General features: G+C 50.0%; 54 protein-coding genes and 1 other RNA gene (2 of these 55 only partly in view). 28 read left to right on the top strand and 27 right to left on the bottom strand.

The genetic code is table 11. The features are described 5' to 3' along the window. The 4 genes in view from dolP to CLR69_RS14265 are tightly spaced (at most 41 nt apart) and all read right to left on the bottom strand, a layout consistent with a single transcriptional unit that may run on beyond the window. Nucleotides 1-191, bottom strand: partial view of a division/outer membrane stress-associated lipid-binding lipoprotein gene (gene dolP, locus CLR69_RS14280; protein WP_129702541.1) — the beginning only. Its footprint begins 382 nt before the window's first position; only the first 191 of its 573 coding nucleotides appear in the window; the start codon lies at nt 189-191; the stop codon falls past the left edge of the window. A gap of 11 nt (nt 192-202) precedes the next feature. Beyond that, nucleotides 203-793 carry a DnaA initiator-associating protein DiaA gene (gene diaA, locus CLR69_RS14275; protein ID WP_005975525.1) on the bottom strand — a complete coding sequence of 197 codons (591 nt, stop codon included), beginning with the start codon at nt 791-793 and terminating at the stop codon, nt 203-205. Nucleotides 794-834: 41 nt separating this feature from the next. Next, on the bottom strand, nt 835-1,191 hold the full coding sequence (locus CLR69_RS14270) for a YraN family protein (RefSeq protein ID WP_197730579.1): 357 nt from the start codon (nt 1,189-1,191) through the stop codon (nt 835-837). Beyond that, on the bottom strand, nt 1,188-3,206 hold the full coding sequence (locus tag CLR69_RS14265; protein WP_129713529.1) for a penicillin-binding protein activator: 2,019 nt from the start codon (nt 3,204-3,206) through the stop codon (nt 1,188-1,190). The genes CLR69_RS14270 and CLR69_RS14265 overlap by 4 nt, the downstream gene beginning before the upstream one ends. A gap of 61 nt (nt 3,207-3,267) precedes the next feature. On the opposite strand from CLR69_RS14265, the gene rsmI reads away from it, so the two are divergent. The 3 genes from rsmI (at nt 3,268) to ygiD (ending at nt 5,531) form a co-directional block, all read left to right on the top strand. Beyond that, the gene (rsmI, locus tag CLR69_RS14260) at nt 3,268-4,155 is read left to right on the top strand and encodes a 16S rRNA (cytidine(1402)-2'-O)-methyltransferase (protein WP_129713528.1); all 888 of its coding nucleotides are present in this window, start codon (nt 3,268-3,270) and stop codon (nt 4,153-4,155) included. A gap of 25 nt (nt 4,156-4,180) precedes the next feature. Beyond that, nucleotides 4,181-4,559, top strand: an RNA gene (rnpB, locus tag CLR69_RS14255) — RNase P RNA component class A. Nucleotides 4,560-4,745: 186 nt separating this feature from the next. Beyond that, a complete protein-coding gene (gene ygiD, locus CLR69_RS14250; protein ID WP_129713527.1) occupies nt 4,746-5,531 on the top strand; it encodes a 4,5-DOPA-extradiol-dioxygenase in 786 nt (261 codons plus the stop codon). A 68-nt stretch (nt 5,532-5,599) separates the two neighbouring features. Here the strand turns inward: ygiD and CLR69_RS14245 are convergent, their stop codons facing one another. The 3 genes from CLR69_RS14245 to tolC form a co-directional block, all read right to left on the bottom strand. Next, complete coding sequence (locus tag CLR69_RS14245; RefSeq protein WP_129713526.1) at nt 5,600-6,760, bottom strand: glutathionylspermidine synthase family protein; 1,161 nt, start codon at nt 6,758-6,760, stop codon at nt 5,600-5,602. Between the two features lie 11 nt (nt 6,761-6,771). Beyond that, a complete protein-coding gene (locus CLR69_RS14240) occupies nt 6,772-7,446 on the bottom strand; it encodes a DUF1190 family protein (RefSeq protein ID WP_129702548.1) in 675 nt (224 codons plus the stop codon). Between the two features lie 464 nt (nt 7,447-7,910). Beyond that, nucleotides 7,911-9,305 (bottom strand): outer membrane channel protein TolC, encoded by a 1,395-nt coding sequence (tolC, locus tag CLR69_RS14235; RefSeq protein WP_129713525.1) that lies wholly within the window; start codon nt 9,303-9,305, stop codon nt 7,911-7,913. 336 nt (nt 9,306-9,641) lie between these two features. Between tolC and nudF the strand changes: the two genes are divergently transcribed. From nudF to CLR69_RS14160, 15 genes are all read left to right on the top strand, one after another. Next, on the top strand, nt 9,642-10,274 hold the full coding sequence (gene nudF, locus CLR69_RS14230) for an ADP-ribose diphosphatase (protein ID WP_129713524.1): 633 nt from the start codon (nt 9,642-9,644) through the stop codon (nt 10,272-10,274). Between the two features lie 4 nt (nt 10,275-10,278). After that, a complete protein-coding gene (locus CLR69_RS14225; protein ID WP_039289649.1) occupies nt 10,279-10,710 on the top strand; it encodes a DUF1249 family protein in 432 nt (143 codons plus the stop codon). Nucleotides 10,711-10,818: 108 nt separating this feature from the next. Further along, nucleotides 10,819-11,646, top strand: coding sequence for a 3',5'-cyclic-AMP phosphodiesterase (cpdA, locus tag CLR69_RS14220; protein WP_129713523.1), 828 nt, complete (start codon nt 10,819-10,821; stop codon nt 11,644-11,646). Then, nucleotides 11,646-12,227 (top strand): esterase YqiA, encoded by a 582-nt coding sequence (yqiA, locus tag CLR69_RS14215; protein WP_129702552.1) that lies wholly within the window; start codon nt 11,646-11,648, stop codon nt 12,225-12,227. Before cpdA ends, yqiA begins: the two co-directional genes overlap by 1 nt. Nucleotides 12,228-12,311: 84 nt before the next feature. Beyond that, the gene (gene parE, locus CLR69_RS14210; protein WP_039304131.1) at nt 12,312-14,207 is read left to right on the top strand and encodes a DNA topoisomerase IV subunit B; all 1,896 of its coding nucleotides are present in this window, start codon (nt 12,312-12,314) and stop codon (nt 14,205-14,207) included. A 585-nt stretch (nt 14,208-14,792) separates the two neighbouring features. Further along, the gene (locus tag CLR69_RS14205; protein WP_129713522.1) at nt 14,793-15,503 is read left to right on the top strand and encodes a ferredoxin reductase domain-containing protein; all 711 of its coding nucleotides are present in this window, start codon (nt 14,793-14,795) and stop codon (nt 15,501-15,503) included. Continuing rightward, nucleotides 15,472-16,953: a 4-hydroxyphenylacetate 3-hydroxylase family protein gene (locus tag CLR69_RS14200; RefSeq protein WP_197730558.1), complete on the top strand. Its 1,482-nt coding sequence runs from the start codon at nt 15,472-15,474 to the stop codon at nt 16,951-16,953. The genes CLR69_RS14205 and CLR69_RS14200 overlap by 32 nt, the downstream gene beginning before the upstream one ends. Continuing rightward, a complete protein-coding gene (locus tag CLR69_RS14195; protein WP_129702555.1) occupies nt 16,937-17,314 on the top strand; it encodes an NUDIX hydrolase in 378 nt (125 codons plus the stop codon). The genes CLR69_RS14200 and CLR69_RS14195 overlap by 17 nt, the downstream gene beginning before the upstream one ends. Further along, on the top strand, nt 17,304-18,509 hold the full coding sequence (locus CLR69_RS14190) for a M24 family metallopeptidase (RefSeq protein ID WP_129713521.1): 1,206 nt from the start codon (nt 17,304-17,306) through the stop codon (nt 18,507-18,509). The genes CLR69_RS14195 and CLR69_RS14190 overlap by 11 nt, the downstream gene beginning before the upstream one ends. Before the next feature lie 12 nt (nt 18,510-18,521). Further along, entirely contained in the window at nt 18,522-19,541 is a 1,020-nt protein-coding gene (locus tag CLR69_RS14185) for a pyridoxal-phosphate dependent enzyme (protein ID WP_129713520.1), read from the top strand. Next, on the top strand, nt 19,538-20,593 hold the full coding sequence (locus CLR69_RS14180; RefSeq protein WP_129713519.1) for a quinone-dependent dihydroorotate dehydrogenase: 1,056 nt from the start codon (nt 19,538-19,540) through the stop codon (nt 20,591-20,593). Before CLR69_RS14185 ends, CLR69_RS14180 begins: the two co-directional genes overlap by 4 nt. Next, a complete protein-coding gene (gene pyrE, locus CLR69_RS14175; protein ID WP_129713518.1) occupies nt 20,574-21,227 on the top strand; it encodes an orotate phosphoribosyltransferase in 654 nt (217 codons plus the stop codon). The genes CLR69_RS14180 and pyrE overlap by 20 nt, the downstream gene beginning before the upstream one ends. 304 nt (nt 21,228-21,531) lie before the next feature. After that, a complete protein-coding gene (locus tag CLR69_RS14170) occupies nt 21,532-21,984 on the top strand; it encodes a DMT family transporter (RefSeq protein WP_129713517.1) in 453 nt (150 codons plus the stop codon). Between the two features lie 84 nt (nt 21,985-22,068). Beyond that, entirely contained in the window at nt 22,069-22,632 is a 564-nt protein-coding gene (locus tag CLR69_RS14165; protein ID WP_129702561.1) for an LOG family protein, read from the top strand. Nucleotides 22,633-22,898: 266 nt separating this feature from the next. Further along, nucleotides 22,899-23,795 carry a LysR family transcriptional regulator gene (locus CLR69_RS14160; protein WP_129702562.1) on the top strand — a complete coding sequence of 299 codons (897 nt, stop codon included), beginning with the start codon at nt 22,899-22,901 and terminating at the stop codon, nt 23,793-23,795. Between the two features lie 40 nt (nt 23,796-23,835). Here the strand turns inward: CLR69_RS14160 and CLR69_RS14155 are convergent, their stop codons facing one another. The 8 genes from CLR69_RS14155 to CLR69_RS14120 all read right to left on the bottom strand — a co-directional run bounded on the left by CLR69_RS14155 (nt 23,836) and on the right by CLR69_RS14120 (nt 32,780). Continuing rightward, nucleotides 23,836-24,417, bottom strand: coding sequence for an NAD(P)H-dependent oxidoreductase (locus tag CLR69_RS14155; RefSeq protein ID WP_129713516.1), 582 nt, complete (start codon nt 24,415-24,417; stop codon nt 23,836-23,838). A 201-nt stretch (nt 24,418-24,618) separates the two neighbouring features. Then, entirely contained in the window at nt 24,619-25,482 is an 864-nt protein-coding gene (locus CLR69_RS14150; protein WP_129713515.1) for a ketose-bisphosphate aldolase, read from the bottom strand. An 89-nt stretch (nt 25,483-25,571) separates the two neighbouring features. Beyond that, the gene (locus tag CLR69_RS14145; protein ID WP_129702565.1) at nt 25,572-26,423 is read right to left on the bottom strand and encodes a class II fructose-bisphosphate aldolase; all 852 of its coding nucleotides are present in this window, start codon (nt 26,421-26,423) and stop codon (nt 25,572-25,574) included. An 11-nt stretch (nt 26,424-26,434) separates the two neighbouring features. Beyond that, on the bottom strand, nt 26,435-27,526 hold the full coding sequence (locus CLR69_RS14140) for a PTS fructose transporter subunit IIC (RefSeq protein ID WP_129713514.1): 1,092 nt from the start codon (nt 27,524-27,526) through the stop codon (nt 26,435-26,437). 25 nt (nt 27,527-27,551) lie between these two features. After that, nucleotides 27,552-27,866: a PTS fructose transporter subunit IIB gene (locus CLR69_RS14135; RefSeq protein WP_129702567.1), complete on the bottom strand. Its 315-nt coding sequence runs from the start codon at nt 27,864-27,866 to the stop codon at nt 27,552-27,554. Between the two features lie 13 nt (nt 27,867-27,879). Next, nucleotides 27,880-28,359 (bottom strand): PTS sugar transporter subunit IIA, encoded by a 480-nt coding sequence (locus tag CLR69_RS14130; RefSeq protein WP_129702568.1) that lies wholly within the window; start codon nt 28,357-28,359, stop codon nt 27,880-27,882. A gap of 48 nt (nt 28,360-28,407) precedes the next feature. Further along, nucleotides 28,408-29,958, bottom strand: coding sequence for a BglG family transcription antiterminator (locus CLR69_RS14125; protein ID WP_129713513.1), 1,551 nt, complete (start codon nt 29,956-29,958; stop codon nt 28,408-28,410). Between the two features lie 419 nt (nt 29,959-30,377). Then, on the bottom strand, nt 30,378-32,780 hold the full coding sequence (locus CLR69_RS14120) for a TonB-dependent receptor domain-containing protein (protein ID WP_129713512.1): 2,403 nt from the start codon (nt 32,778-32,780) through the stop codon (nt 30,378-30,380). Between the two features lie 252 nt (nt 32,781-33,032). Here CLR69_RS14120 and CLR69_RS14115 point away from each other — a divergent pair, with 252 nt between their 5' ends. From CLR69_RS14115 to CLR69_RS14085, 7 genes are all read left to right on the top strand, one after another. Next, a complete protein-coding gene (locus CLR69_RS14115; RefSeq protein ID WP_129713511.1) occupies nt 33,033-33,368 on the top strand; it encodes a DUF2314 domain-containing protein in 336 nt (111 codons plus the stop codon). Nucleotides 33,369-33,432: 64 nt separating this feature from the next. Continuing rightward, entirely contained in the window at nt 33,433-34,083 is a 651-nt protein-coding gene (locus CLR69_RS14110; protein WP_129713510.1) for a hypothetical protein, read from the top strand. Nucleotides 34,084-34,118: 35 nt separating this feature from the next. Further along, nucleotides 34,119-34,622, top strand: coding sequence for an SUKH-3 domain-containing protein (locus tag CLR69_RS14105; protein ID WP_129713509.1), 504 nt, complete (start codon nt 34,119-34,121; stop codon nt 34,620-34,622). Between the two features lie 213 nt (nt 34,623-34,835). Beyond that, entirely contained in the window at nt 34,836-37,106 is a 2,271-nt protein-coding gene (gene parC, locus CLR69_RS14100) for a DNA topoisomerase IV subunit A (RefSeq protein WP_129702573.1), read from the top strand. Nucleotides 37,107-37,256: 150 nt separating this feature from the next. Further along, a complete protein-coding gene (locus tag CLR69_RS14095) occupies nt 37,257-37,994 on the top strand; it encodes a 1-acylglycerol-3-phosphate O-acyltransferase (protein WP_129702574.1) in 738 nt (245 codons plus the stop codon). A gap of 102 nt (nt 37,995-38,096) precedes the next feature. Then, nucleotides 38,097-39,512, top strand: coding sequence for a cell division protein FtsP (gene ftsP, locus CLR69_RS14090; RefSeq protein WP_129713508.1), 1,416 nt, complete (start codon nt 38,097-38,099; stop codon nt 39,510-39,512). Between the two features lie 364 nt (nt 39,513-39,876). Further along, nucleotides 39,877-40,614 carry a GntR family transcriptional regulator gene (locus tag CLR69_RS14085; protein ID WP_129713507.1) on the top strand — a complete coding sequence of 246 codons (738 nt, stop codon included), beginning with the start codon at nt 39,877-39,879 and terminating at the stop codon, nt 40,612-40,614. 42 nt (nt 40,615-40,656) lie between these two features. Here the strand turns inward: CLR69_RS14085 and dkgA are convergent, their stop codons facing one another. The 3 genes from dkgA to CLR69_RS14070 all read right to left on the bottom strand — a co-directional run bounded on the left by dkgA (nt 40,657) and on the right by CLR69_RS14070 (nt 43,772). Further along, the gene (gene dkgA / locus CLR69_RS14080; protein ID WP_129713506.1) at nt 40,657-41,484 is read right to left on the bottom strand and encodes a 2,5-didehydrogluconate reductase DkgA; all 828 of its coding nucleotides are present in this window, start codon (nt 41,482-41,484) and stop codon (nt 40,657-40,659) included. A gap of 380 nt (nt 41,485-41,864) precedes the next feature. Then, nucleotides 41,865-43,028, bottom strand: coding sequence for an alcohol dehydrogenase (gene yqhD, locus CLR69_RS14075; protein WP_129713505.1), 1,164 nt, complete (start codon nt 43,026-43,028; stop codon nt 41,865-41,867). Nucleotides 43,029-43,031: 3 nt separating this feature from the next. Then, on the bottom strand, nt 43,032-43,772 hold the full coding sequence (locus CLR69_RS14070; protein WP_129702579.1) for an NADPH-dependent oxidoreductase: 741 nt from the start codon (nt 43,770-43,772) through the stop codon (nt 43,032-43,034). Between the two features lie 211 nt (nt 43,773-43,983). Between CLR69_RS14070 and CLR69_RS14060 the strand changes: the two genes are divergently transcribed. Continuing rightward, nucleotides 43,984-44,994: an AraC family transcriptional regulator gene (locus CLR69_RS14060; RefSeq protein WP_129713504.1), complete on the top strand. Its 1,011-nt coding sequence runs from the start codon at nt 43,984-43,986 to the stop codon at nt 44,992-44,994. Nucleotides 44,995-45,023: 29 nt separating this feature from the next. Here the strand turns inward: CLR69_RS14060 and CLR69_RS14055 are convergent, their stop codons facing one another. From CLR69_RS14055 to CLR69_RS14035, 5 genes are all read right to left on the bottom strand, one after another. Then, nucleotides 45,024-45,683 (bottom strand): DedA family protein, encoded by a 660-nt coding sequence (locus CLR69_RS14055; protein ID WP_129713503.1) that lies wholly within the window; start codon nt 45,681-45,683, stop codon nt 45,024-45,026. Nucleotides 45,684-46,009: 326 nt separating this feature from the next. Next, nucleotides 46,010-47,200 (bottom strand): cystathionine beta-lyase, encoded by a 1,191-nt coding sequence (gene metC, locus CLR69_RS14050; protein ID WP_129713502.1) that lies wholly within the window; start codon nt 47,198-47,200, stop codon nt 46,010-46,012. A 335-nt stretch (nt 47,201-47,535) separates the two neighbouring features. Next, nucleotides 47,536-48,828: a TRAP transporter large permease gene (locus CLR69_RS14045; RefSeq protein ID WP_129713501.1), complete on the bottom strand. Its 1,293-nt coding sequence runs from the start codon at nt 48,826-48,828 to the stop codon at nt 47,536-47,538. Between the two features lie 15 nt (nt 48,829-48,843). Continuing rightward, nucleotides 48,844-49,350 (bottom strand): TRAP transporter small permease, encoded by a 507-nt coding sequence (locus CLR69_RS14040; RefSeq protein ID WP_129713500.1) that lies wholly within the window; start codon nt 49,348-49,350, stop codon nt 48,844-48,846. A 209-nt stretch (nt 49,351-49,559) separates the two neighbouring features. Next, nucleotides 49,560-50,537: a TRAP transporter substrate-binding protein gene (locus tag CLR69_RS14035; RefSeq protein WP_129702586.1), complete on the bottom strand. Its 978-nt coding sequence runs from the start codon at nt 50,535-50,537 to the stop codon at nt 49,560-49,562. Between the two features lie 671 nt (nt 50,538-51,208). Between CLR69_RS14035 and exbB the strand changes: the two genes are divergently transcribed. Both exbB and exbD read left to right on the top strand, forming a co-directional pair. Next, a complete protein-coding gene (gene exbB / locus CLR69_RS14030; protein WP_129713499.1) occupies nt 51,209-52,213 on the top strand; it encodes a tol-pal system-associated acyl-CoA thioesterase in 1,005 nt (334 codons plus the stop codon). A 3-nt stretch (nt 52,214-52,216) separates the two neighbouring features. Then, a complete protein-coding gene (exbD, locus tag CLR69_RS14025) occupies nt 52,217-52,642 on the top strand; it encodes a TonB system transport protein ExbD (RefSeq protein WP_039304187.1) in 426 nt (141 codons plus the stop codon). A gap of 110 nt (nt 52,643-52,752) precedes the next feature. On the opposite strand, the gene CLR69_RS14020 is transcribed toward exbD, so the two are convergent. The 4 genes from CLR69_RS14020 to CLR69_RS14005 all read right to left on the bottom strand — a co-directional run. Continuing rightward, nucleotides 52,753-53,772 carry a LacI family DNA-binding transcriptional regulator gene (locus CLR69_RS14020; RefSeq protein ID WP_129713498.1) on the bottom strand — a complete coding sequence of 340 codons (1,020 nt, stop codon included), beginning with the start codon at nt 53,770-53,772 and terminating at the stop codon, nt 52,753-52,755. Nucleotides 53,773-53,802: 30 nt separating this feature from the next. Then, entirely contained in the window at nt 53,803-55,212 is a 1,410-nt protein-coding gene (locus CLR69_RS14015) for a glycoside hydrolase family 32 protein (RefSeq protein ID WP_129713497.1), read from the bottom strand. After that, nucleotides 55,212-56,582, bottom strand: coding sequence for a sucrose-specific PTS transporter subunit IIBC (locus CLR69_RS14010; protein WP_129702590.1), 1,371 nt, complete (start codon nt 56,580-56,582; stop codon nt 55,212-55,214). The genes CLR69_RS14015 and CLR69_RS14010 overlap by 1 nt, the downstream gene beginning before the upstream one ends. Before the next feature lie 70 nt (nt 56,583-56,652). Next, on the bottom strand, nt 56,653-57,671 hold the 3' portion of the coding sequence (locus CLR69_RS14005) for a carbohydrate porin (protein WP_129713496.1). It continues 517 nt past the right edge of the window; only the last 1,019 of its 1,536 coding nucleotides appear in the window; the start codon falls outside the window, past its right edge; the stop codon is at nt 56,653-56,655.

Below are 57,671 nucleotides of genomic sequence, written 5' to 3'. Positions count from 1 at the left end.
TTCAACTGCTCGTCTTTGCTGATTGCATTCGTCACGCGGACTTCCAGTGTGCCATCGTCAACCTGCGTGCCTACAGTACGCGGGTCAGTAGCCGTTTTGGTTGCCACGGCACTGCCAACAGCAACAACCCCGACACAGCCTTGTAGCAGCAGGGCGATAGACAGCACGGCAAATGCAGAACTTATCCTCATGTAGTGCTCCTTCAATCGTTCTGGTGTGGAAAAAGTGTGTTATCAATCAAATCGCACAGGCAATTTACTGTCAACATGTGCATTTCCTGAATTCGGGCGCTACGGTGTGACGGGATGCGAATTTCCACATCCTGTGGACCGAGCAACCCGGCCAGTTCTCCGCCATCGTAGCCAGTCAGGGCGACAATCGTCATGTCGCGGGTCACGGCAGATTCTACGGCTTTAACAATATCGCGGCTGTTGCCACGGGTTGAAATTGCCAATAGTACGTCGCCTGCCTGACCTAACGCCCTGACTTGTTTGGCATAGACCTCTTCATGCAGGCGGTCATTGGCTATCGCAGTTAAGACCACATTATCCGCATTAAGTGCGATTGCCGGTAAGCTGGGGCGTTCGGCTTCAAAGCGATTAATCATGCTGGCGGCAAAATGCTGCGAATTTGCTGCTGATGTTCCGTTACCGCAGCACAGAATCTTGTTGCCGTTCAGCAGAGACTGCACCATCGCGATTGCACCACGTGAAATGGCGTCAGGCAAGGCTTCTGCCGCTGCAATCTGCGTTTGAATACTCTCGGTAAAACAAACTTTTATTCTATCCAGCACGTTGAATTAACCTACGTAAATTGAAATTCATCAAGGATGTATTATCCCTGTGCAGCAAAGGCATTGGGGATCCAGTTGAACTGTTCGCCCGTAATGGCCAGCACGTCAAAACGGCAATCCACTGTGTCAAAGCTGGCATCTCGTTGCGCTAACCACACAGTGGCGGCATGCAGTAACCGCTGCTGTTTGCGTCGGGTGATGCTGGCTGCTGCATCACCAAAATGTGCGTTGCGCCGATAGCGCACTTCGACAAACACCCAGATATGGCGATCGCGCATGATCAAATCCAGTTCGCCGCCGCGTAGCGTAACATTCGCGGCGGTGAAGGTGAGGCCTGCGCGTTCAAGATAGCGCCGAGCCTGTTGTTCGTAAACTGCGCCAGCCGCTCGTTGATTCAGAGAACGGGTACCAACTGGCCCTGACGATACTGCTGCCAGGTTAACTGCCGATTGATAGTGCAATCCGGTCCTGAACTCAACATTCCTGTTGCGCCGGAAATCTGGTGGCCCGGAATCTGGCGCATTTCACCAAAGTGGCTGGCGAGCGTCCAGGCATCCATCCCCATGGCATACAGGCGGACTAACGAGTAATCGTTTTTAAACTGGCTGCTGACCTGCTGCATCAATGCTGGATTCGCGCCAGCAAGCAGTGGGATATCGCTGAACTGCAAACCTTCCATTTCGAGGCGGAAATCAGGGCCTAATCCAGCCTGGAAGCTACGTGAGCTGGCATAGAGCGCCGGACGCGCACGCGACGTGGTGCGCATGTCGATCATCGGCTTAATCAGCGCCAGCTCGTCTGGTGTTGCGATGATATAGACCGCATCGATATTGCCACTCACTGACGAACTGGTCGTTGGTTGAACCTGTGACGGGATGGTCAGACCGCCGATAGTGGTACCCGGCTGTGTCGGCTGTTGCGACACGTTAACGGGCTGGCCGTTCAGGCTTAAGCCCGCACCGCTATTGATGGCCTGTTTTAACTCTGCCGTGTTACCAAAGCGTTGTTGCAGAGAACTGGTGCCGCTTTGCTGGTTCCAGGCCTGAGCGAATGCGTTGACGATACGGTCGCCCAGCGCACCGCGAGGGGCTAAGACCAGCGGCTGCTGTTTACCCTGCTGGTGGATAAATTTTGCAGCATCTCTGGCTTCATCTTCTGGGGAGAGGGCGAAATAGCAGATGTTAGGGCTGTTTTCGACATGTTCTGGCTGGTTCAGTGCCAAAATATTCAGCGGCGACTGACTGTTAGCCAACTGATCCACTTCATTTTTCAGCAGCGGACCGATGACCAGTGATGCGCCATCCTGCTGTGCCTGTGTAAGAATATTGGCCAGCGGTTGCGAAGACGTGTCATACACTTTTACCGGGAGCGAACTGGACAGCCCTGTGCTTGTAGCCTGTGCTTCAGGTGCTGGTGTCGTTGATGCTACCGCCTGATCGCTGTATGGCGCAGGTGACTGGGCGCTCTGTCCATCCGATGATGGTGTCATCTGTCCAGCTTGTGTCGCATCCGTTGAGGGAACAGCAGGAGCAGATACGGGCGCGTTGGCTATCTGACCATTCTTTGCCGCGTTAAAACCTTGCTGAATAGCATTGGCGAAAACCTGCGCCTGACCGTTAAGCGGCAACAGCAGAGCGATGCTATTGACTGACGACGGCTGATAATTGATGACCTGATTTAACTGTGTAGGCAGTTTTTTCGCAGCAGGATGATGCGGATAACGGGTTTGCCAGTCCTGAATCGCGCTCTGTAACTGATCGGGCGATTCGCGGTTGTTCTGGTAGTTGTTCAGCAGATCCACCCAGCCCTGGAGCACGTTTTCATTTGCGTTAATCAGCAGCGCCCCAGACTCCTGCGGTGACATTTGTGTCAATGCCAGCCAGGTCTGATCGAGGTTCATCTGATGTTCGTCGCCTTTCAGCAGTGGTTCCTGAGCGATGTAAGCCCGCAGCAGCTCAATGGAAGGACGTCCTTGTGCTGTTTTGATTTGCGTCTGGTAGTAACGCTGTTTTTGCTGATCGGAAAGTGCGCTTACATCAAGCTGGCTCAGCGCGGCTTTAGCCGCGTCCATACTGTTCTGAGCGACAGACAGTTCTGCACTGAGTAGCTGCTGTTCTTGCTTCTGCGCCGCGCTCAGTTTTTCTGGCAGGGTGCTGAACTGTTGGCTTGCCTGAGGAGCTTTCCCTTCCTGTAGTAGGGAACGAATAGCAAGTAATTGCCAGTCAGCCTTGTTATTATCGCTACTTTGCTGCATCTGTTGCAGATAATAATCGGATGATGCGTCGGCTTTGCCCTGAACCTCGGGTGGTGGGCTCTGCGGTGCCTGACTTGGACAGCCTGCGAGAAACAGTGCCGCTAACAAAACAGGGATAGCACGCCCTGCCTGGGTACGGACGAAATGAAAGGGAAGCATACTGTATCCAGTGATTTTTTTTAAAGATGCTCAATATTAAATCGGCAACCCGGATGAAACAATGAATCAAGACCAACAAGCAGATATTTCTGCATCTACCCTCTACATTGTCCCTACGCCAATCGGCAATCTGGGCGACATCACGCAGCGTGCGCTAGCAGTATTGGCAAGCGTTGATCTGATCGCCGCCGAGGATACCCGCCATACCGGTTTGCTGTTACAACATTTTGCGATTAATGCGCGGCTGTTCGCATTACACGACCATAACGAACAACAAAAAGCGGATGTGTTGCTGGCTAAATTGCAGTCAGGGCAAAGCATCGCGCTGGTTTCAGATGCGGGAACGCCGCTGATTAACGACCCTGGTTACCATTTGGTTCGACGTTGCCGCGAAGCGGGCGTTCGCGTCGTACCACTACCGGGCGCGTGTGCAGCGATAACGGCACTCTCCGCCTCAGGTCTGGCGTCCGATCGTTTTTGCTATGAAGGTTTTCTCCCAGCCAAAACCAAAGGGCGCAAAGATAAGCTGCGTGAGCTAGGAGAAGAACCCCGCACGCTGATTTTCTACGAATCGACACATCGTCTTTTGGACAGCTTGCAGGATATCAGTGAAGTACTGGGGGCTGAGCGCTATGTGGTGTTAGCGCGCGAAATCACTAAAACCTGGGAGTCGATTCATGGCGCGCCTGTGGGTGAACTGCTTGCCTGGGTGAAAGAAGATGAGAATCGCCGCAAAGGGGAAATGGTACTGATTGTCGAGGGGCATCAGGTGGATGAGAACCTCCTGCCCTCCGAGGCTCTGCGCACGTTGGCACTATTGCGCGCTGAGCTACCGCTGAAGAAAGCGGCGGCATTGGCGGCTGAAATTCACGGCGTGAAGAAAAATGCACTTTACCGCTATGGGTTGGAGCAAGAAGGTGAGAGTGATGAATCGGGGGATGACAAGTAGGGCAATTTACCCTATTATCCGCGCCGGAGTTGACCAGACAGTCGCCGCTTCACTGCCGTCCCTTTCGGGGGAGACAGGTGGAGGGGAGGAAAGTCCGGGCTCCATAGGGCAGGGTGCCAGGTAACGCCTGGGAGGCGCAAGCCTACGACTAGTGCAACAGAGAGCAAACCGCCGATGGCCCACGCAAGTGGGATCAGGTAAGGGTGAAAGGGTGCGGTAAGAGCGCACCGCGCGACTGGCAACAGTTCGTGGCACGGTAAACTCCACCCGGAGCAAGGCCAAATAGGGGTTCACATGGTACGGCCCGTACTGAACCCGGGTAGGCTGCTTGAGCCAGTGAGTGATTGCTGGCCTAGATGAATGACTGTCCACGACAGAACCCGGCTTAACGGTCAACTCCCTTCATCATAAAACCCCGCTTCGGCGGGGTTTTGCTTTTCCTCATCCTGGACTAGTAGATATTCAGGCAATTTCAAATTAATTGATGTTCTCCATCACATAACTCTGACTTTTTCTATGTCATAAAGCGCGTAGAGTAATGTCATCACGTGCTGCGGCACGTTCGCTGACATCTTTCAGAGGATATGACTATGAACAACACTTCCCGGATGCCTGCATTGTTCCTCGGCCACGGTAGCCCGATGAACGTGTTGGAAAGCAATACTTATACTCAGGCATGGCAAACGCTAGGCGAGACGCTGCCGCGTCCGAAGGCAATTATTGCCGTTTCTGCCCACTGGTATACCCGTGGCACGGCTGTGACGGCGATGGAGAAACCACGCACAATCCATGATTTTGGCGGTTTCCCACAGGCGCTGTTTGATACCCAGTATCCAGCCCCCGGCTCACCTGAGTTAGCGGCGAGAATCCAGCAGGTGCTAGCTCCGTATCCTGTTACCGCCGATCAAAGCCAGTGGGGTTTGGATCATGGTTCCTGGGGCGTGCTGATTAAGATGTACCCAAATGCGGATATCCCTGTTGTGCAACTGAGCGTGGACGGCACACAGCCTGCTGAGTATCACTACGAGCTAGGGCGCAAGCTGGCGGCACTGCGTGATGAAGGCTTCATGATTGTGGCCAGTGGCAACGTCGTGCATAACCTGCGGATGGTGAAATGGGACGGTGATGCGGAGCCTTATCCTTGGGCCGTCTCATTCAATCAATATGTGCGTGATAACCTGACTTATCAGGGAGACGACCATCCGCTGGTTAATTTTATGCAGCATGATGGTGCCGCATTATCTAACCCGACGCCCGATCACTATTTCCCGCTGCTTTATGTGCTGGGCAGTTGGGATGGCAAAGAAGCGATTAGTATTCCCGTTGATGGGCTCGAGATGGGATCGCTGAGTATGCTGTCGGTACAGGTGGGATAACCTACTCTTTGCTTTAGAAATGAGAAGGCACGGTGAAAACCGTGCCTTATTACTTTCAATTTTGCGGCTTAATCCAGAATGGTGTGCGGATAGAAGCGCGAGAGATCCTGCGTGATCAGAGCACGATCTTCACGTACGCCGATACCGCAAGGCTGATCGTTCACCAACCAACTACCAATCAGCGTGTAGCTGTCGCCGAACTTCGGCAATTGATGATATTGCTGGACGATCATACCTTCTTCGCCGTAAGGGCCGTCGGCTGACGCAATCTCTTTTCCGTTTTCAACGATCCGGATGTTCGCCCCCTCGCGTGAAAACAGCGGCTTGATGACGTAGCTGTCCAGTTCGGGATGTTCATCTTCCGCAAAGTAGGCAGGAAGCAGATTGGGGTGATTCGGGAACATTTCCCACAGCATCGGCAGCAGCGCTTTATTGGAAATGATACTTTTCCAAGCAGGCTCCAGCCAACGCACGCCAGCATCTTCCAGCTTGGTGGAAAACATTTCACGCAGCATGAATTCCCACGGATACAGCTTGAACAGGTTACCAATTACCTGATTTTCAGGGTCGGTAAACTGACCTTTCTCACCGAGGCCAATTTCCTCGATGTACAGAAATTCGCTTGGCAGGCCCGCTTCCAGAGCGCAATCCTGAAGATATTGCACCGTACCGCGATCTTCTTCCGTATCCTGGCAGCAGGCAAAGTGCAGCAAGCCAAAGCCGTGGTTCAGCTTTAGCTCTTCAAAGCGTTCGATCAGCTTTTCCTGAATGCTGTTGTACTGGTCAGAATTCTGCGGCAGATTTCCGGCGTTGATTTGATCTTCCAGCCACAACCATTGGAAAAAAGCAGCTTCGTACAGCGATGTTGGCGTGTCCGCATTGTTTTCCAGCAGCTTAGCTGGAGATTTGCCGTCATACGCCAGATCGAGACGCGAATACAGCGAAGGCTGATTGGTGCGCCATGAGTGTCTGACGAATTCCCAGGTGTGTTTAGGAATTTGAAATTTGGCGAGCAGCGCGTCACTGTTAATGACTTTTTCCACTACTTGCAGACACATCTGGTGCAGTTCTGCCGTGGTTTCTTCCAGCTCTTCGATCTGAGCAAGCGTGAACTGGTAGTATGCCTCTTCGCTCCAGTAGGGCTCGCCGTACATGGTGTGGAAACGAAAACCAAATTCGGTGGCTTTTTCCTGCCAGTCAGGACGCGCTGTAATATCTATCCGCTTCATTCGATACGTCCTCAGCCGCCCATGCTACGGGAAGAGCTGGAACTTGAGCTGGCGCTGCTGCGTTGCATGCTGTTTTGCTTCGCGACTGTTTCACCAAAGCCACCACGCGTGATGGTCGAGGTTGTCGCAGGTTTTGGTGCCAGTGCGGTTTTAGGCACGGTCATTGTGCGGCCTGTTGTCGCGTTGCCGTAGTTTTTACCAGCGGCATCAACAAATTGGCCATTGGCTGGGCTGGCTGGCGTTTTTGGACTGAATAGCGGCTGCTGTGCGAAACCGGCACCGCCACCCATCATTCTGCCCATCATGTAACCGGCCATCAATGGCATCCAGGACATACCTCCGCCCTGTTGAGATTCTGCTGCCATGCCTGCCTGTGCAGGTGCGGGAGTTTGGGTACATTGTGCTTCGCCAAATTCCGCTACGCAGTCTTCTTTCGTCGCGTATTTGGGGGCCGTTTTTTCCGCTTCTTTTAACGCATTATTGTACGCGGTGGTGCATTGGGCAGCCATTGACGGGTTCGCTGACGAACAGTCATCCGCATTCTGGTAGAGGGAGACGGTTTCATCGGTTTGTTCGCAGCCCGCGAGGAAAAATACGGCGCTGACGGCCAAAGCAACAGGTGCCAGACGGTGCGTTCGCCATTCCTTGCGGAACATTTCCTGATTAATATTTTTTGTGCGTTTCATTGTGTTTATCCCAGAGCAAAGCATCACGGCCAATAACAAATAAGTGTGCCTAAGAATAGGGGAACGTTGCTTGAATTTAAAGCGGCAATGGGTGTAACGGAGGGGGTCTTTACGTTGCTATACATTAAAATCCTACCCATGAGGGCTATTTCATTTGCCATTTTGAACCTGGGCAGTGTTCGCACAAACGCAATGGCGTTTGAACGCCCCTTGGGACGGCCCGTAGGGTCGGAGCTGCGTCCGTTCAACATGCGTTACATGTTGTCTGCGCGCTGTCCGTGTCCAAACTGGCTGCACCAATCACGCCTACTGGGATAGGCTTTGAGTCGTGCAACGTTTCTCCTTATGAAGAAAGAAGACGGCCCCAGCGTGCTGATGCCGTTACGTTATTTTGTGGAAAAAATGCGGATATAAAAAAGGGGAACCGTGGTTCCCCTGTATCTGATGCTTACCAACGTGTCAGATTAACGCTGCGCTGAGGTGGTCATTGCCTGCGGAGCAGTATTGTCTGTTACAGTCGGTGTTGTTGATACTGGCTGACCTAATGACGCATTCAGCGCTTGCAGGTCGGCTTCGCTCAGAGTGCCCTGCGCGGACTTGATATTTAACTGATTAATCAGGTAATCATAACGCGCGCTGGAGAGCTGCTGTTTGGCGTTATACAGCGTGGTAGTTGCATCAAGTACGTCAACGATGGTGCGCGTTCCTACCTGATAACCGGCTTCCATTGCATCCAGAGAGCTCTGTGCAGACACTTCAGCCTGTTTGTAAGCGTTGATGCTGCTGATGGAGGCTGAAATGTTGTTAAACGATGAGCGTACCGTCTGAATAACGGAACGGTGTGCGCTTTCCAGCAGTTCACTAGAACTAACATAGCTGTGCTGCGCCTGCTTCACCTGAGAATTGGTCGCGCCACCGCTGTAAAGTGGCAGAGTGAAGTTAATCCCCACTTTATGCTGCCCAGCGTCTGAATCGTTAAATGAGTTACTGTTCTGTGTTCTTGAACCCGAGTAGCGAGTATCGCTCACGCCCGTCGATGCGGTGAGATCCAGCGTTGGCATATAGCCTGTTTCGGCGGAACGGATCTGCTCACGTGCCAAATCCTGGCTCAAACGTGCGGACAACAGGTTCAGGTTACGGTTTTCGGCTTCTTTCAGCAGGTTGTTAACGGCTTCCGGTTTCTGGGTAGAGAAACGTTCGATGTTCAGACCAGCCAATTGCGGGTAGAAATTGCCAGTTATCTGGCGCAGGGATTCCAGTGCATTATCCAGCGTATTACGTGTCAACACTTCATTTGCCAACACGCTGTCATACTGGGCACGGGCGTTCTGAACGTCGGTAATGGCAACCAAACCTACGTTGAAACGCTGTGTCGTTTGATCCAACTGGCGATAAATCGCCTGTTTCTGTGCATTGATGTAGGACAGTGAGTCAATAGCGCGCAGTACGTTGAAATAAGCGGTCGCCGTGTTCAGCATCAGGTTTTGCTGAGCGGTCTGATAGGTTACGTCTTCAATACCGGCCTGTTTTTCCTGCAACGTCAGCGCACGCCATTTGGACATGTCGAACAGCGTCTGGGTTAATTGCAGTGACGCACCCTTGACGTCGCTGTTGACGCCTTTGCTGTCACGATAGCCTTTGTTGTAGGTATAGTCAGCGCCTAAACCCAACTGCGGTAGTAATGGGCTGCGTGATTCGTTGATTTTTTCAAACGCGGCGTCGCGGGTTGCCGCAGAGCTGCGTAAATCAGGGTTGGTGCTTTTTGCCTGTTGGTAGACCTGTAACAGGTTTTCCGCCTGACTCATGGCGCTAAAGCCACCCAGGCTCAGACCAATAAGAAGAGGGAGCAATTTCTTCATTTGCATTCCTTGTTGTGCAGCAATCTCGCGATGGTAGCGCTGTCTGTAGACGAATAATTGTCGATTCTATCAGAATCTGCCAATAGGATAAGGTAGCTGAACGTGCCATCTTTCAGCGGAATATGTCCAAATGGTCAGGTAAATTGGCCCGTTGGATGATTCAGTGCGACGTTTTGCGATTCAGTAAGGCATCGAAAACTGATGCGACGGAGGGATATAGTCCCACCTCGCGGACGTTATGCCTAATAAACGTTCAAAAACAATGATGAGTATAATGACAGCGGATTCCGCCATACAATACCGAATTCCATTAATACTTGTTACAGGAGTGCAGCCATGGCGTCTTCCGTATCCGGCCCAGTTACTTTCACCAAAGATGATGTAGAAATTATTGCACGTGAAACGTTGTACGACGGTTTTTTTTCGCTGGAGCGTTACCGCTTCCGTCATCGCCTGTTTAATGGTGGTATGAGTGGTGAAGTCAGCCGTGAGATTTTAGATCGTGGCCATGCCGTGGTGTTGCTGCCTTACGATCCGGTGCGTGATGAAGTGGTATTAATAGAACAGATTCGTATCGCTGCCTATGACACCAGCGCATCTCCCTGGCTGTTTGAGCTGGTGGCTGGCATGATTGAACCAGGAGAAAGCGACGAAGATGTGGCGCGGCGTGAAGCCGAGGAAGAGGCTGGATTAAGGGTTGGCCGCTGCCGACCGATAATCAACTATCTTTCCAGCCCCGGTGGCACCAGCGAACGTCTGGCGGTGATGGTGGGTGAAGTGGATACCCGTACGGCGACAGGGATTCACGGCCTGGCGGAAGAAAATGAAGATATCCGCGTACATGTGGTGAGCCGTGAGCAGAGCTATCAATGGGTTGAAGCGGGGATTGTTGATAACGCGGCGTCTGTCATTGCCTTGCAATGGTTGGCGTTGCACCATGAAGAACTGAAGCGCGCGTGGGTGGGTTGAATTTATGAAGCGTTATACACCGGATTTCCCTGCCATGATGAGGCTATGTGAAACCAATTTCATGCAATTACGGCGTTTGTTGCCAAAAGTTGATGAAGTTGGTGAAATCGCGGTTTATCACGTCGATAATGCGGTCTATCAACTGACGATTCTTGAATCTACTCGCTATACCTCATTGGTCGAAATTAAGCAGACGGCACCTGCTGTAAGCTACTGGAGTCTGCCAATGATGAGCGTTAGGTTGTATCATGATGCGTTGGTTGCGGAAGTGTGTGCCAGCCAGCAGATCTTTCGTTTCAAAGCACGTTATGATTATCCTAATAAGAAGTTACATCAACGTGACGAAAAGCATCAAATTAATCAGTTTCTCGCTGATTGGCTAAAGTATTGTTTGGCGTATGGTTCGATGTCGATACCGGTTTTTGATACCCAATAGATTTCAAGGCGCAGGACGGCGACGGTCAAGCCACCAAGGGAAACCTAGCGTATTCTGCAATTTGAAAGATGACGGGTAGAGACAGATTTACGTAACCAAGGACACCATTTGGAAAGCCTGTTGACACTGCCTGTGGCGAGTGGCGCCAGAGTCAGGATTTTACAAATAACAGATACCCATCTTTTTGCGGGCGAGCATGAAACCCTGCTGGGTATCAACACCTATCGTAGCTATCACGCTGTGCTGAATGCCATCAAGGATCGGCAGGATGTGTTTGATTTAATCGTGGCGACGGGCGATTTGGCGCAGGATCATACGTTGCAAGCCTATCACCATTTCTCACGTGGGATCGCACAGATCCCTGCACCTTGCGTATGGCTTCCAGGTAACCACGATTTCCAACCCGCGATGGTTGACGCACTGGCTGATGCTGGTATTGCGCCGTCCAAGCATGTGTTGCTGGGCGACAAGTGGCAGATTATCTTACTGGATAGCCAGGTGTTTGGCGTACCGCACGGTGAACTGAGCGAATACCAGCTTGAATGGTTGGAGCGTAGCCTGAAAAGCCAGCCCGATCGGTTTACGCTACTGCTGTTGCACCATCATCCGCACCCTTCCGGTTGTACCTGGCTCGATCAGCACAGCCTGCGTAATGCGCACAATCTCTCTGCGGTACTGGATCGTTATCCACAGGTGAACACTGTGCTATGTGGGCATATTCATCAGGAGATGGATTTTGACTGGCATGGCCGCCGCCTGCTGGCAACGCCGTCGACTTGCGTGCAGTTCAAACCGCACTGTACCAATTTCACTATTGATAATGTAGCGCCGGGATGGCGCTATTTAGACTTGCTGCCGGATGGTCGCCTGGAAACTGAGGTTTACCGCCTGTCGGGCAGCGAATTCCTGCCTGACATGGATTCGGACGGTTACTAATGCCAACGCTTCTTTATCTACATGGCTTCAACAGTACGCCACAGTCGGCGAAAGCGACGGCGCTGAAAACGTGGCTGGCAGAACAGCATCCTGAAATTGACATGGTAATTCCACAGTTGCCGCCTTATCCGGCAGAGGCCGCCGAGATGATGGAATCGTTGATTATGGAACGGGCGGGTCGACCGGTGGGGATTGTTGGTTCTTCCCTCGGTGGTTATTATGCCACCTGGCTATCCCAGTGTTTTATGCTGCCTGCCGTGGTGGTGAATCCGGCGGTGAAGCCGTTTGAGCTGTTGCTGGACCATCTGGGCGAATATCAGAACCCCTACACCGGCGAACAATATGTGCTAGAGTCTCGGCACGTGTACGATCTGAAGGTCATGCAGGTTGACCGACTAGAATCGCCGGATTTGCTCTGGCTGCTGTTGCAGACGGGAGATGAGGTTCTGGACTATCGTCAGGCAGTCGCGTATTACACGGCCTGCCGTCAAACTGTGGAGTCAGGGGGCAATCATGCCTTTGTTGGATTTGAGCAATTTTTCACACCAATTGTGAATTTTCTAGGGCTCACGACAGACTGAATCGCCACATATGCATTGAAAAACGAATCGCCGAAAGCGCTTCGTTAAACACCATTCACTGAACTCAAAGAATTAACGCAAACTATGGCTCAATCAAGTTATAACGCTGATGCGATTGAAGTACTCAGCGGACTGGAACCGGTGCGCCGTCGTCCGGGAATGTACACCGATACCACGCGTCCTAACCATCTGGGACAAGAGGTCATAGATAATAGCGTTGATGAAGCGCTGGCGGGTCATGCGCGCCGTATTGATGTGATTTTACACGCCGATCAGTCGCTAGAGGTGATTGATGATGGCCGTGGGATGCCGGTGGATATTCACCCAGAAGAGGGGGTACCCGCCGTTGAGTTGATCCTCTGTCGTTTGCACGCGGGCGGCAAATTTTCCGGTAAAAACTATCAGTTTTCAGGCGGCTTGCACGGCGTAGGGATTTCCGTGGTGAACGCTCTGTCTACCCGTGTTGAAGTCACCGTCAAGCGCGATGGTCAGGTCTATGACATTGCGTTTGAAAACGGCGATAAAGTGCAGGAACTGACGGTAACAGGCACCTGCGGACGCCGTAACACCGGTACGCGCGTGCACTTCTGGCCGGATGAGAAATTCTTCGACAGCGCACGCTTTTCGGTATCTCGTTTGACGCACCTGCTGAAGGCCAAAGCGGTCTTGTGCCCCGGTGTGGAAATCATCTTCAAAGATAAAGTTAACAATACCGAGCAGCGTTGGTGCTATCAGGATGGCCTGAACGACTACCTGTGTGAGGCGATAAATGGCTTGATCACACTGCCAGAAAAACCGTTTCTGGGGTCGATTACCGGTGATACGGAAGCCGTAGACTGGGCGCTACTCTGGCTACCGGAAGGTGGTGAACTGCTGACGGAAAGCTACGTTAACCTCATTCCGACGCCAATGGGCGGGACGCACGTTAACGGCTTGCGTCAAGGACTGTTGGATGCGATGCGTGAGTTTTGCGAATTCCGTAATATTTTGCCGCGTGGCGTGAAGCTGAGCGCAGATGATATCTGGGAACGCTGTGCTTACGTGCTGTCGGTAAAAATGCAGGAACCGCAGTTTGCCGGGCAGACTAAAGAACGTCTCTCTTCTCGTCAGTGCGCCGCATTTGTGTCCGGCGTCGTGAAAGATGCCTTCAGCCTGTGGTTGAACCAGAACGTACAGGCCGCAGAGCAACTGGCTGAGCTGGCTATCTCCAGCGCTCAGCGACGCATGCGTGCAGCCAAAAAAGTGGTGCGTAAAAAGCTGACCAGTGGGCCTGCGTTGCCGGGCAAACTGGCAGATTGTACCTCGCAGGATCTCAACCGTACGGAACTGTTTCTGGTGGAAGGGGATTCAGCGGGCGGATCGGCTAAACAGGCGCGCGAACGTGAATTCCAGGCGATTATGCCGCTGAAAGGTAAGATCCTGAATACCTGGGAAGTTTCCTCTGATGAAGTTTTGGCTTCGCAGGAAGTCCATGATATTTCGGTGGCGATCGGTATCGATCCCGACAGCACCGACCTCAGCCAACTGCGCTACGGCAAAATCTGTATTCTGGCGGATGCGGACTCTGATGGCTTGCACATCGCGACGCTGCTGTGCGCGCTGTTTGTCCGCCATTTCCGGGCGCTGGTTCAGGGCGGGCACGTTTATGTCGCCATGCCGCCGTTGTATCGTATCGATCTGGGCAAAGAGGTTTATTACGCGCTGGATGAAGAGGAAAAAGCGGGCGTGTTGGAACAGCTTAAGCGTAAGAGAGGCAAGCCTAACGTACAGCGCTTTAAAGGTCTGGGTGAAATGAACCCGCTACAGCTGCGTGAAACTACGCTGGATCCTAATACTCGTCGTCTGGTGCAGTTGACCATCAACGAAGAAGATATGGATCAGACAATGGCGATGATGGATATGCTTCTGGCGAAGAAACGCTCGGAAGATCGCCGAAACTGGCTGCAAGAGAAAGGCGATAAGGCGGAGATTGAGGTGTAACGCCACCGAGAGTTGAGTTTTCGAAATAGCTCAAACGACAGGTGAACGTCAGCTATCTTTTAAGCATGTGTCTAACCTGGTTCATTAAATGGAATGTTCCAGCGGAAGAAATGCCATGGGGTTTCCCTCCATCAGGTCGGATGGTGGAGGAATCTCCCCTTGTTGAACCATTTTTCAGAATCAATGTATTGCCTGAATTTCCGCTATTCCTGCCTATTTTCCCCGATCTTTCCAGATACCCTCGTATTTCTCTGAGCACGGTGTCACACCCAGTAAAAAATAGAATTTTTATTGATCTCATCCTCTTGAATTAAAATCAGAACCTCATTTTTTTGTTAATATTGTGATGTGTATCTCAATTTGTAGTGAGCGTACATTTCTATTGAAACAATAATGAGATCTATCTCTCATTGTGATTAATTAAATTTGATTCATTCAAATTGGTTTGTAATTTATAAATATATCTTATGATTTAGGCTTATTCGTCACAAGGAAGCGATGATGAAAATAACAATGTGTAATTAATTTTATTGTTAATGATTAGCTAATTTATTTTCATTTTAAAAACGGTAAAGTACCTAAACTATGTCATTTATTAGTCATCAAATAATGATCGACCCTTGTCAGATCGAAGTAAGGGAATTAAACGATAAGACTTATCTGGTGAGAATTCGTATAGCCTCCTATCATTATTTACCTGGCCAATATGTGAAATTAAGCTGTGGAGGTGAACTCGAAAGATATTTTTCTATATCCTCTTGGGATACAGTAGGGAATAAAGATGATGAAATAAGCTTAGAGTTAATTATAGGGTTTAATGAATTATTCTCAGTATCGCACCGAATTATCCTCGAAATAAAATCTGGTAACAGTGTTTCTGTTTCATTACCACAGGGGCAGGCACATTGGCGGCAGTCAGACTACGGTAATGTCTTAATCGTATGTGATACCGGCTATAGTTATGCCAGAGGTATTGTTCAATATTTGGCGAAACATTACAGTGAACAACCCACATTATTAATTTGGATAAATGATAAACGTGTTCATTACTTCACTGATAATGATGTTAATAATCTTTTCATATCAAATGAAAATTTTTATTTCAGAACGATCCAACGTAGTCACGAAATTCGCGATGTATCTTTTATAAAGAAAGTAATCGAGACAATTAGTCCATCTCACTTTTCCCTATCCAACTTCTATATCGGAAGCGGTAAGAATCTCTTCAAATTGATACAAAATGAACTTCATACCCTAGGGGTTAATGAAGAAAGAATTATTTCAGACAATTGCTAATAAGGCTGCTGTTATGTTAAAGGAAGACTATTTACGCAGATTGAAAATTCCGCGACAGGTTTATATTGATTCTAAATTGATATCCGACGTCTATAATGAACCCTCATTCCGAGGGGCAATTGATAGCATTGCTGAATTCTATCAACTCCAGGAATCGCAGCCGGAATTGTTCACTTATGAAGAAAATGGTAGCAATTATCACATTAGTACGCTTGCTCCTAAAACTAAGGAGGACTTAGCGAGAAAGAGAAAGAGTTATAAAGCGATTGCTGATTTATCATTTGGGATGCTGGGAAGAACACCAGATTTCATCAATAGTGCTTTAGCGGCTATGGCCACAAACTCTCATGTTCTTGGTTCGGGTCAATACACTGATTTTTCTAGTAATGCAGTTAAATACTATAACAGATGTCGAAATGAAAATTTATTTGTAGGGCATGGGGCAATTAATCCTCAAATTGATAGGGGTATTCAGTTAGGATTACAAGAAAACAAATATTGCGGAGTTCGATCTATTTCTCATGATTCAAAAGGAATGATTGTCCGTGGCGCTAAAATGATAGTTACGTTGGCTCCAATTGCTGATGAGCTCTTAGTATTTAATATGCCCGGACTGATTCCCGGGGACGAGGATTTTGCCCTGGCATTTGCTGTACCCGTTACTGCTCAGGGAGTGAAGCTTATTTGCCGAAAACCTCTGAACCATAATGGTTACAACCTTTTAGATCATCCAATTTCAAATCTCTTTGATGAGTCTGATGCATATATGGTTTTTGAGGACGTATTTATTCCATGGAGTGATGTATTTGTCTTCAGGGATATAGAAAAGTCGAATTCATTTTATGATAAGACGCGAATTAGAAACCATAATGGACACCAGGGAATTGTTCGGGGGCTTGCAAAAGCTGAATTATTGACAGGCGTTGCAATTGAACTGGCTAATAAAATGGGGCTTGGTAGCTTCTTGAACGTCCAGGAACAACTCGGAGAGATGACCTCAAGTTTGGAGTTAGTTCGCGGTGCGATTTTGTTAGCGGAAGAAGATGCAACCTTCGAAAATGAACTTTTGAATCCTAGTATTCACGCCATTCAAGCTATCCGATACCATTTCCCTAAGTGGTATCATCGTATGGTAAATATCATTCAATCTCTCTCTGCGGGTTCAATGCTTGCTGTCCCCCATCATGGGGATTTTGAAAATAACAACGGTCCGGTTATTAAAGAAGCGTTAAGAAATAAAAATATAAGTGCTGAAGATAGGTGTTTTCTCTTGAATTTGGCGTGGGATCTTAGTGGTGATGGTTTTGGGCAACGGCAAATGGTATATGAAAAGTACCATGCAGGTGATCCTATTAGAATAGCTGCAATGCATTATTCAAATTACCCTAAAGGTGAGTTATTTAAGCATCTAGATAATATAAAGAGAATTTATCATGATTCTTTGCGCTAGCTTGGCCTATATCAAGCAAGACAAAGTACTGCTGGTTCGTGTTCGGGATAATACAGTGTGGTATTTTCCTGGCGGAAAAATATCCCCAGGAGAGAATCCTAAAGAAACATTAATACGAGAACTGGAAGAGGAACTCGGATTAGTTGTTCCGGCATCTGAATTGACGTTTCTGACCACAGTAACCGGGCCAAATCATGATGGTAGCGACAGGGTTCACCTGTCTATTTTTACCCTCTCGTTTTTGCCGCCTGTTACCCCATGCGCTGAAATTAGTGAATTGGGATGGTTTTCCCTTTCTGACACGGAGCACATGGCCCCGGCTGTCGTAAAAACGCTCAAGGTTATTAACAATGGCTTATGATACGGCTCAAATTCGAGATCTTTTCGATAGAGAAAAAATAGACTTATTGATTGGATCAAGCAGAGAAAATCTTCACTATTTCACGGGATTTTCACCAGTCGTTAAGACATTGAATCCCTATCATGGGCAATGCTATGCATTACTTCATCGGTATGACCTTGGTACTGTAAGCATCGTGCATTCGATTGGTGAGATAGATCAGGTACTTGATGCGGATGTTCCCATCCAACATGTTCAGCCCTATGGGATCTTTTATCGTGAATATGGCGGTCAAATTTGCTTAACGGAAGATGAAACTGAACTTCTAAAGCTTAGCAATATCGAGTTATCTCAGGCCTCGCCAGCTGAAGCCTTAGAAAAGCTGATTCGTAAAATACGAGACTATGGTGACATAAATCGCATCGGGTTTGATGAAGATGGTATGCCGCTACAGACCTTGGACTATCTTAAAAATAACTTTCCTAGCATCAAATGGATTGGTGTATCTAAGGCTATACGCCATGCGAGAAGGCGTAAAACACCAAACGAAGTCGAGATGCTGACAAAATCAGCTTTGATTAACGAAGCTGCGATTTATGAGACGGTAAATTTAGTCAGTAGAGGGTCCAGTGAGACTGAAATAGCAAGTTGGTTCAATCAGGCACTTGTAAAAAAAGGGGCTTTTCCTTCCCTGACTATGCTGAAAGTGGGCCGAGCCGCAGTCGGCGGGCAGAGGCGGCAAAATGAAAAATTGTGTCTGGAATCAGGCGATCTTCTTTGGTTTGATTCTGACGCAGTTTATCAGGGTTATTGGTCTGATATTTCCCGTGTATATGCAATCGATCGTGTTGAACCTTTTATACTAAAGCGTTATCGAGCACTGCAAAATGCAATGTTATCGGCGCTTGATTTTATTCGTCCCGGACAAACAGGAAAACAAGTTTTTTCTCATATTATGGATGTTGTACACCGTTCCGGTTTTCCTGAATATCGACGTCATCATGTTGGGCATGCAATTGGTTTAGAGCCTTATGAACTCCCAATATTAAATCCCTCTGATGAGAATATTATACAAGAAGGAATGGTCTTGTCGGTAGAAACACCTTACTACGAGTTTGGAATGGGGGCTTTGCATATAGAGGACCCGCTTTTTGTCGGCGTTTCTGGCAACCATTTTTTAACTTCAAATCCTGCACCTAATTTTAAAATCATATAAAGGAATATAAATATGTACACAGTAACTAATGTTAGTGAACTGATTGGTAATACGCCGGTTTTTTCCCTTGAACATCCTTTAGTGCCAAAAAATAAAAAACTTTTTATTAAACTTGAACAATTCAATCCGAATTTTAGTATAAAAGATCGGACGGCATTGGGATTGATTAACAAAGCATTCGAAAGTGGTAAATTGCTTCCCGGTGGTACAGTTATTGAATCTACGTCGGGTAATTTGGGGAAATCTCTTGCTATGCTTAGTGCATGTATGGGATTTAATCTCATCGTTGTTGTCGATCCAAAAGTGAGTAAGAATTCACTTAATTGGTTTACCGCTTTTGGTGCTAAGGTGGAAGTTGTAAACACTCCCGATGCTTCTGGTGGATATCAAAAGGCCAGAATTGAGAGAGTTAAAGCATTATTGAATAAAAACCCCGGTGCATATTGGACCAACCAATATGATAATCCTGACAACCCTGAGTTTCATGAAACAGTCACAGCAAAAGAATTCCTTGAAGTCCCCGTCGATATGCTGGTTGGTTCCGTGAGTACCGGAGGACATTTCGGTGGAATTACTAAAGGAGTAAAGGCGGTTCACCCTCACGTTAGATTTATGGCATGCGATGTCGCAGGATCGGCCATTTTCGGGAAGCCTTTTCACCCTTACTTATTAAATGGATTGGGATTAAGCTGGCGAGCGGAGAATACTGATCTGGATGTATTCGATTTTCTCCACAGTGTTAGCGATCAAAACGCAATATCATTATGCCGATTGCTTGCAAAAGATGTCGGACTTATGTTGGGTGGTTCTTCCGGTGTTGTTATATTCTCAGCATTGATGGCTTTACAGCTTCCTGAAATTAATTCAGTTATGGCGATTGCACCAGATTCCGGTGTGAATTATCTTGAGCAATTTTATGACGATTCTTGGCTTGAGGAGAAAAATGTAAAATTGCTGACGGGTGAACAATTAAAAAATGAAATAAAAATCAGTTTCAATGAATTTCAGGATGAACTGGTAACTGAAAAATGATCCTCGAATTCTGTCGAAAAACATTACTCAGACTTCCACCGGAAACTGCGCACCATCTTGCCGTTTTTAGTTTAAGCCGTTTTTCATATGAAAGTCGCATCACTATACCAGATGGTGTTTCTCAGACAATTTGGAATAAGGATTTCATTCATCCTTTAGGTATTGGTGCTGGGTTTGATAAAGATGCTGAGGTTTATAACGCTCTGGGGAAACTAGGCTTCAGTTTTGTTGAAGTTGGTTCAATAACGCCGAAAGCCCAGCCTGGTAACCCACGTCCACGTTTATTTCGTTTAAAAAATATGGGCGCAATAATTAACCGTTATGGCTTTAACTCTAAAGGTATGCTATATGCTCAACAGCGTTTAGCTAAGAATAAAAAGAATGTTATTTTAGGCGTGAATCTTGGAAAGAATAAGAATTCCGTAGACTATCTTGACGATTTTATTTGTGCTGCTGAGGGCCTTATAGATTATGCAGATTATTTAACTATTAACCTGTCTTCGCCTAATACCCCCGGGTTAAGGGATTTACAGCATGCTGAAACCATCGATCCACTGTTAGAGAAACTGCATCGGTTAAGGCTGGATAGGGGGATCGATTGCCCGATCCTTATCAAGCTCTCTCCTGATATGGAACCGCATGATGAAGCCAATTTGCTCACTTATCTGGCGGGTTCTTTGGTTGATGGACTGATTGTGAGTAATACAACCGTTAGCAGACATAACTTTCCAATGGTTCCCACACAGTTACAAACCGGTGGGATGTCTGGTAAACCGTTACAGGAAAGATCGCGTGATATGCTCATGAGGGTCTTTAAGGTGATTGGTTACAGCAAACCCATTATAGCTTCAGGTGGCATTGATAGCGGTGCGGAAGCTTATAGACGCCTTTGTTTAGGTGCAAGTCTTTGCCAAATATATACCGCCTTTATATATGAAGGCCCAGCCATTTTGCCGAAAATGCTATCTGAGATTGAATCTCTTATGAGGCAGGATGGATTCCAAACAATTAGTCAGGTAATAGGTTCATATTATGAGAAACACTCAGGATGAGTTTGCACAGTTTTTAATTGATAGTCAGGTAATCGAGTTCGGTGAGTTTAAACTTAAGTCATCTAGAATGAGTCCATATTTTTTTAACTTTGGGAAGCTATCAAGTGCTAGCCTGTTAAATAAAACAGCCCATTTTTATGCGCGATTCATTATAGAAAATAGTTTAAGCCCTGATATCATTTTTGGGCCTGCGTATAAAGGTATACCGTTGGGTGTGGCGACGGCTTTGGCTTTACAGCGTGATTTCGATTATGAAGTTAAGTATTCTTTTAATAGAAAAGAAGTGAAATCATATGGCGATGGGGGGCTTTTGGTCGGTGAGGCCTTGTCAAACGCCAGTATAATGGTTGTTGATGACGTGATAACCTCAGGAATGACCATCGATGACACAATAGAGATAATCCGTTCTCAAGGCGGAAATCCTTTGGCTTATCTCGTTGCATTAGATCGTCAGGAGTGTGCCTTGGATGCGGAAAATTCAGCATTACAAGCGGCTATGGAACGATTAGATTTGACTATTTTTTCTATCACTACCATTCAGCACGTTATCCGTTGTTTGCAGAAGTATGGTCAGGAGCAAGAAAAAATCGATGCTATCCAGATCTACCTCAATAAATATGGGGCTAAGTGCTGATATTCTAAAAAAGAAAACCAGACATTTACGATGTCAGGTCTGAATAAGTTAAAAATCGGCGATAATTTGGAACGTTGAATACGGATAATACTAACTGTTTATCTAACCCGATTAGATTAGACGGATTCTAACCATTCGTGTTGCCAGCATGAAGCCTATCTGGTCGAGTTATTTCTTCCTGACAAGATAGCTAGGTGCTGGCTTCACCTATTGTTATCAGTCACTTTGTTAGGTCTTATTATTTTAAATTCAACGGCATATCCGACGATGGAATAGATATCTAATATAATTAGCAGGAGCTTCCTTGAATTTTATCTATTACTTTCTAGCGGTAAGCGTAGGTATTGCTATAGCAACCCAATCAGCTATCAATAATCAGCTGAAATCTATATTGGGCGGTAGTACGATGCTTGCCTCGTTAGTTTCATTTATTGTTGGCACTCTCTTTCTTTTCTGTCTGTGTGTGACATCGGGAGAGCGTTTTAATCAACTGATTCAATTACGTCATTGCAACGTATTACTGCTATCTGGTGGGATGTTAGGCGCATTTTTCGTTTTTGGCACAACATTCCTTGCACCCAGGTTGGGAATAGCCGCCATGATTTCGCTTGTCATTTTCGGACAGATATCGATGTCGTTATTGTTGGATAAATTTGGACTTCTCGGATTGCCTATACGAGAGATTGCACCCATGCGACTCATCGGCGTATTATTGGTTTTAGCAGGGGTATTATGCGTTAATCTAAAAGCAAGTTGATTTATGAAGCATGATAATAATTTCGGTATGCTAATGAATGTTATTGGTTAACAGAACGATAATTACGATGAAATAAGGTTGAATATGCGTGCAGCTGTTTTCTGCGGTTCCAGTCACGGAACAGATCCTGAATATGTAAGAAAAACTGAAAGCCTAGCTTTAGCAATGGCGCGAGAAAAGGTTGACCTGGTTTATGGCGGTGGACGAGTTGGATTAATGGGAACACTCGCTGACGCCGCAATATCTTCAGGTGTTCATGTTATTGGTATCATGCCGCAATCCTTAGTCGATCATGAGCTGGCTCATCGTGGAGTGGATGAGCTGAAAGTTGTTAAAGATATGCATGCCAGAAAATCATTAATGGCAGAACATGCTGATATCTTTATCGCTTTACCAGGAGGCGCGGGTACGCTAGAAGAAATTTTTGAGGCCTGGACATGGGCACAACTTGGTATACACAACAAGCCTTGTGCTTTTCTTAATATAAATGGCTATTACGATGAATTGTTAGCCTTCATTGACAAGATGATCAGCAATGGCTTTATGAAGCCGGCGTACTCCGAAATGCTGATTGTTTCACATGACCCCGAAGACCTTCTCCAGAAAGCCTTAGCCTATGTTCCGCCAAAGCCGAAATGGCAGCGCTAGGAATGCGAAAAGGTATGATGCGGGTTTATATCCGCATGAGTTAAACATCCTTTGACGATAAACGTTAGTGAGAAAATCACTGATTTTGTCTTTTGCAATCATCGAACTCCTGATTCAGGCCACATATTTATATGCGGCCTTTTGATGCGTTATGCCGAAATTGAATGAAGGCTAGCGGTTTATAATCATGGCATGATTCACCTTCACTGAAGGTGGTGTATAGCACCTGAATAACCAGACTTCACCAATAGCAGGTATATTCGCTTATGAAAGTCACGCTTGAGGAACTTCAGGCTTTTGTGGTGGTGATCGACACCGGTTCGATCACGGCGGCAGCGGAACAGCTTGGGCAAACTACCTCTGGCATCAGCCGGGCGTTGCGGCGTTTGGAGGACAAGCTAGGGACGACGTTGCTGCATCGTACCACGCGACGTCTCTCGCTTTCCGAAGAGGGCACGATGTTTCTTGAGCACGCTCGTGGTGTGATTCACGCTGTGGAACATGCCGAAGAACAGGTGTTATTACGGCACGAGCAACCAAGTGGTCGGCTACGTATCAATTCTGCCTCGGCGTTTATACAGCATGTGATTGTGCCTCTGGTGCCGGAATTTCGCCGCCGCTATCCAAAAATTATTCTTGAACTCAACACGGATGATTTCATTATCGATCTGCTGGAGCAGCATATCGATATCGCGATCCGTATTGGTACACTCAAAGATTCTACTATCCATGCCCGATCACTCGGATCAAGCAAGCTGCACATTGTCGCCAGCCCTGATTATCTACAGCAGCACGGTACGCCGAGGACGGTTGAGTCATTGGCCGATCATATTTGCCTGGGGTTTACTCAGGTGGAGTCGCTGAACCACTGGCCGCTACGGCACGGGCTTCAGAATTTCTATCCCATCACGCCAGCGCTGTTGGCATCAAACGGTGAAATATTGCGTCAGCTTGCGTTACGAGGCGAAGGGATTGTGCGTATGTCTAACTTCCTGATTCGGGAAGATTTGGCTGCGGGGCGACTGGTTCCGATCCTCACCGAAGAAACGGTGGAAGCCAGCCTGCCAGTTTATGCGGTGTATTATCGCCATAGCCAACTGGCGGCGCGTATTACCTGTTTTCTCGATTTTATGAGCGAGAAGTTAACGGAAAACCCGCTGTGAGGTGTGACTCACCGCGGGGAAAACGCTTGTGGGGTGCCGATCAGGCAAAGAGTTCGTCCAGATGTTGGCGGTAGTTTGCCACATAAGTGGGGACGTCCGGTGCCTTGATCACATCGTTGCAGATGAACGTCGGCAGTGGGGATAAACCAATAAACTGGTTCGCTTTATGGAACGGCAGATAAACCCCGTCCACCCCGACACCGTGGAAGAACTGCTCAGGATCGTCGAAGGCTTCCAGCGGCGCATTCCACGTCAGAGACAGCATGTATTTCCGACCTTGCAACAACCCACCAGAGCCGTATTTCTTGCTGGCATCTGAACGGCTACGGCCATCGCTGGCGTAAAGCGAACCGTGGCCAGCGGTAAACACGTCATCGATGTATTTCTTCAGGATCCACGGCGTATCCATCCACCATCCCGGCATCTGGTAAATGATGGTTTCTGCCCACAGGTAGTTCTGAATTTCCTGTTCAATATCATAGCCGTTGTCCACGGCAGTCACGCGCACGTCGTGGCCTTTGTCGCGCAGGAAACTGGCAGCGACATCGGTAAGGGTATTGTTCAACTCACCGTTGGAGTGAGCGAATGATTTGCCCGCGTTAATCAGCAAAATCTTCTGCATAGGTTTGTTCTCGAATCGGTTATCAACGAAGAAGTTGGGCGTAGTCTAGGTGAGCAAACGAGGAAGAAAAATGGGCGGTAGCGCATAACACTGTTGACTGAATATCAACAATCAGAAGTAGGTTGACGCTATATTGAAATAATGTGGATAGGGTAAAAGGCAAGAGAATGTCCCTTGCCTTGTTTAGACTGTGTGACGTATCTATCGATACAACGCGGCTTTTCCCGTTGAGCCGAAGAGCGCCATTTTGTAGCGGATCACCTCTTTTGCCGCGTTGATGGGTTCCGGGTAGATGGCGTTGGGATCCCACCAGGTTTCACGGCTGAGGATTTCCCGCGCTTTCTGGAAATAGGCGAATTTCATATCGCTGGAGATATTGATTTTGCCCACGCCCAGCGTCACCGCTTCGGCAATTTCGGCGTCCGGGTTTGCTGAACCACCGTGCAGGACAAGCGGGATAGAGACCCGCTGCGAGATATCCCGCAGGATATGCATTTGCAGCTCTGGCTTCAGGTCTTTGGGATAGATACCGTGCGCAGTGCCGATGGCAACGGCTAACGTATCAACGCCCGTCCGGTTGACGAAGTCTTCCGCCTGTTCGGGGTCGGTATAGATCACTTTGCTGACGCCGCCTTCTATCGTGGTGCCGGTATCACCAATCGTGCCTAATTCTCCCTCTACGGAAACGCCAACGGCATGCGCCAGTTTCACCACTTCGGTGGTGAGCGCGACGTTCTCTTCATAAGGCAGGAGCGAGCCGTCGATCATCACAGAGGTAAACCCGCACTGGATGGCGCGCAGAACGTGTGCGATCGAGGCTCCGTGATCGAGGTGGATGACAAACGGTACTGGGCTGCGCAGCGTTCTTTCTCGTACATAAGCGAAGAACTCATCGGTAACGAAGGCCAGCTCGCTCGGGTGGATAGAAATGATGGCGGGGGTATTCGTTGCTTCGGCTTCTTCCACCACGGCGCGGATAAAGCAGCTATCGGCCACGTTAAACGCCCCGATAGCGAAGCGGTGTTCACGCGTAGGTTTCAGGATATCGGTCATTGAAATCAACATGTTATTTCTCTCCTGTGTCGGATAAAGGGCAAAGCGTTCCTGTACCAGTGGATAACCACTGATGACGAAAGTCGGTAAAGGGCGAGCGGTCAGACTTGGTTGGCTGAGCCGGACCAACTGAGATAATCGACGACCACGTCGCGGCAGGCGGATTCCATTGTCGCCAGCAGGTCGGAGAGCTCCATCGTTGGGTGCTGATGTAGCGCCTGCTGCAACGCCGTTTTTCCTGCCTCAAAAACGGCCGCGCCAACGTTGATTTTCGCGACGCCATGACGGCTGACGCGGCGTATGTCATCGGCTTTGGTGCCGCTACCGCCGTGCAGCGCCAGCGGTACCGTTGATTCCCGATGCAGGGCTTCGAGACGCTCAAAATCAATCTGTGGTGTCACCCCCGGTGGATAAATGCCGTGAGCGGTGCCGACTGACACGGCAAGCAGGTCGATACCGGTTTGGCGGATAAAGGGAATGACATCTTCTACCTGTGTCATTTTCACCGTGGCATCCTCAAGGTCGTAGACAGGGGCATCGGCGATGTGCCCAAGTTCACCTTCCACACAGACGCCTGCGGTTGTGGCGATGGTGACTACCTGCTGTGTACGCTCAATATTTTCCGTCAGCGGATGGCTGGATGCATCGATCATCAATCCGGTAAACCCCGCACGGAACGCCTGCCCGATCAGATTGAATGCCGTGCCGTGATCCAGACTGAGCGCGACAGGGACGGTTGCTCGCTCAGCCAGCGCCTTGACCAGCGGCACCGCGAGATGCGGTGGAAAGTGTGCACTGTGTCCTTGATAAACATTCAGGATCAGCGGCGCACGTTGTTGCTCGGCGGCGGAAATGGCCGCACGCGCAGTCTCCAGATTGAAACAGTTGATGGCGAGCACGGCATACTGCTGTTGATACGCGTCATCAATGAGGGCTTTCATTGCGGCATACATGGCGGCTCCTGTTATTCGAGAGTGAATTTAATGTCTTCATCACGAACGCTGCTGTCGTCGACGTCGTCGAACTCTTCATCAGCCTGCGTGACGCGTTTCTTAATCAGCGACAGCATCACGCCGCAGATTACGGTGCCGATACCAAGCGCCAGACAGAACATCAGCGGCTTGGTAAACAGCGGGACCACAAACATGCCGCCGTGTGGCACGGGTGCCTCCACACCCCAGACCATGATCAGCCCGCCCGCAATGGCGGAGGCGACGACGCAACTGGCAACCACTCTGAACAAATCGCGTGCGGCAATCGGGATGACGCCTTCGGTAATCATGCAGATCCCCATCGGGAAGGCGGCTTTCAGCGCTTCTTTTTCTGCGCGGGTGTATTTGTAGCGGGTCAACAAGAAGGACAGGGTGATGCCGAAGGGCGGAATCATTGAGCCGACAAATTTGACGGCTTCCGGTCCGTAGATGCCATCGACCAGCATGCCGTCCGCGAAGAGCGACATCGTTTTGTTTATCGGTCCGCCGAAATCGAAGGTTGCCATTGCCCCCAAAATCGCGCCCATCAGGAATTTCGAACCGCCTTGCATGGATTCCAGCAGGTGAATCAGCGATTTTTGCAGCCAGACAATGGGCTGACCGATAAACGTCATCATCAGCAGTCCGGCGATAATGGTGCTGAGCAGCGGTAGGATCATGACTGGCATCAGCCCTTGCATCGAGGTGGGCAGCTTGATGTAGCGGCGCAGCAGCAGCACGGTGTAGCCGACTAAGAAGCCGCCGAGAATACCGCCGATAAACCCGGTTTGAATCTGGCCGCAGATAAAACCTACGATCAGGCCGGGAGCGAAGCCGGGGCGGTCGGCAATGGAGTAAGCGATCGCGGCGCTGATCAGCGGCACAATCAACCCCATTCCCCAGCCGCCGATCTGATTGAGCATCCATGCGATGCTGCCAGTTTGCTTGCCGACATCCGGTCCGCCGATAACCTGACCGAGTGCAATGCAGATCCCGGCGGCAACAATCAGCGGGATCATCCAGGAAATACCGGTAAGGAGGTGCCGTTTTATTTCCTGTCCAATGGTTATTTTTCTGGTGTTCATAATGATTACCCCGAAATAGATATATTCAGGCACCCGCTAAAGAGCTAGCGACTTTTTCCAGAAACTTGATTGGAGATTTAATAACGACCTCCGTTTTTACCCGAACGACAGGTTTACCTTTGAATCGCTCCTCGCCTGTTATTTTAATGTCGATAGCTAGAATAACGACGTCGGCGGCAGCTATCTCATCGGGTGTTAATTCATTCTCAGTGCCAATCGTGCCCTGGGTTTCCACTTTGATCGCGTAATTTAACGCGTTGGCACCTTTAATAAGTTTCTCGCGGGCGATATAGGTATGCGCGATACCCGCCGTGCAGGCGGCAACACAAACAATATTCATTTTGGGCCTCGTCTTATGTCGGAGTGACAGGCGCTGTTTCTGCATACTGACTAAACAGCCGAATAATTTTATGGGGATCGGATTCGTCCAACAGTTGAGCAATCACCTCATCATCGGCCAGTGCACTGGCAACCTGAGACAGCAGGCGAATGTGTGTCGTGTTCTGATCTTCCAGACGCACGGCAAAGAGAATAATGCAGCGAACCTGGCTGCCGTCTAGCGTTTCCCAGGGAATATCCTGACGGGTTCGGCCAATCGCGAGCGTGGTTTGTTTTACGGCGGATGATTTCCCATGAGGGATCGCAATATGGTTTTCAAAGCCGGTTGAACCTTCGGCTTCACGTAACCAGACATCGTGAATAAAATCCTGTTTATTGGTAATAGCCCCATCGGCATACAACAAATCGGTTAATTCATGAATGACTTCATCTTTATTGGTCGCGGACATGTCTAACTTTACGCGGTTGGCATTCAGTATTTTATTGATATCCATTTATCACACCTCATCTATAAATTTAAAAAATTAACGCTCGGCAAATAATCAGTGTGGGACGGCCTGATGCAGTTGATTAGCGATAACTTTTTCGGTAACACGTTTAATGTCATCGTCATTAAAAAATGCGGATACATAAACAACCGGAATCAGCTGCTCTTCCAGATGAATCGTGGAAATAATGAGTTCAATATCCTCCTGTTGGCAGAATATCTGCATATTACTGGCTGATATCACGCCAACAATAATCCAGTCAGGAAACGCGCGCAGGATACGGTTTTTTAGCAGATGCGACGTTCCCACACCGCTAGAGCACACCACCAAAATACGTTTGTGAGCAATTTGGCGTTCCAGCGCGGCTTGAAAATGAATGGTCAGATAGCCGACTTCATCTTCAGCGACGGGGTTTAATTGAAACCTCAGGCAGACTTCACTCATGGCTTGCTGAGTCATATGATAAATATCAATAAATTCGCTTTTTATATCGTCTAATAACGGATTGCGAATGTGTATTTGATACTTTAATCGGTTAAGCAATGGCTTGATGTGAATAAGCAAGCCTTCATGTAATAACTTATCTGTGCGCAAGTCTATATTGATTAAATCAGAAAATACCTGTGTTAATACGCGCGTAATTCTGCGTGATTCACTATTAGAGAATTGATAGTGGAGTTGTAGGTTATCCGCACGTTCTTCTATCACAATACCTGAAGAAATAATATATTGGTAAATAAACCAGACTTCATCTGAGGGTAGCGTGCTCTCGACGCGTTGCTCTATTTTCGTCACCATATCTTGTGCGATGGAAAATATGCGATTATCAACCTGCTGATGAATAGAGTCTTCCGCCATGATGAGTGCTTTTCCCTGCGTAATGCGGTGCATCATAATTAAGGTATGGGTGAAAACATTGATGTAATAAGGCTCGCCTAGCGGATAAGAAAGTGCTTTCTCCATGTCTTGTAACAGCGTTTCGACGAAGGAAACGTCTTTTTCACCGAAATAGTTAATTAGTGCCCTATAGCTGCCGGGATCGAGGCGGGAGTGGCTAAGCGGACCGGGTTCTTTATGATGCATAACGTCATTAATAAGTGAGGCCATCGCCTGACGTACCTGATTTTCGCTGCCTTCAATGTGCGTGCCGCTCTGGCTACGCACCAGCGATAATCCCAGTGGATGTAGCCAGCTTTCGATGATTTTCAGATCGTTAACGATAGACGCACTGCTGATAAAGTAGCGTTCTGACAGTTTGCTGATGGAGGTTTCATGAGGCGTGTCGCTTAATAACTGTGAGGCGATTTTGACGCGGCGAGCATTGTTGATCAGCGCATCGGTCTCTCCATCATCCACGACAAGTTGCTGTTCCAACAACGTGATGTGTCGGTCGTCATCCGTTGTTAACATAATTCCCGCACCGACCTTTTTGTCTGGATAAATATTCCAGACAGAAAGGAAGGCTTCAACAAATTGCATATCGCGATAGACGGTTTTTTCCGACACATCCAGATAATGTGCAATATTTCTAACCGTTACATATCCCTGGTGTTGTAAGAGATATTTCAATAAACGATTCTGGCGGGAGGTGAGTGGCTGCATCATATTACCCTCTGTGATTCGTTAGATTTTCTGATGCTTATCGGATTGATAATTTTTTCTAAATAATTTCCTGTTTTATTTTCTCTTTCGTTTTATTTGGATAGGGTGCTGTAATGATTAATCTAGTCGCGATAGTCGATAGGGACAATACTAAATGCTGTCCGCTGAATAGGACAAAAATAAAACAGGGTGTTGAGCGGATATTAATTGGGATCGCGATCACGCTATCAGGGGTAATAATTGTGATCTCATCTGCATATTAATTGTTTCGTTAAATAATGCGATGAAAATAAGAATATGAGCATACCAGAGCGAAGGGAAATAAAAAGGCAAGAAAGCCGTGCTGCGCTTCTTGCCTGATTAAGGCGGCTATGTCTGAACTGAACATCGCCTATTTTCCGTGAATCAACGTGTTATGCCGATTAGAAATCTACATTCACACCGAGTTGGAAGGAACGACCGGGAGCGGTAGACAGCGCGCGATCGTATTGTCCCTGTCGGTCATTGGTTTCAATCTGACGGCTGCTCAGGTAGTCCCAATATTTACGGTCAGTCAGGTTATACACGCCCCCGCTGATTTTCACGTCTTTGGTCACGCGATAGTAGGCGGTCAGGTCCACCATGCCATAGCCGGGAACCCGCATATATTCAGCTGTAGAGGCGGTGATAGCGGTGCCAGCATTGGTGTAGTTTTGACGATTCGTATCCTGTGCCTGTTTCCCTTTCTGGAAGGTAGACGTCAGTGCGGCACCGTAGCGCTGCGAAGGATCGTCATAGGCGATACCAATCACGGCTTTCATTGGTGCAACGCTGTCGAGATCGACATAGCGGTCGCCAAGATAGCGGGACTGGGATTGGCCTTTGGTGTAACCAAACGCCAGCGTGGTGCTAAGCCCGTCAACTGCTGGGAACCAGGTGCCAAGCTGTATTTTGCTGCTGACTTCACCACCGTAGATGTAGGCTTTATCACGGTTTTCCGCCTGGTATATCGTACTGATATTGCTTGGAACATTGGTAAATTTGTCTGGGTTGGCGCTACGACGGTAGCGGGTATTGGCGATAAAATTCTTGTACGTGTTGTAAAACAGCGCGGTACGGAATGTGATCCCCTCTGTGGCTTCGCCTTTTAATCCCCATTCTACGTTGTTGCTGGTCTCTGTTTTGAGGTCGCTATTGCCGATAAAGGCATACTGAAACGGCCCGGCATAGTTGGCGTCAAGGTTGGTGCTGCCATAAAGCTGGCTGGCATCTGGGAACTGTGCGCCGCGGCGATACTGTAAATAGGTCGTCAGCGTCGGGGTGATGTCGTAAAGGAAGCTCAGTGAAGGCAGGATTTGTGTATCACTGTTGGCTTTACCGTACAGCCTGTTGACATCGGATTCACTGATGACGCTGCCGTCACCGCTCAGGCGAACCGTATTGGTCGGTTTGGTTCGCTGATGGACGGCGCGCACGGCAGGAACGACCGAGAACGCGTGTCCTGCCAGATCCCAGGAGACGGTATCCTGCACGAAGCCGCCAACGGTGTAGCTGTCACTATCGGCTTCCGGCTGCATGATGTTATTCGCACCCGTTTGATTCGGTGATTGCCTGAACGGGCGCTCGGTTTTAGTTTGGCTGGCATTGAGGCCCCAGCTAAATTCGTGACGATCCCAGCTTTTCACCAGATGGGTATCGAAGCCGTACGTTTTTACATTGTAATCAGAATAGACACGGTGGCTATCGGCTGCTGCCATTCCCGTTGTTGCTGGCAACCAGGTGTTGTCGTGAGACTCACTGTTTTGGAAATAAACGCGGCTGTCGATCATATCGACTAATGTATTGTTGACTGGCGTCCAGCGATCTTTCAGGCTGGCGCTCCAGCGGCGAGTCTCGCTGCTTTGTTGTGCGGTGCCATAAATCGTATTATTGCTGCTCGGCAAGTTACCCCAGTAATCGTAGTGGGTATGGTTGGTTTTATGGTAATAATCCAGCGTGCTGGTGAGTTGATGTTCATCATTTGGCTGCCAGATAGTCGATGCCAGAATGGCGTTAGAGTGCCAGTTGGCGGGGTAAGCAGCGATCTCGTCGCTGTTATTACGCGTTTGCTGACCATCACGACGGCTGAGCACGACAATACCGCGCAGCTCGGCATCCCCGCCTGCGGCGGTGATGCCGTTATGCCAACCATGGTTGGCAGAGTCGAAATCACTCTGGAAGCCGACATATTCCTGCTTATTCGCGTTTAAATAATCATCTGCTGATTTGGGGCGAAACGAGACGCTCCCACCTAACGCATTAATCGTATTTTCCGCTGAGGTCACGCCAGATTCGATATTGACCCGTCCATAGAGATAAGGGTCGACATAGTCTCGCCCCATACCGAACGTGTTAAATCCAGCCCTGCTGGCATAACTACGTCCCGTTGCATTAGGTAATGCGATGCCATCGGTATCAATAGCGACGCGGTTGCTTTCTATCCCGCGAATGTTGTAGCCCGTGTAGCCGCCACGATCAAAGCCACTTTTCCCCGCATTACTACCGCCGCTGGAGCCCGTTGCGCTGATTAACGGCTGGTAACGCATGATGGTGCCAAAGTCATTACCACCATGCTTCTGCATATCATTGGCTGTGATTGAAACGGACGAACCCGTTTTTTTCTCAATTTCAGGCGCATGGACGGTCATTACGTCACCCGTCGGTTCCGTTTTAGCCGCCGGATTGTCTTGATTCTTCACGTTGAGTGCGTTGTTGCCTGTGGTGCTATCCGCTGCCATGCCGTTTAGCGCGACACCAGTCAAGATGCCGGTGAGAAGAATTTTATTTAAATTCTTGTTAATTAACATAATGATACTCTGCTATAAGGTTGTTCAGGCCAGCGGCGTTGGGGAAACATGGCGTGCTGGTAACTAACGTCTGCAAGGGAAATGCAAAACGGGAAATAACATTAATTACCACGTGTGAATGATAATTATTATCAATATGCTAGTCATTATCGTTTGAGGCAGCAATGATGATGAATAATTCTTAATGAAACGGTATGTTTGCTATCAAGCTCTAAAGCAGGCTGCGTCTATGCGATGTATCAACGAGGTGTAATGAAATTACCGACTTACGAAACCGATCACTACGAGCTGGACGATGGCGAAGCGATTAACCGCGAGTATCCAGATTCATTCTGGATTCCGGCAAAAGCGGTACGTGAATCACTCGCGCCCGGCGATTTTGTTAAGTTGATCTTCCGTATGGAGGAAACGCCGGGCTCTGATGACCTTTCGGTAGAAAGAATGTGGGTCAACGTGACAAAAAAGCACGATGCGTTTTACGAAGGGGTTTTAGACAATAAGCCTACGGGAAGCGACTGTGTGCACTGCGGTCAGACGGTTACGTTTCATTCTTGCCACGTGATTGGTATCTATGGAAAGAATGAATAAAGAAGCACGCATCGTGCCGACGCCACGGTGTTTAACGCCAGCATGGTAGATAAGGTATTGATAGATGAAACTCTCTGCACTTCGGGTGAAGGCTCGGCGTAACACGCTTGAAGTCGAGCATATTCTTACGGCGGCAAAAGCACGTTTGCCGGGGTTACGCGATGAACTTAATCGGCTATCTGATGAATGTAGCTGGTCTCGCTCACCCTATTTGCCCGACGGCACACACGTGGTTCCGCTAGCGAAATGGGCTGAAATTGCGGGCGCGTATGCAGAGGAAGGAATTGACGCGCTCGGCGTCCTTGCTGACGACCCTGAGAATGTCGCGTATGTAATTGGTCTGCTTGAGGAACTTCAATCCCATGCGGCGGTGAACGCGTTGATGGATTTCTTTTCGGCCGTTATGCAGAGGCCCGAGCTCGCGCCCGAAACGGCATGGCGTCTTACCTCTGCCTATAACTTACTGTTGAGCTTCAAAGACGGTGTTGTGGCGACGGACGAGCAGGCAACAGCGGTGCGCACTTTCCTGATGCGGCTTTTACCGCTAGCGACGACGGAACATCAGACTTGTTTACTATTCTGTGCGCTCCGTGGTGTTGGCGACGCTTCCTCTCTGGATTTTTTGGTAAGTCATCGCGACCTGGCTCCGCCGAATGAAACGATAAGGATGACGGCAATGCGCGCAATTCGTCAGCGACTGCGAAATACGCGCTGATTCTTTCCTTAACCGTAGCTGTAAGGTGACTAACGATGTTTATTGAAATACCCAAATCTGTTTTTCCACTGTTTCACGCGGCAGGCTGGCCGCATGTTGAACCACAATCAGTCCCGCCGTTTGTGCCAGAGAACCATCCGGCCGCTGACATCCTGCATGCGTTCGGCGGGCTGACGGTCGGGCAGAGCGGCGCAGGAGAAGAGTGCGCCAGCGGTGATATTATTTTTGGCGGCAGTGAGGATTTGCAGGAAGATGAAACGCTGCTGGAGTGGCAAGGGATTCTGAACACGACGCTGATCCTGATCGGTGAGACTCATCATTCGCACGCTGCTTTGCTGATGGATAGCGCGGGGGCCTGCTACGGGATGAGCTTTATACATGAGGCATTCTGGTTTGAAGGAGAGTCTTTTGAGGCCGCCGTTGAGTGCATTCTGCTTGGCCGGAAGGGAAAACCCATGCTGCGGCCAGACCAATCGTCAATATCCGTATATGGCGAGATGATTACCGCAGATCATCCGAGAGTCCACCACTACGACTAGCCGCCTTCTCCGGTAGCCGTCGGATTCACACCGGTCATCGCCCGGTGTGGGGGTTTTCTGAGAGCGACATCGTTTCCTGTGACGCGGTTCCCTGCTAACTGTTCCCTGTGACATCACCTCATCAGATAAGGTACTATTCCCGCCAAACATACCGCCGCTATGGCGTGTCGGAAAGCGTAACAATCGCGCCGCGATGTGAGGAAAGTGAGAGAAATGAGTGAGATGACTCATGACGGCGCAGAAAGCCTTGCGCTGCGCACGTTTACCGAAAATGCATACCTGAATTATTCCATGTACGTCATCATGGACAGGGCATTGCCGTTCATTGGTGATGGCCTGAAGCCTGTGCAGCGTCGCATTGTGTATGCGATGTCCGAGCTGGGACTGAATGCCAGCGCCAAATTTAAAAAATCTGCCCGTACCGTGGGCGACGTGCTGGGTAAGTACCACCCGCACGGCGACAGCGCCTGCTATGAAGCGATGGTGCTGATGGCGCAGCCGTTCTCTTATCGCTATCCGCTGGTGGATGGTCAGGGGAACTGGGGGGCACCGGACGATCCGAAATCGTTCGCTGCCATGCGTTATACCGAATCGCGGTTGTCCAAATACGCGGAAGTGCTGCTGTCAGAATTAGGGCAGGGCACGGTCGATTATACCCCGAATTTTGACGGCACGATGCAAGAGCCGAAGATGCTGCCTGCGCGTCTGCCGAATATTCTGCTGAACGGCACCACCGGGATCGCCGTCGGGATGGCAACGGATATTCCGCCGCATAACGTGCGTGAAGTCGCGGCTGCCGCAGTGATGCTGCTGGAAAACCCGAAAGCCTCGCTGGACGATTTGCTCCAGCATGTGCAGGGGCCGGATTTCCCGACGGAAGCCGAAATCATCACGCCGCGTGATGAAGTACGCAAACTCTATCAGAATGGTCGTGGCTCGGTGCGGATGCGCGCGGTCTGGAAGAAAGAAGACGGCGATGTGGTGATTACCGCGCTGCCGCATCAGGTTTCTGGTGCCAAAGTGCTGGAGCAAATTGCCAGCCAGATGCGTGCGAAGAAGCTGCCGATGGTGGAAGATCTGCGTGATGAATCCGATCACGAGAATCCCACTCGCCTGGTGCTGGTGCCGCGCTCGAACCGTATCGATATGGATCAGGTGATGAATCATCTGTTCGCAACTACCGATCTGGAAAAAAGCTATCGCGTTAACATGAACATGATCGGTCTGGATGGTCGCCCCAGCGTGAAAGGGCTGGTCGAGATCCTGAGCGAGTGGCTGGTATTCCGTCGAGACACCGTATGCCGCCGACTGAACTACCGTCTGGAGAAAGTGCTCAAGCGCTTGCATATTCTTGAAGGCTTGCTGATTGCGTTCCTGAATATTGACGAAGTGATTCACATCATCCGCACGGAAGATGAGCCGAAGCCCGTTCTGATGCGCCAGTTCAGCCTGAGTGAAACACAGGCTGAAGCGATCCTCGAGCTGAAATTACGTCATTTGGCCAAGCTGGAAGAGATGAAAATCCGCGGCGAGCAGGACGATTTGGCTAAAGAGCGCGATCAACTGCAAGCACTGTTGGCGTCAGAGCGTAAACTCAGCAATCTGATTAAGAAAGAAATTCAGGCGGATGCGCAAGCTTATGGTGACGATCGTCGTTCGCCGCTGCATGAACGCGGCGAAGCGAAAGCGATGAGTGAACACGACTTTGTGCCGTCTGAACCGGTTACTATTGTACTGTCGGAAATGGGCTGGGTTCGCAGTGCCAAAGGGCATGACATCGATCCTGCCGGACTGAGCTATAAAGCGGGTGATAGCTTCCGCGCCGCGGCTAAAGGCAAGAGCAATCAGCCTGTGGTATTCATTGACTCCACCGGTCGCAGCTATGCACTTGATCCGATCACACTCCCTTCCGCGCGCGGTCAGGGTGAGCCACTGACGGGCAAACTCACACCACCGCCAGGCGCGACGATTGAACAGGTGCTGATGGCCGCAGACGATCAGCCGTTGCTGATGGCATCGGATGCGGGCTATGGCTTCGTCTGTACCTTCAACGATCTGGTGGCGCGTAACCGCGCAGGTAAAGCGATTATTACTCTGCCGGATAACGCGAAGGCGCTGGCACCGATCGAGATCAAGGGCGAGGATAACCTGCTGATGGCAATCACTGCCGCGGGCAGAATGCTGCTGTTCCCTGTCTCCGATCTGCCTCAATTGTCGAAAGGCAAGGGTAACAAGATTGTGTCCATCTCCTCGGCTGATTTTGTGGAAGGTAAAGATCGTCTGACCTGGCTGTATCTGCTGCCACCACAGGCTTCCGTCACGCTCTATTTTGGCAAGCGTAAGCTGGTGCTGCGTCCGAATGAGCTTCAGAAGTATCAGGGTGAGCGCGGACGGAAAGGGACATTGCTGCGTGGTCTGCAACGTATCGATCGGATTGAGGTAGATGCGCCGCAGCAGGTTGACACTGGAAGCAGCGAAGAATAACTCCTCCATATTGTCGTTGTGCATGTTGAGAAAGGCGGTGTTTACCGCCTTTCTTTGGTTTCCGGTTGCCATCCCGCAGAAAATTGAATCACCGTGTGTTTTAGCGCGAAATCGCTATACTAGCGGCGGCTGTTGGCTAATGAGGTTGCTATGTTATCCATTTTGCGTTTTTTTGTTGTCGTTATCTTTTCGATTTTGATCTGTATTTTTGGCTTGTTTTACTGCCTGTTCAGCCCTCGAAATCCCCGCCATGTAGCGACGTTTGGTCATCTTTTTGGCCGCCTGTCCGTGGTGTTTGGCCTAAAAGTAGAAATGCGGATACCGGAAGAAGCGGCGCATTACGGCAACTGCATCTATATCGCTAATCACCAGAATAATTACGATATGGTCACGGTATCTAGCGCGGTTCAGCCTCGTACCGTTACCGTAGGTAAGAAAAGCCTGCTGTGGATTCCGTTCTTCGGCCCGCTCTACTGGCTGACGGGTAACCTGCTGATTGATCGTGAAAACCGCGCCAAAGCGCATGGCACCATCGCACAGGTGGTGAAACACATTAAAGAGCGCAATACGTCTATCTGGATGTTCCCTGAAGGTACGCGCAGCCGTGGACGCGGCCTGCTGCCATTCAAAACCGGTGCTTTTCATGCCGCGATTAGCGCAGAAGTGCCGATTGTGCCTATTTGTGTTTCTACTACCAGCAATAAGGTGAAATTGAACCGCTGGAATAACGGCGTCGTGATCGTCGAAATGCTGCCACCGATTGATACCCGTGCGTATACCAAAGATCAGGTGCGCGAATTGGCTACACATTGCCATGATGTGATGGCTGCCAAAATTGCGGAGTTGGATGCGGAAGTCGCGGCACGCGAAGCGGCAGGCAAAAAGTAAGCTTATCCCATCCGTTGTTGGATTATTTATTTCTAATACATCGTCGAAATAAATAATCGGAAGTTAAACTTTGCTTACGGTTAATGGATTTACGGAGTCATTATGTCACTCAGCCGACGTCAGTTTATTCAGGCATCGGGCCTTGCGTTATGTGCGGGTATGACGCCACTGGCGGCAAAAGCCAGTGGGAGTCCCGACGCATTGCCGATACCGCCATTACTGGAGTCGCGCCGAGGCCAGCCTCTTTTTCTGACCATGCAGCGTGCCCATTGGGCGTTTTCCGGTGACCGTAAAACATCTATTTGGGGAATCAACGGCCGTTATTTAGGGCCGACGGTACGGGTATATGACGGCGATGATGTGAAGCTGATTTACAGCAACCGCCTGAATGAGCCTGTCGCGATGACAATTGGTGGGTTGCAGGTGCCGGGGCCGTTGATGGGCGGCGCTGCGCGTATTATCTCTCCAGGATCTGATTGGTCGCCAGTGTTGCCGATTCGTCAGTCGTCGGCGACCTGTTGGTATCACGCGAATACGCCGAACCGCATGGCACCCCATATCTATAACGGGTTGGCTGGGCTATGGCTGGTGGAAGACAGCACCAGTAAATCTCTGCCACTGCCTAATCACTACGGTGTTGATGATTTCCCATTGATTATTCAGGATAAACGACTGGATAACTTTGGTGTTCCTCTCTATAACCCGCCTTCTAGCGGTGGATTCGTAGGGGATTCGCTGTTGATCAACGGGATCCAAAACCCCTTTGTTGAAGTTTCTCGTGGTTGGGTTAGGCTGAGACTGCTGAACGCATCGAACTCCCGCCGTTACGTGATGCGACTGAGCGATGGACGGGCGATGCACGTGATCGCCAGCGATCAAGGGCTGTTACCAGCACCGATGGCTGTGAACCAGCTTTCTCTCGCGCCCGGTGAGCGACGTGAAATTCTGATCGACATGTCGCAAGGTGAGGAAGTCACGCTGACGGCCGGTGAGTCAGCTGGGATTATGGATCGCCTGCGCGGACTGTTTGAGCCTTCCAGTATCCTGATTTCTACCCAAATACTGACGCTTAAGCCGACCGGACTGTTGCCATTGGTAACGGACAACCTGCCAATGCGTTTGCTGGCGGATAACATTATTGAAGGCAGCATTAGCCGCACGCGAGAATTCCGTCTGGGCGACAGTCTGCCTGGGATCAATGGTGCGATGTGGGACATGACGCGTGCCGATGTACAAACCCAGCTTGGCCGCTGTGAGCGCTGGATTATCCACGCCGACACGCCGCAGGCTTTCCATATTCAGGGCGTAAAATTCCTGGTACGTAGCGCGAATGGCCGCCCACCGTCGGTGGAAGACAGTGGCTGGAAAGATACGGTATGGGTGGATAACGATGTCGAGCTGCTGGTTTATTTCATGCAGCCTTCCTCAATGGCGTTCCCCTTCCTGTATTACAGCCAGACGCTGGAACTGGCCGATCGCGGCTCGACAGGGCAGCTCATCGTACAGTCTGCGATGTAAACTCTAGCCTGTCAGTCACCTTCTGCCGTTATCCCTCTGCCGTGACCAATGTCACGGCAACCTCGTTTGACCCGCGATGTTTTCGATGCCCACTTGCTTCTTGATGTGATCCACCTCTATTCAGACAAACCAAGATTAAAGCTGCGGTGCCGTGCGGACGATACCTTATATATTGATGTTGCTATGAATTAAGTGTGAATTGTCGTTTGGTGTACGTGCGGTTTCGTGTCTGATGAGTGCTAAAAAAACATTTTTTATTACAACAATCTCAGCGTCAGAACGTTTCGTTTCGCCATGAAATCAGGTTCACTTCTGTTTTAACCTGTACGCGGCCAGACGCCGCGTCACTAAAAAAGGCTGTACTATGCGGGAATTACTGCTTTGGGTCAGGGATCAGCTGGCAGGGGCGCCGTCGGCGCCTCGCTATATGCAGCTCGCGTCGTTGCTTGAATCAGAAATCGGCCGCCGTAAGACGTTGTCAGGCCAGTTCTTACCCGCGGAAAGATTGATTGCACAACAGCTGGGGTTATCGCGCGTGACGGTTTCCCGTTCCCTGTCGCTTTTGGAAGAAAAAGGGCTTGTTGTTCGCCAGCAGGGGGTGGGAACCCGCGTTACCCAGCGGCTTAATTATGCCTTGAGTGCTGAGGATGAAGGGTTCACCGCGCTTGTGCTGAAACAAGGCGGCATCGCTGGCAGCCTCTGGTTAGAGAGAAAAATACAGGTTCCGCCTGCTAACATCGCTGAAAAAATGTCTTTGCCGGAAGGCGAAGCTGTCACCTATCTACGGCGTGTCCGGCTCATCAACGGCGAACCTGTCTCGTTGGAAACAACCTGGATTCCGCAAAAATTCTTACCCGATCCAGAAACGTTTGAACAGTCGCTCTATCAATATTGGGTGACGCATGGGGTCACGCCGGACAAAAAACGCTATCGTTTCAAGGCGATTGCCTGTGCGGCAGAAATCGCTACGCTTCTTGACATCGCGGCGGAAGCTCCTGCGCTGTATTGCCAACTGCATGTTTATAACAACCAAGGTGAACTGCTGGAATATAGCGAAGCACACTGTCGTAGCGATGTGTATGAGATTCAGTTTGCCGATTAGAGGAAGAATGCCAGCACGGAGAATGCTGGCATCAAAGGTGGGTTAGTCGTTTCTTGGTTCGTCAGGATCCGAGCCCAGGCGTTTTCCGCTGTCCAGCTTGGCAATTTCACCCAGCTCGTCTTTATCCAGACGGAAATCAAACACCTCGAAGTTTTCCTTGATACGTGCAGGTGTCACCGATTTAGGTATCACCACCAGTCCACTGTCCAGATGCCAGCGGATCACGACCTGTGCTGGTGTTTTGCCGTATTTCATCGCTAGTTTACGGATAATCGGGTGATCAAAGACTCCTTCGCCCCCTTGCGCCAGCGGGCTCCAGGATTCAGTCTGGATATGGTGTGTAGCATTCCAGGCATGGAGCTGTTTTTGCTGGAGAAGCGGGTGGAGTTCGACCTGATCGATGACCGGTAAGACGCCCGTTTCTTCTTTTAACCGCTGTAAATGGTGAATATGGAAATTACTGACGCCGATACTTTTCACCAGACCTTGTTCCTGAAGTTTGATGAGCCCGCGCCAGGCATCCACGAAAGTATTCTGCTGCGGTAACGGCCAGTGAATCAGGTAGAGATCGATATAATCTAATCGAAGTTTTCGCAGGCTCTCTTGCAGCGCCTTTTGCGGATCGGTGTGATCGCCATTCCAGAGCTTGGTGGTGATGAATACCTCTTCGCGCGGTAGATTCGCGGAACTCAGCGCCTGACCGACCGCTTCCTCATTCTTATAAATTGCGGCGGTATCGATCGCCCGATAACCGATGGACAATGCTTCGGTCACGGCGGTCACCGTGTCCTCACTGCTTGCTCGCCAGACCCCAAGGCCCAACTGGGGCATGATATTGCCGTCCGCCAGCTTAACTTTCGGTTGCGTCATCTCATTCTCCTTTTATATCCGTTAATCCATAAACGTATCATAGACTTAACTGGATGGGCGACCTGTTCATATCACGAACAGAGAGGAACGTGATCCCTCGCAGGAACAGGTATATGATTTCAGTCTAGTAGAAAAATTCGTTGGCTATACGTTACGTGATGATAAAGGGAACCTATTGGCTTAGCGCCGATCGTATAAGCATCGTAATACATGGGGTGACCACAGGGGTGAGGTGATCTCCCCTGTGTTTCCCCTGACAACGGGCGTAAGTGACCAGCATTAGCCGATTGGTTCCCCTTAACAGACACAGCATTGAGGGGATAGGGGTAGTTTAAACGATAGCGTTTTCTCCTTAATTCCAATTATTCGGGAAGAGGGGCTTAACGCGCCGCCTCGTAAATCTTCTGGCTTTCTTCCAGCGTAATGTCACGGTGCTCGCCTAGCGCAGTCAGGCCGTGCTCGCTGAGTTTGGCGACCAGTGTTGGTATGGAGCTGCCATCCAACTGATAGTCAGACATGCGGGTTGGTACGCCCATTTTTTCGAAGAAGCCACGTGTGGCGGCAATCGCGCCGTCGATACGCTGGTCTTCGCTGCCGTCACGTAGGTTCCAGACGCGCTCGGCGTATTGCAGCAGCTTGTCACGCTTCTGGGTTTTTCTTGCTGTCAGCATGGCAGGCAGAACGATTGCCAGCGTTTGGGCATGGTCGAGGCCATGCTGCGCCGTTAATTCATGCCCCAGCATGTGAGTTGACCAATCCTGCGGTACTCCGGCACCAATCAGGCCGTTCAACGCCATGGTTGCGCTCCACATCACATTGGCTCTGACCTTGTAGTTTTCTGGTTCAGCCAGCGCACGCGGGCCTTCTTCAACCAGCGTCAGCAGCAAACCTTCCGCAAAACGATCCTGTACTTTGGCATCGACCGAATAGGTCAGGTATTGCTCAACCGTATGAACGAAGGCATCGACCACACCGTTTGCGATCTGGCGAGCGGGCAGAGTGTAAGTTACTACCGGGTCGAGCACGGCGAAAAGCGGCTGAGTGTATCGTGAGTGGAAGGCGAGCTTATCGTTGGTTGCTTTACGGGTGATTACCGCGCCATTGTTGGATTCCGAACCGGTCGCGGGGAGGGTGAGTACCGCTGCCAGTGCGACGCCGCGATCGATTTCTGCTCCACCAGTTTGCAGAATGTGCCACGGATCCTGCGCGGCCTGATAATCCGCTGCGGCGGCGATAAATTTTGTACCATCGACGACAGAGCCCCCTCCAACCGCCAGCAGGAAATCAATCTTCTCTGCTCTGACAACATCGACGGCTTTCATTAACGTTTCATACGTCGGGTTCGGCTCAATGCCGGAAAACTCGCGTACGTTGCGCCCTTCCAGCGCGCGATAAACCTGATCCAGTACGCCATTGTGCTTCACGCTGCCGCCGCCGTAAGTGATGAGGATGCGGGCATCGGCAGGAATTTCTTTGCCTAATTCAGCAATCTGGCCTTCGCCAAACAGAATCTTGGTTGGGGTATGAAGTGTGAAATTTAGCATGGGTTATTTGTCCAGTTTAAAGCCCTGTTGAAGGATCGCGGGCAAGACTTTCGGGAAGTAGATGTGTTGGTAGTAGCTGGCGGTGTTATCACCCCAGTTGTCGCCGTCTGCACGACCGGTTTGCTGCCAGTGTGTCACTAGCGTGTGGTTATATTGCTCAATCGCCGTAGGCAGAACGTCCTGATGATAGGTTTCATCATGGCGGAATGAATTTAGCGGAAGGCGTGGTTTCTGATGTGCTGGGGTATCGACATAGCCGATAGCAACGCCTGCGACGGGGAACGTCAGTTCAGGGAGTTGCAGAAAATCGATCATCGCCTGCGGTTCGCGACGGATGCCGCCAATCGGGACGATGCCCAGTCCGAATGAGCGTGCGGCGGCCATCAGCGTACCGAGTGCAATACCGACATCCGTTGTGCCAGCGATCAGGCTTTCGAGGCTTTCATGCGCGTGTTGCTGTTTGCCGCTCATGGCAATCCCGACCTGCGTTTTGTGCATATCTAGCACTACGGTGATGAACACGGGTGCTTTGGCAATCCACGGTTGTCCGCCAGCCAGTTCGGCAATGCGTGCCTTGCGTTCTGGGTCACGGGTGACGATGAGCGACACTTGCTGAGAGTTCACGGATGTCGGCGCTAAATGTGCGGATTGAACAATGGCATCCAACACGTCATCGGGAATAGGTTTATCAAGGTAGCTACGTTCGCTGCGGTGTGACGTAAACAGTTCAATCGTTTTATTCATGTCTTTTCCCGTGTGATGAGTGGATGAGGGTACGCTCAGTATTGTCATCAACCTCTGGAAGACGTTCAATGCACATTTCTGTTTGGTTATTGCCTATTTCTACAAAATACAGGAGAAAAGGGTGATAATAGTTCGCGGGTATGTCATTTTGTTTCCCGTGTCAGGAGAGAGGCTTCAGGCAGGAAAAAAGAACCGGTAGCGAGATAACATTATGTTGACGGAAAGCCAAGGCATGTCGACGGAAAGCCAACGTGAGCAGCTTGTTCAGAAACAAAAAATTCAGAAACAGACAACACAGAGAGAAGCAGAACAGCAACAGACCGTGCGCCAGCGCATCGTGGAGCAAGCAATACGCTGTTCAACTAAAAGTTGGGTCACGCCTTCGCTCGTGCCTCAGGTAAGGATTCTGTATACCGAACAACATCACCCGCGTGTGCCAGTGATGTATGAGCCGACGATCGTCATCATTTTTCAGGGCCAAAAGATTGGCTACCTGGGTGGAAAAATGTTCCAGTACGACCCGGAAAATTACCTGTTGATGACCGTTCCGCTGCCGTTCGAATGTGAAACGATAGCCAGCGTTGAGAACCCGCTGGTAGGGATGTCGATTAGCATCGACATCCAAATGCTTCAGGATTTGCTGATCGACATCGGTGATGATGACAGCGCGATTCGTCCCTGTTCTTGCACGTGCGGGGTGAACAGCGCGCCGTTGACCGATGAGATCCTGTGTGCTGTCGAACGGCTGCTTGATGCGATGAATAACCCGCGCGACGCTCGCGTGCTGGGCCCGACGATTGTGCGCGAGATTATCTATCATATGCTCTGTGGTGAAAGTGGTGCGGCATTACAGGCGCTGGTGAATCGGCACACGCACTTCAGCCAAATCACCAAAGCGCTGCGGCGCATTGAGAATCACTATGCTGATAGCCTGAATGTGGAGCAGTTGGCTGCCGAAGTGAACATGAGCGTGTCTGCGTTTCATCATAACTTCAAGGCGGTCACCAACACCTCGCCGTTGCAGTATCTGAAATCCTACCGCCTGCATAAAGCGCGGGTGATGATGATCAACGATGGCCTGAAAGCTGGTGTTGCAGCGGCCCGTGTCGGATATGAGAGCGCGTCGCAGTTTAGCCGGGAATTTAAACGCTATTTTGGCGCGACGCCGGGCGACGAAGTGTCAAGATTAAAGGCCAATAATATGGCGGTTGAGGAAGGCTAAAGGCGGCAATAAATTGCACGGTTACCGGATTAGGCGACCGAGCGTTTTTTACGCCATACGACGACTGCCATACCGATAAGACCGCTGACCAGTAAAATAATCGGCAGCAGGATCAGCGCGGTCATCACCTGATCTTCATAGCGTTTGACCAACGGAATATGGCTGAGCGCATAGCCGAGTGTGACAATCCCCCCGACCCACAGTAGCCCACTGAGCCAGTTGAAAATTTGAAAGCGCGTATTATTTAACCCGGAAATACCTGCCATTGTCGGCAGCAGCGTGCGGATAAAGGCTAAAAAGCGGCCAACCAGCAGCGCCGTCAGGCCGTGACGATGGAACAGATGATGGGCACGCTGGTGATAATGAGCGGGAAGCTGTAATAGCCAGCCCTTTACCAGACGTGTATCGCTCAACCAGCGCCCTTGAAGGTAGCTGAGCCAGCAGCCGAGGCTGGCGGCGATGGTAAGCAGAATCATCGTGGGGAAAAAGCTCATCACACCTTTGGCAATCATGGCGCCAGTGAGCAGCAGCAGACTATCGCCGGGCAAAAAAGAGGCAGGTAACAGGCCGTTCTCCAGAAATAGCGTCGTGAACAGAATGCCGTAAATGACCCAAATGACGTGGGGATCGGCCAGTGCGCTAAAATCCTGCTGCCAGAGAGCCTGCATAATGTCGTGAACCATACTCATATTACTTCCCGCCAGTGACGATATTCATTATCTCTCAGGCAGCGGCGGTAGAACGCTGGGTTACCTGAAATTTACTGTCTATCAAGCCCTAAAATCAGTATGGGCAAAACGCCTTACCGCATTGTGAGAATACGATAGGGCTTAATGCTTAATTTTTGGTTAAGGTAACGCCGTTTTTTAGTAAGCGTTGACTCATTATTATCATAACGCATTACCCACCGCGTCGCAGGGGAAATCAAGACGCGGCGGCCTTATGGCCGTCACATTTTCTGTATTTTTTCCCTGCTTGTATTTTGTTTCCCTGTCGTTTGGCTGTGCTTTGCTGATTAAGCGCTGATTCTGCCAAAACCCGCAGCCAGATCGTCGATCAGATCGTCACTGTCTTCAAGTCCAATATGTAACCGAATAAGTGTGCCGGTAAAATCCACGCCGCTCACAGGACGAATAGCCGCCAGTTCTTCTGGCTGATTTGCCAGAATCAGAGACTCAAAACCGCCCCAGGAATACGCCATACTGAAATGCTCAAAATGGTCCAGATAGTGCGCCAACGTTTCTTTGCTTAATTTCTCTTTCAGGACGAATGAGAACAAGCCGTTACAGCCCTTAAAATCGCGCTCGTAGAATTCATGCCCTTTGCATCCTGGCAATGCGGGGTGATTAACGACTGCGACCTCTGGCCGTTCCGACAGCCACTTCGCAATGCGGATGCTGCTTTCCTGATGCTGTTTGAGTCTGACGCCCAACGTGCGCAGACCGCGGCTGGCGACGTAGGCGGTATCAGCGTCCACCATTTGTCCCATCAGGTAAGAGTGCTCACGTAGCTGTACCCAGCAGCGTTCGTTAGCCACCGCCGTGCCGATCATGGCATCGGAATGGCCGACGATATATTTCGTACCAGCCTGAATCGAGATATCAATATCGAAATCGAACGCCTTAAATAAAATACCTGCGGCCCAGGTATTATCGATCATGATAACGATCTCGGGATTAATACGGCGCACGGCTTGGACGATAGCTGGCACATCGTGTACTTCCATGGTGATAGAGCCCGGCGATTCAAGAAAGACGACTTTGGTATTGGGCTGGATCACGTTGGCAATATCGGCACCGATGAGTGGATTGAAATAGGTGGTGCTGACGTTCAGCTTGTTGAGCACTTTCGTGCAGAAATCCTGCGTGGGTTCATAGGCTGATTCCGTCACCAGAATATGATCGCCTGCCGCGACGAAAGAGAGGATCGCGTTAGAAATGGCGGCCGCCCCACAGGGATACAGTGCGCAACCCACACCGCCTTCCAGCTCCACCATCGCTTCCTGAAATGAGAAATGCGTCAACGTGCCACGACGACCGTAGAACAGCGCCCCCTTGGCCCGGTTAATGGTGGCGTGCTTCTTGTCCTGTACGGTATCAAATACCAGGGAAGAAGCGCGCTGAATAACGGGGTTGACGGAGCCATGGGTGAATTTCTTGCTGCGTCCTGCGGCGACTAATGCTGTTGCCGTTTTTTTGCTTGTCATAACCACTATCACCTTTTCTGTTCAGTCCTGCCGAATGACTCAATATGCCGACTCATTTCCGACAGTGGGCACAGGAGAATCACGGAGCATAATTGGATTTATCAGGATTCGATTTATAAGGTCTACGTTATCACGGCTGAAGCGGCATGTGGGCGGGTTTTGTCATCATGGAAAAAATGTTCTATATCGCAGGAATTCCCGCAGCGAAAGGGGCTTTTCGCCGATTCTTATGGGGTAAAATTGGAGGTAGGTGAAAATATTTCAGGTAAGAAAACGTAAGGAAAGCGCCATGTTCTTCTGTCGTGCAGCGAATAACATGGCGCAATTAGAGTGTGTTAACCGGTATGGACGCCAAAGAATTTAGGCAGCCAGAGCGAGATAGCTGGAATATAGGTGACCAGCATCAGAACAAAGAAAAGCCCACAGTAGAAGGGCAACATTGCTTTAACGACCTGCTCTATCTTCTGCTTACTGACCGCACTGGCGACGAAAAGTACCGACCCCACTGGCGGAGTAATCAGACCGATCCCAAGGTTCACCAGCATGATCATACCGAAATGCACCGGATCGATGCCAAGCGAGAGGGCAACAGGCAGCAGCACGGGCGTCAGGATCAGGATTAGCGGTGCCATGTCCATGAGTGTGCCGATCAGCAGGAGCATGATGTTAATCCACATCAGGATGACGTACTTGTTATCTGAAATGGAGGTGAAAAACTCGGTAATGCGCGCTGGCAACTGCATGTAGGTCATGATGGCACCGAATGCAGCAGCGAAGCCGATCAGGATCATCACGATCGTGACAGTTTTTACCGTGCGGTACATCAGCTTGGGCAGTTCTGACCATTTATAATCTTTATAGATAAACATGGTCACGAAGAAGGACCACAGGCAGGCGATGGCCGCGGACTCGGTGGCGGTAAAAATGCCGGACAGAATCCCACCCATGATGATGACGACGGTCATCAGACCCCACAGCGTATCGACAAAGATTTTCAGCGCCTGACGGAACGGTACGCGTTCGCCTTTCGGGTAACCGCGCCGATGTGCGAAACCGACGCACATCACCATCAGGGTCAGGCTGAGCAGCAGACCAGGCAGGATCCCCGCAATAAACAGCGCGGCAATCGAAACCGTGCCACCGGTTGCCAGCGAGTAGATCACCGAGTTGTGGCTCGGCGGAGTCAGAATGGCCTGTACAGAGCCGCTGGCGGTGACGGCAGCAGAGAAATCGCGCGGGTAGCCCTTTTTCTCCATTTCCGGGATCATCACCGAGCCGATTGAGGCCGTATCTGCCACGGAAGAGCCAGATATCGCACCGAAAAACGTTGATGCGACGATGTTAACCAACGATAAGCCGCCGCGAATAAAGCCGACAAAGATATACGCGAAACTGACCAACCGACGGGCAATACCGCCTTCGGCCATAATGGCCCCCGCGAGAATAAAGAAGGGGATTGCCAGCAGTGAAAACTTGTTCACGCCGTTGGTAATTTGGATCATGACCGCCTCAAGTGGCAAATCGATCCAGAAAGCGCCAACAATCGCGCTTAACCCTACCGCATAAGCGACAGGAACGCCGACGGCCAACAGCACGGCCAATGTGGCAACAAGAATAAATGCATCCATGGTATTGGCTCCGAATTAAGAACTGCCAAGCATTACCACAGGGCGTTTATCCTGCGGGCCGAAAAACATTTTTTCGATGATGAAGAGCACGGTAATTAACGAGCCGATAGGTAGCGGTAAATAACTTTCACCTGCGGTTAATAATGGAAATTCCGCGACGGGCTGTTCCCACAATTCGATGCAGAGCACGGAGCTGTAATAGAGAATAAACAGGCTGATTAAGAGCATTAGGAGATTTGACAGGTGAATGCAAATCTTCTTACCAGATTCTGGCAATCTATCGGTCAACATGCTGACAGCAATATGTGAATTGGAACGGTAACTGACTGCTGCGCCTACAAAAGTAAACGTCACCATACAAATAATTGAAATGGGTTCTGGCCAGGATAATGCAGCATTTAAAACATAGCGCGCAAATATGCCGACAGGAATTATTAGCGTCATAATAAGTAACGCCAGACCAGAAACCCACATGGCAATACGATAGAGTACATCCATACTTGAAAGATAAGACTGTGCCATTGTGCCACCTATATTCACTCAGGTGAGTGATAAGCGAAGGATAATCGTTGATATCAGGTCATTAAGGGTGAAGATAAATAGCTATTTATAACGTTGCTAATGAATTCCGCAGCGCGGTGATAATGGATTAATCTTCCATTATCACCGTTTTCATCGCGTAAATAGGTTCGTCAACGTTCTGTTATTTATCCGCTAAAATGAAGTTTGAATTATTGGACGTCAGCGACGGCTTTAATCAGATCCTGATATTTGGCACCGAATTGATCGCGTACGGGCTGCGTTGCTTTGAAATAGTACTCGGTATCAATTTCATGGAACTGAACGCCTCCGGCCTTCATTTTATCCAAAGATTGCTGAGTATATTCATTCCACAGTACGCGTTGTTCTTGCTGTGCTTCTTTCGCCAGTTTCAGGATAACATCCTGATCCTCTTTAGAAAGTTTGTCCCATTTGGTTTTGGAATACAGAAACAGTTCAGGGATGATGAAGTGGCGGCTCCAGGTATAGTTTTTCACTACAGGCAGGTAGTTGTGTGCGACAAACGTTGGTGGGTTATTTTCGGTACCGTCAATTACGCCAGTTTGCATGCCGCTGAAGACTTCGCTGACGCCCATGGCAATCGAGTTGGCGCCCATAGCTTTTAGCGTTGCCAGCGCGACTGGGCTACCCTGTACGCGAATTTTCATGCCCTTGAGGTCTTCTGGTTTCACTACCGGTTGCTTGGTGATTAAGTTACGCGTTCCCGCATCCATCCAGCCTAGAAAAACTAATTTTGATTTACTACTCTGGGTAATCTTGTCGCCAATTTCCTGACCGATTTTTCCATCCAGTACTTTATGCAGATGATCTTCATCACGGAAAATATAGGGCAGGGTGAAGACTTCTATTTCTGGTAAAATAGCGGCAACGGGTGTCATGGATACACGGATAATATCAATCGCACCGAGCTGCGCCTGCTCAATCATTTGTTTTTCATCACCTAATACACCGCCGGGGAAGGTTTTAATTTCCAGCCTGCCATTTGTGGCCGCTTTTAATTTCTCTCCCATTTTCTGTACGGCAACGACATTAGGGTAACCTTCAGGGTGAACATCAGAGGCTTTAATTTGTTGAGCCTGAATCGCTTGGCTCATCAGGAGTGCGGTAGATCCCAGACAAACACCGATCAATGTTTTCGACAGCTTCATTGAGTTATCTCCAGAGGTTGGGTGACATTATCGATAATCAAATGGTGATTTAAAAATATAAACCCATGAAAAATAGAATAATGGAGAGTGGGTTTAATGAAGAGAAGACGGCCACCTGTTAAGTATTATTGTGGCGCGCGTCGGTATTCTCTTCGAGTTAAGCTAACCTATTATACAACTTTGTAGAATGACTCATGTCACAAAAGAAAAAGCTAATATGAAATGCTGTTTTATATGGATTTTCTTCCTATCTGCTTCACGGTGATATGCGTAACGTGGTGTTTTTATTTATCTTATTGTGTGCGTATGTATCTATTTATTTCAGCAAACTTATCGCCAGCCATCATGAAATGGTCTGATAACTTAATGTTGATCACAAAAAGTTGATCATAAAAACCTTGGGCAGTACGTTGTTTTTAGGACGATCCCTTTCCCGATATATTCCTGAATGCTCTTCTTCTGAGTGTTTTTATGCTTTTCCTGCCAATGTGCTGACAATACCCCTAAAAACCCTGTCAGAACGCAAGAAAAAGTGCGTTATCTGGTGTAAATAATAATGAGAACGACTATCAATTCGTTCAGGGTTTGGTATCATTTCAGGCTGCGTTATTGCTGCATTATACCTGCGGGTATGTGCGGGTATTGTACAGAACGAATGGTGGAGGCACAGCGTGAAGACGGCTGTCAGTAATACAACTCAACAGGTGTTATCAACCTGGCAAAAAAAACGTGGCGCGTTCAGCGCATTTTCCCGTAGCGTGCTGGTTATCCTGCTGTGTACAGCGGGACTAAGTGGAAATGCGTTTGCGGCTCCGGCAACCACGCCGTTATCGACCGAGAATACAGCGCCAGCCGCACAGCCTGCTGTTGCATCTCCTTCTACCCCCGTGACGACAGATGCACCAGCATCGGCGCTCACGCTTCCGGCCAGTGCTGCGCCGGGTACGAATAATCTGATGAAAACCGACCTGTCCGTTTGGGGCATGTACCAGCACGCTGATGCTGTAGTGAAAACGGTGATGATCGGACTGCTGTTGGCCTCTGTGATTACCTGGGCGATCTTCTTCAGTAAAAGCGTCGAAATGTCTGGCGCGAAACGTCGTCTGCGTCGTGAGTATCTGGCGCTGCAACAGGCGAAAACGCTCGACGATGCGCTGGAAACGGCGGACGCCTTCAAAGCAGGCAGCGTAGCGCAACAATTGCTGGCAGATGCGCAGAACGAACTGGAGCTTTCTGCCCGTTCTGATGACAACAACGGAATTAAAGAGCGCACCGCGTTTCGTCTGGAACGTCGAGTGGCGGCTACCGGACGTCATATGGGGCGTGGTAACGGCTATTTGGCAACGGTCGGCGCGGTTGCACCGTTCGTGGGTCTGTTTGGTACGGTATGGGGCATCATGAATAGCTTCATCGGTATCGCACAGACACAAACAACTAACCTAGCGGTGGTTGCGCCGGGTATCGCGGAAGCCCTGCTGGCGACGGCGATTGGTCTGGTTGCCGCGATTCCTGCGGTTGTCATCTATAACGTCTTCGCACGCTCTATTGCTGGTTATAAAGCAACGGTTGGTGATGTGGCTGCTCAAGTGCTGCTGCTGCAAAGTCGCGATCTCGACGTGGCTGCCAGCAATGATAACCGGGCGTCTTCAGCCGCGCATAAACTGCGGGTGGGTTAAGTCATGGCGATGCATTTGAAGGAGGACGTGAGTGATGACGGTGAAATGCATGACATTAACGTCACGCCGTTCATTGACGTCATGCTGGTTCTGCTGATTATCTTCATGGTAGCGGCACCGTTGGCGACGGTGGACATTCGTGTCGATCTGCCAGCTTCATCGGCAGTACCGCAGCCGCGGCCGGAAAAACCGCTTTACCTGACGGTAAAAGCGGATAAGCAAATGTTCTTGGGGGAAGAGGTGGTTAACGAGCAGTCTCTGGCTCAGGTACTGGATGCGAAAACCAGTGCTAACAAAGAAACGACCATCTTCTTTCAGGCAGATAAAAGCGTCGATTATGAAACCATCATGAGCGTGATGGATTCGCTGCGTAAAGCGGGCTACCTCAAGGTCGGTCTGGTTGGGGCGGAAACCGCTGCCGCTAAATAACGTTTTATCGATTCAAAGGGAATGTGGTGTGAGGCTCTTAGGAGCGACGCTAACCACGTTCCCTTTTTACGTTCTACCGGTTGGCGAAGTGTGTTGGGCTATGTTGCGAGTCATGCCCGGGAGTCAGGATGACGCCAGTGAATACGCGTCGGGATATAGCGTCGATCGTCTTCAAGCGGCTGTTGTGCAATCAAACTCGTAATCATTTCAAAGCTGTTGCGCGCCAGATTTTCACAATCCTGCGCCACGGTATCGATCTTCAGCGGTAAACAATCAAACAGATAGTGATCGTCAAAGCAGCACAGACGGATGCCGCTTTCCATCAGGTTATGCTGGTTCATATAACGCAGCACGCCTTCCATCAGGCCACAGGCGGCAACAAACAGCGCTTTGGGCGGACGGCCTAGTGTTGCACACAGTTGGGCAAACATTTCATAACCCGCGCTGGGATGATAGCTACCGTGAATAATCCACTCCGGCTTGCCGTCGATGCCAGCCCTTGCCAGCCCAAGCTGGAAGCCTTCCAGACGATGGCGAGTCGGGGAAATTCGCGGCTGGCCGCCAAGGAAGTAGAACTCATCACGATGCTGACGGGCGATACGTTCGACCATTTCTGCTGTGGATTCTACCGCTTCGGAAATGACCATCGGCAGCGTGGAATCACCAATAACCCGGTCAAATTGTACGACGGGCAGTTGTTGGTTAATTTTCTGATACTCGGTATCGCTCAGCAGGCTGGAGGCGACAATCAGGCCATCGACCTGGCGCTGCACCAGACTGTTGACTGCCATCATTTCCTGACTGGCATTCTCGTCGGTACAGGCAATCAGCAGTTGTAGCCCGGCTTCACGGCACAGCATCTCCAGCTCGCGGGAAATCACGGCGAAGCCGTAGTTGGTCATTTCCGGCACGACCAGCCCTAACGTATTGCTGCGTGAGGAACGTAGAGAACGCGCGTGAATGCTGGGCTGATAACGTTGCTCGTGCGCGACGGCTAAAATGCGATCGCGCGTTTCATCAGAAACGCGGAACTCTTTGCTGCGGCCATTAAGCACCAGACTGGCGGTGGATTTTGATACACCGGCCAGCGCGGCGATGTCACTGATTGTTATGCGTTTAGTCGGTTTCACCGCGTGGTCTGCTATCAGAAAAAAGGAAAGTTATTCTATCACGCATGGCGCTAACAGCCAGTGTTGTAGCGTTAATCGTCCAGAGCCACTGAACGTCATGGTCGCCTCGCTTTCCGGGAAAATACGTGCAGACATCACGGCCTCGCCGTCGTTGATAAAAATTTCAACGCTGGAGCGATCGCACAATATCTGTAATTGACTCAGGTCGCCGCGCCAGTAGCGGTGTTCGGGCTCGCCAGTGCGACGGCTGTGTCGGCTCATCGTTACGCGTTCGCCGTCCCAACAGAGAACAAGCTGAGAGGCAAGGTTGAGTTGGAATTCCCCCTGAACGGTGATGAGTATTTCTGCACTACTTATGGGTAGCGGCGAGGCGTATTCTGCTGCACCCTGCCAGGTGTAATGCTGCCTACGCAGCTGTTGTAATTCGCGCGCAGGACGTTGATAAACACGATCGCCATGCAGCGTGAGTTCACGCGGACAGGTCATGATATGGATCCAGCCGTACTCGATGGTCGGTTCAAAAAACTCATTGTCGTCAGGAATCGACATCCAACCAAAAAGCAGGCGTCGCCCATCTTCACTCAGCGTAGTTTGTGGGGCGTAAAACTCGAAGCCGAGATCCAGCTCGTGAAAGCCCTGATGCGGGTAAGCACCGCTTTGGTAATCGAGTGAGCCAATGAAATAGCCCGCCTGAAAGGTATTCAAGTAGCGCTCGTCTTCGGCGGGAACGCCCTGCGGGCAGCAAATCAGTACGTCCTTGCCATCCAGAGGAAACAGGTCTGGACACTCCCACATATAGCCAAAATCACCGAGTCCGCCCAAACGAGAACCCGCGATCTCGGCGATCTTTTCCCACGCCAGCAGATCGGTAGAACGATAGAGCAGTACCTTTCCCTGAAGATCAAGATCCTGCGCGCCGAGCACCATGTACCAGTGGTCATCATGACGCCACACTTTGGGATCGCGAACATGTCCGGTGTAGCCGTCAGGAAGCGTCAGAACCGCGCCCAGCTTATCGTATTCTCCGTTAGGATTTTCGCGGGCGAGGCACTGAAACGCGGTGCGTGAACCGTCATCGTATTTGACGTTACCGGTATAAATTAGCGTGATCGCACCTTGGTCCACGACGGCAGAACCGGAGTAGCAGCCGTGGCTTTCATAGCTTTCGCTCGGCACCAGCGCGACGGGTTCATGCTTCCAGTTCACCAGATCGGTGGAACTCCAGTGCCCCCAGAATTTTGCTCCGTGGGCACAGGCTAAAGGATTCCACTGATAAAACAGATGGTAACGCCCGTTGTGATGAATAAATCCGTTCGGATCGTTAAGCAGACCCACACACGGCGACAGATGCCATTCCGGGCGATACGGGTCTGCCTGTTTCCGTGAGTGACCTGACATCAGGGCGTGTGCCATGCGCTTTACTAAGTGGACTTCCTTCATTATTCGCTATCCGTTTTGTATTTCAGCAGTAAGGAAATGACAAAGGCGGCACCGAATGCAATCAACATCCCAATCAGGTAGTTAAGCATCGAGCCACCCTGCACAATGGCCAGACCCGGAAAACCGGTCAGCCCGACGGCAGTCATATTGACGTGATTGAAGACGACCCATGCGCCACCGAGCGCACCGCCTGCCAGCGCCGCCAGAAATGGCTTAATGAAGCGCAGGTTGATACCAAAGATCGCCGCTTCGGTGATACCCAGCAGACAAGAGAGTCCCGCTGGAACGGCAATCGCTCTGGTTTTGGCATCACGCGTTTTGAAATAGACCGCCAGACACGCACCGCCCTGCGCCACGTTTGCCATCGCCCAAATCGGCAGCAGGAAGTTGACGCCGATATTCGGGTTACCAAGCAGCCCAGCTTCAATCGCATGGAAGCTATGGTGAACACCGGTGATCACAATGACGGAATAGAGACCGCCGAACAGCAAACCGGCTAACCAACCCGCATGAGTAATCAAGGTGCTGAGGACGAGAGAAATGCCATCACCCAATGCGCGCCCAGCCGGACCGATGAGCAGCATCGCGACGAACCCTGAGATGATGACGGTCAGGAAAGGTGTGACGATGATGTCGAGTGCATCTGGTACGACTTTGCGCAGGCGCTTTTCTACGATACTCATGAACCAGACGGCCAGCAAGACTGGGAATACGGTGCCCTGATAGCCGATCATGGCGATGTCCATGCCGAAGAAATGCATGGTTTGGAAGCCGCCCGCGACGCCCCAGGCATTGGTCAGCGCCGGATGCGTCAAAATGCCACCCAGCGTTGCACCCAGATAGGGATTACCGCCGAATTCCCGTGCGGCAGTAAAACCGATCAGCACAGGCAGGATAATAAAGGCCGCGGAACTGAACATATCCAGCATCACGAAGATTGCACTGCTGGAGTCGACCCAACCGTAAGTCTTGATCATGCCGAGCAGCCCCATCAACAGGCCAGAAGCGATAATCGCTGGCATGATAGGGACGAAAATGTTCGAGAGCAGGCGCGCCAGACGTTGTAGCGGGTTCAGCTTTTTCGCCGCGATAGAGGCCGCTTCGGATTTGCTTGATTCACTGATGCCCGCCGCTTTGATGAACTCGGCATACACTTTGTTAACCAGCCCTGTGCCGAAAATAATCTGCATTTGTCCGGCGTTCTGGAAGCACCCTTTCACACCGTCAACGTTCTCAATGGCTTTCTTGTCAGCCAGGTTGTCGTCATTCAGCACCAGGCGCAGGCGAGTCGCACAGTGGGCAGCGCTGGCGATGTTTTCTTTCCCTCCGAGAAGGGGGATGAGCGCGGCGGCAGTAGCGTTGATATCCATGTTATTCCTCTATATATGCTGTGTCTTCAGCGTCGATTAACGCGTAATCGACGCCGAGGCTAGCCAATGATTAGAACCAGGTTTCCATCTGGATACCGAAGTTCCATTCGCCGCCTGCTTTAAAGCCGGTGGAGCCAAACGTATCTTCACTGGAGTAGTTATCCAGTCGTTTATCCCAGTCCATGTAGCTGGCAAACACACGTAATTCAGGACGGCTAAAGAAATTGCCAATATCACCGACCTTGAACGTAGGCGCGAAGGTCAGTTTATAGAAGCCGCCGCTAACCTGATTCAGGCTCCGATAACCGCGTGGCTCGAGGTCCATGTATTGATAGCTGCCTTCATAGGCCAGTGCAAAGTTTTCGGTGATTTCCTGAATCAGGCGCGCATTAAAGGTCACCCATTCGTAGCTGTCGCCGCTGACGTAACGGTCTTTGCTGGTTTGCGCCAGAATAGACGGTGCGAAGCTCCAGGTCTTATTCAGTGCTGTCGTGCCGTAGGTGGCAAAGCGCCAGGTATTGGCGTCGTTAGTGAGATTACCGTCGGAACCGATATTCTTCACTTCGCCGCCGAGCCCGTGGCCGTAGAGGATCGCGGCTTTTGAGGTCCCGTCGCGTAAGCCATAGAAGCTGTCGCCGTAGTAAGCCACCATCGCGTGATAGCCTTTATCGCCTGCATTGGTATTGGTGACGATGGTGCTATCGCGGCTTGTGCCGGTGTTCTCTTTTACATCGTTGTTCTTCGCCGTTAATCCGCTCAGCATGAACTGGAATGGCCCAACGTAGTTGTTGGCGGTAAAGACGTAGTTTTTGATGTCATTATCTAGCGAGGTGATTTCACCGAGGCTGCGGCCATACAGCGAGAAGTTACTCTTGGCGCTATCTGCCCATTTCACGTCATAGATCCCGCCGCCGGTGCCGGCGAGGAATACCACGTCACTGTCGAGCCAGTGAATATCGAAGTTATCGCGATCGAAGCGTTTGCCTGCCCACAGCGTAGTGTCCTTAAAGGCACCAGTGAACGTTGGCAGTGAACCTAACTCGACGAAGGCTTCGCGGATGTTTAGATCGCTGGTGGTCGCCGTCCAGT

The organism is Pectobacterium zantedeschiae (genome assembly GCF_004137795.1).
GTDB lineage: Bacteria > Pseudomonadota > Gammaproteobacteria > Enterobacterales > Enterobacteriaceae > Pectobacterium > Pectobacterium zantedeschiae.
Note: the sequence above shows the minus strand (reverse complement) of the source record. Positions and strands in the feature narration are given on the sequence as shown.

What these genes read in the sequence shown, in the direction of transcription:
- CLR69_RS14165 (WP_129702561.1), top strand. Translation starts at nt 22,069, where the DNA reads ATGCGTGCAGCTGTTTTCTGCGGTTCCAGTCACGGAACAGATCCTGAA.
- yqhD (WP_129713505.1), bottom strand. Translation starts at nt 43,028, where the DNA reads ATGCTAAATTTCACACTTCATACCCCAACCAAGATTCTGTTTGGCGAA.
- CLR69_RS14155 (WP_129713516.1), bottom strand. Translation starts at nt 24,417, where the DNA reads ATGCAGAAGATTTTGCTGATTAACGCGGGCAAATCATTCGCTCACTCC.
- CLR69_RS14070 (WP_129702579.1), bottom strand. Translation starts at nt 43,772, where the DNA reads ATGAATAAAACGATTGAACTGTTTACGTCACACCGCAGCGAACGTAGC.
- CLR69_RS14200 (WP_197730558.1), top strand. Translation starts at nt 15,472, where the DNA reads ATGAAGAAAGAATTATTTCAGACAATTGCTAATAAGGCTGCTGTTATG.
- CLR69_RS14120 (WP_129713512.1), bottom strand. Translation starts at nt 32,780, where the DNA reads ATGTTAATTAACAAGAATTTAAATAAAATTCTTCTCACCGGCATCTTG.
- CLR69_RS14160 (WP_129702562.1), top strand. Translation starts at nt 22,899, where the DNA reads ATGAAAGTCACGCTTGAGGAACTTCAGGCTTTTGTGGTGGTGATCGAC.
- CLR69_RS14060 (WP_129713504.1), top strand. Translation starts at nt 43,984, where the DNA reads ATGTTGACGGAAAGCCAAGGCATGTCGACGGAAAGCCAACGTGAGCAG.
- CLR69_RS14105 (WP_129713509.1), top strand. Translation starts at nt 34,119, where the DNA reads ATGTTTATTGAAATACCCAAATCTGTTTTTCCACTGTTTCACGCGGCA.
- CLR69_RS14040 (WP_129713500.1), bottom strand. Translation starts at nt 49,350, where the DNA reads ATGGCACAGTCTTATCTTTCAAGTATGGATGTACTCTATCGTATTGCC.
- CLR69_RS14265 (WP_129713529.1), bottom strand. Translation starts at nt 3,206, where the DNA reads ATGCTTCCCTTTCATTTCGTCCGTACCCAGGCAGGGCGTGCTATCCCT.
- CLR69_RS14125 (WP_129713513.1), bottom strand. Translation starts at nt 29,958, where the DNA reads ATGATGCAGCCACTCACCTCCCGCCAGAATCGTTTATTGAAATATCTC.
- CLR69_RS14055 (WP_129713503.1), bottom strand. Translation starts at nt 45,683, where the DNA reads ATGAGTATGGTTCACGACATTATGCAGGCTCTCTGGCAGCAGGATTTT.
- CLR69_RS14185 (WP_129713520.1), top strand. Translation starts at nt 18,522, where the DNA reads ATGTACACAGTAACTAATGTTAGTGAACTGATTGGTAATACGCCGGTT.
- CLR69_RS14035 (WP_129702586.1), bottom strand. Translation starts at nt 50,537, where the DNA reads ATGAAGCTGTCGAAAACATTGATCGGTGTTTGTCTGGGATCTACCGCA.
- exbD (WP_039304187.1), top strand. Translation starts at nt 52,217, where the DNA reads ATGGCGATGCATTTGAAGGAGGACGTGAGTGATGACGGTGAAATGCAT.
- parC (WP_129702573.1), top strand. Translation starts at nt 34,836, where the DNA reads ATGAGTGAGATGACTCATGACGGCGCAGAAAGCCTTGCGCTGCGCACG.
- CLR69_RS14195 (WP_129702555.1), top strand. Translation starts at nt 16,937, where the DNA reads ATGATTCTTTGCGCTAGCTTGGCCTATATCAAGCAAGACAAAGTACTG.
- CLR69_RS14245 (WP_129713526.1), bottom strand. Translation starts at nt 6,760, where the DNA reads ATGAAGCGGATAGATATTACAGCGCGTCCTGACTGGCAGGAAAAAGCC.
- pyrE (WP_129713518.1), top strand. Translation starts at nt 20,574, where the DNA reads ATGAGAAACACTCAGGATGAGTTTGCACAGTTTTTAATTGATAGTCAG.
- CLR69_RS14225 (WP_039289649.1), top strand. Translation starts at nt 10,279, where the DNA reads ATGAAGCGTTATACACCGGATTTCCCTGCCATGATGAGGCTATGTGAA.
- ygiD (WP_129713527.1), top strand. Translation starts at nt 4,746, where the DNA reads ATGAACAACACTTCCCGGATGCCTGCATTGTTCCTCGGCCACGGTAGC.
- CLR69_RS14150 (WP_129713515.1), bottom strand. Translation starts at nt 25,482, where the DNA reads ATGTTGATTTCAATGACCGATATCCTGAAACCTACGCGTGAACACCGC.
- ftsP (WP_129713508.1), top strand. Translation starts at nt 38,097, where the DNA reads ATGTCACTCAGCCGACGTCAGTTTATTCAGGCATCGGGCCTTGCGTTA.
- CLR69_RS14240 (WP_129702548.1), bottom strand. Translation starts at nt 7,446, where the DNA reads ATGAAACGCACAAAAAATATTAATCAGGAAATGTTCCGCAAGGAATGG.
- CLR69_RS14190 (WP_129713521.1), top strand. Translation starts at nt 17,304, where the DNA reads ATGGCTTATGATACGGCTCAAATTCGAGATCTTTTCGATAGAGAAAAA.
- CLR69_RS14115 (WP_129713511.1), top strand. Translation starts at nt 33,033, where the DNA reads ATGAAATTACCGACTTACGAAACCGATCACTACGAGCTGGACGATGGC.
- CLR69_RS14010 (WP_129702590.1), bottom strand. Translation starts at nt 56,582, where the DNA reads ATGGATATCAACGCTACTGCCGCCGCGCTCATCCCCCTTCTCGGAGGG.
- CLR69_RS14180 (WP_129713519.1), top strand. Translation starts at nt 19,538, where the DNA reads ATGATCCTCGAATTCTGTCGAAAAACATTACTCAGACTTCCACCGGAA.
- tolC (WP_129713525.1), bottom strand. Translation starts at nt 9,305, where the DNA reads ATGAAGAAATTGCTCCCTCTTCTTATTGGTCTGAGCCTGGGTGGCTTT.
- CLR69_RS14045 (WP_129713501.1), bottom strand. Translation starts at nt 48,828, where the DNA reads ATGGATGCATTTATTCTTGTTGCCACATTGGCCGTGCTGTTGGCCGTC.
- CLR69_RS14085 (WP_129713507.1), top strand. Translation starts at nt 39,877, where the DNA reads ATGCGGGAATTACTGCTTTGGGTCAGGGATCAGCTGGCAGGGGCGCCG.
- dkgA (WP_129713506.1), bottom strand. Translation starts at nt 41,484, where the DNA reads ATGACGCAACCGAAAGTTAAGCTGGCGGACGGCAATATCATGCCCCAG.
- CLR69_RS14110 (WP_129713510.1), top strand. Translation starts at nt 33,433, where the DNA reads ATGAAACTCTCTGCACTTCGGGTGAAGGCTCGGCGTAACACGCTTGAA.
- yqiA (WP_129702552.1), top strand. Translation starts at nt 11,646, where the DNA reads ATGCCAACGCTTCTTTATCTACATGGCTTCAACAGTACGCCACAGTCG.
- CLR69_RS14145 (WP_129702565.1), bottom strand. Translation starts at nt 26,423, where the DNA reads ATGTATGCCGCAATGAAAGCCCTCATTGATGACGCGTATCAACAGCAG.
- rsmI (WP_129713528.1), top strand. Translation starts at nt 3,268, where the DNA reads ATGAATCAAGACCAACAAGCAGATATTTCTGCATCTACCCTCTACATT.
- CLR69_RS14140 (WP_129713514.1), bottom strand. Translation starts at nt 27,526, where the DNA reads ATGAACACCAGAAAAATAACCATTGGACAGGAAATAAAACGGCACCTC.
- CLR69_RS14130 (WP_129702568.1), bottom strand. Translation starts at nt 28,359, where the DNA reads ATGGATATCAATAAAATACTGAATGCCAACCGCGTAAAGTTAGACATG.
- parE (WP_039304131.1), top strand. Translation starts at nt 12,312, where the DNA reads ATGGCTCAATCAAGTTATAACGCTGATGCGATTGAAGTACTCAGCGGA.
- CLR69_RS14205 (WP_129713522.1), top strand. Translation starts at nt 14,793, where the DNA reads ATGTCATTTATTAGTCATCAAATAATGATCGACCCTTGTCAGATCGAA.
- CLR69_RS14135 (WP_129702567.1), bottom strand. Translation starts at nt 27,866, where the DNA reads ATGAATATTGTTTGTGTTGCCGCCTGCACGGCGGGTATCGCGCATACC.
- CLR69_RS14015 (WP_129713497.1), bottom strand. Translation starts at nt 55,212, where the DNA reads ATGAAGGAAGTCCACTTAGTAAAGCGCATGGCACACGCCCTGATGTCA.
- nudF (WP_129713524.1), top strand. Translation starts at nt 9,642, where the DNA reads ATGGCGTCTTCCGTATCCGGCCCAGTTACTTTCACCAAAGATGATGTA.
- metC (WP_129713502.1), bottom strand. Translation starts at nt 47,200, where the DNA reads ATGACAAGCAAAAAAACGGCAACAGCATTAGTCGCCGCAGGACGCAGC.
- CLR69_RS14095 (WP_129702574.1), top strand. Translation starts at nt 37,257, where the DNA reads ATGTTATCCATTTTGCGTTTTTTTGTTGTCGTTATCTTTTCGATTTTG.